The following is a 57,671-nucleotide window of genomic DNA, read 5'->3' on the forward strand; positions in this document are numbered from 1 at the left end:
GAAAATATAAAAAATTTCACCCGACAGCTTAAATCTATGGGTTTTTCTTTTGACTGGGATAGATGTGTTGATACCTCTGACCCCGATTATTATAAATGGACCCAGTGGCTGTTTTTAAAATTATACGAAGCTGGCCTGGTTTATCAAAAAGAAAGGCCCATTAACTGGTGTCCGGCTTGCAAAACCGGACTGGCTAATGAAGAGGTAGTCGGGGGAAAATGTGAAAGATGCGGCGCCGAGGTGAGTAAAAAAAACCAAAAACAATGGCTTTTTAAAATTACCCAATACGCTGACCGTTTGATTAAAGACCTAGACAAGGTTGATTATCTGGAAAAAATTAAAAAACAGCAGATTGACTGGATTGGCAAAAGCGAAGGAGCAGAGATAAAATTCCCCGTCTTCGCTAAAGCTTCGACGGGCAAGCAAATTCAAAGTAAAAAATCCCCTTCGGCCTCGAGCTCAGGGCCGAGAGGCAAAACAAATTCTCAGCCAGAGGCTGATCTGTCTTTGGCGGAAAATAACAAAATTCAAAATTCAACACAGGAAATAAAAGTTTTTACAACCAGACCCGACACTCTTTACGGGGTCACTTATTTGGTTCTCTCGCCGGAACATGAATTTTTGGCTAATGGCTTGTCGCATATTGCTAATCAGAAGGAGGTAGAGCAATATATTAAAAAGGCCAAGGCCAAGTCAGATTTGGAAAGGACAGAAAATAAAGAAAAAACCGGTGTAGAATTAAAAGGACTAAAGGCCGTCAATCCGGTTAATCAAGAAGAGATTCCTATTTTTATCGCTGACTATGTTTTAATGGATTACGGCACCGGAGCCATTATGGCGGTGCCGGCTCATGATCAGCGAGATTTTGAATTTGCTAAGAAATATAATTTGTCAATAAAAAATGTTATTGAGCCTGAATTCGGAATGAAAAAACCAAATGAAAAATTTAGTCATAGGATAGTGGCAATAGTTAGAGATCCAAAAAATGATAAGTTGCTTTCATTAAATTGGGCAAAGTATAAAATAGGTCATTTATTTATCGGTGGCGGCATGGAAGAAGGTGAAGATATCATAAAAACTGCTATTCGTGAAATTAAAGAAGAAACTGGTTATACTCAGGTAAAACATATAGCGACAGCGGAAAAAGTACGCCATCATTATTACGCTTGGAATAAAGGATTTAATAGAGATTCCGAAGCAAGGGGTTTATTATTTGAATTGGTAGGCAGGGAAAGAGTGGAACAAAAATTAGAAGATAATGAAAAAGGAGGATTTACAGTTGAATGGATTACTAAAGAAGAGGCCAGTAAAAATGTGATTGATCCTATGCATCATTACTATTTAGATAAATTTATTTTTGGAAAAATTTATACTGGTGAGGGTTTAGCCATTAATTCAGGTGAATACAACGATTTAAGCACCAAAGAATTTAAAAAGAAAATTACCCAGTGGCTGAAAAAAAACAAATTAGGCGGACCGGCCGTTAATTACAAGCTAAGAGACTGGATTTTTTCCCGCCAGCACTACTGGGGTGAGCCAATTCCCTTGATTCACTGTCAAAAATGCGGCGTAGTTAAAGTGCCGGAAAAAGATTTGCCGGTAAAATTGCCCGAAGTTAAAAATTATGAACCGACTGATACGGGAGAATCACCTTTAGCTAAAATTTCCGATTGGGTTAATGTTAGATGTCCAAAATGTGGCGAATCCGCAAAACGCGAAACTGACACTATGCCCAACTGGGCCGGTTCCAACTGGTATTTTATTCGTTATTGTGATCCGCATAACGAAAAAGAATTTGCTTCATGGAAAAAAATGAAAAAATGGCTACCCGTGGATTTATATAACGGCGGTATGGAACACACTACTTTGCATTTACTTTATTCCAGATTTTGGTATAAAGCTTTAAGTGATTTAAAGTTAGTCCCGGGTGATGAGCCTTACAAAAAACGAGTCTCGCACGGCATGGTTTTAGCCCAAGATGGGCAAAAAATGTCCAAATCCCGAGGCAATGTGGTTAATCCGGATGAAGTGGTGGATAAGTTTGGAGCTGATGCGCTCCGGCTTTACGAAATGTTTATGGGACCCTTTGACCAGGCTATTAATTGGAGGGAGGATGGGCTTCAGGGCCTGTTTAGATTTTTAGATAGAGTTAATAAGGTTTTTATAAATATTTTTTCCATTAAAGATAATTTAAAAGAAAAAAAATCCAGATTAATTCATAAAACTATAAAAAAAGTTGGGCAAGATATAGAAAATATGCGTTTTAATACAGCTATAAGCACTATGATGGAATATTTTAATGAAAGAGATTTTGCTTCTAAAATAAATGAACAGGGAGAACTTGAGGGAAATGAAATTGATATAAAAGCTATTCAAAAGTTTTTAATTATTCTCTCTCCCTTTGCTCCGCATTTAGCGGAAGAGCTTTGGCAGAAATTAGGTCATAAAGACTCAATCTTTAAAGAAAAATGGCCTTCTTATGATAAATCAAAAATAAAAGAAGAAGAAATAGAATTTGTTATTCAGGTTAACGGCAAGGTCAGAGATAAGATTCAAGCCTCGCCAGATATTTCAGAGAAAGAGGCCCGGGAAAAAGCCTTGGCTTCCAAAAAGGTAAAGAAATTTTTAAAAGACGAACCCAAAAAAGTAATATTTGTTAAGGGTAAGTTGATTAATCTAGTAATTTAATATTTTTATTTTTATAATAAACCAGGCCAGGCTTTCCAGCCTGGCCGGCAAAATTGGCGAGTAGTATCGCCGAGACTAGAAAGTCTTGGCTGGAGGATGGACAGCAAGATACGATTAAAGGACTACCTGAAGAATAATATGGAATTTTTTGAAAATAATTAAACAAATTTTAAAAAATGACAATCTGGGATAAGATATACAAAAATTATCTAAAAGGCGGACCAGCCTGGAAATCATTATCGGAAAAGATAAGGCCTGAGTTTAAAAGCTTTGTTAAAGAAACTAAGTTTGCCTACAAAAAAGCTCTTGATATTGGTTGTGGCGACGGGCGTTACTTAAAATATCTTGAAGAAAGAGGCTTTACAGTGAGTGGACTTGACTCCAGTCAAACCTCGGTAAATATCTGTCGGAAAAAGTTAGGCAAAGAAGCCAAAGTAGAGAAAGCCGATATGTTTAAATATAATATTCCTGACAACCAATATGATTTTATTTATTCTATAAACACCTTGCAGCATGGTTATAAAGAACAGTCTAGAGAGTTGATAAAAAAAATTTATCAAGCTTTAATAAAATCAGGAAGAATATTTATTACCTTACCCGATGAAAGTGGAGCTGATAAATGGCAGACTTTTAAAAAAAGTAAAAAAATGGCTGAAGGCACTTTTATTCCTTTAATTGGTCCGGAAAAGGGGCTGCCTCACAGTTTTTTTAAAAAAAAAGAAATAATGAAATATTTTTCTGATTTTAATAATATCAATAGGGAAATAGACAAAAAAAGAAAAATCTGGCTAATTACTGGAAAAAAATAATTATTAATAAAATAAATATATGGATTTTTTTGAAACATTATTAAAAAGACATTCAGTTCGGGCTTATCAGACTAGAGAAGTAGAGGATGAAAAACTGGAAAAAATAATGGGGGCTGGTCTTCATTCAGCCAGTGCCCGCAATCGCCAGCCTTATCAGGTTTATGTGGTTAAAAACCAAAGCCTAAGAGAAAAAATTGTTCAGGCAAATTTTAAAGCTAATTTCTGGATGAAAGAAGCCCCAGTAATTATGGTAATTTGTATAAATGCTAGTAAATTACCGAATCAGGGCACCTATGAACATAATTATCTGGACGCTGGTATTATGACTGGTAATATGATGCTAACCGCCACGGCCCAAGGCTTGGGCTCATGTGCTTGTGCGGCTTTTGATAAAGACGAGGTCAGGAAAATAATAGATATTCCAAAAGATTTAAAACCAATTTTATGTTTACCGATTGGTTATCCGAGAGAGGACAAAAAGGGCAAATTTGATTTATCAAAGTCTTATGAAAAGCTGGCTCATTTTTTAACTCATTATAAAAAAAGAAAAATAAATGATATTTTTAAAATTAAATAAAATTATATGAAAAAATTATTATTATTAGGTTTAATAATTTTACCATTGATAATACTTAGTGGTTGTAGCGAAAAAGCAGAAACAAAGGTTTCCGGAGATATTATACTTTTTGTTTCTCGAACCTGTGGGCATTGCGCCAAAGTCAAGGAATATATTAAACAGAATAACATTAATAATTTGGTTAATTATAGGGAAGTAGAAGCTTATGACAGTGATGAAAACTATAGTCTTTTTAATCAAAAGGCTGATGAATGTGATTTATCTCAAAGGGGGGTGCCCATGGTTTATGCTGGTGGAGAGTGCCAGATCGGCTCACCTAATGTCATTAATTTTTTTGAAAATCAAGCCCAATAAATAAAAAATGTCTAATCGTCTTGCCAGTTTTATAGAAAAATTTTATCTCAAGGAAAAAATCAGGCCTTCACTTATGGCCTTATATTTAAACCGTATATTACAGGCCGCTTGTTTTGGTTTTTTTAGTATTTTTATTCCTATCTTTTTATACCAGAAGTTTAATAATTCTCTGGAGATTGTTTTAATTTATTTTATTTTGAGCTACGCCACTTATGCTTTAACTGTTGTTTTTGGGGCTAAAATTATGTCCCGTCTGGGTCTTAGAAACTCCATGGTTATTAGTGTTATTTTTCTGATTGGATTTTTTAGTGCCTATTATTTTTTTCAAGCCTCTATAGGATATCTAATTTTTTTAGTTATTCTAAAAAATTTATTCCGTAACTTTTATTGGGTGCCTTTTCATACCGAGTTTGCCGAGTTTACTGACCGGCGCCACCGCGGCCGGGAAGTCGGTTTTTTTTACGCCCTTTGGTCAATATTAAAAGTTGGCGTACCGGTGACCGGCGGCTTTATTATCGCCCGCTATGGCTTTGATAATTTATTTATTCTAGTCATTATTATAGCTGTTATGTCAATTATTCCTCTTTTTCTGACTCAAAAAGTAAAAGAAAAATTTTCCTGGAGTTATTTTAAAACTATTAAAAAACTTTTTTCCAAAGGCTGCCGCCGCTGGGTTTTAGCCTTTTTTGCTGACGGAGTTCAGGATGTAATTGGTTTGGTTATTTGGCCGATTTATATTTTTATACTTTTAGAGGAAAAATACACCAGTGTTGGTATTGTTACCAGTTTAATTGTTTTAAGTGTTCTAATTTTATATCTGGTTTTGGGCAATTTTTCGGATCGTTTTTCTAAACACAAACTTTTGCGCTACAGTAGCTTTTTTTACGCGGTTGGCTGGGTTTTTAAAGCTTTAGTTTATTCAGCCGGCCATATTTTTATTGCTGGCACTTACCATGATTTTTCTAAAGCGGTTATGCGCACTCCTTTTGACGCGCTACGATACGAAAAAGCGGCTGACCGCGGTCATTACGTTGATGAGTACACGGTTTTAAGAGAAATTGCTATTTGCAGCGGCCGAGCTTTAATGCTGGTTTTAATTTTAGTTTTAATTCAATTTACTGATTTAAGGATTGCTTTTTATGTGGCTGCTTTGGCTTCTTTATTTGTTAGTATTTTATAATTATGAAAATAGTAAAATCAGAAAGTATTAACTGGCAAAAAATAAATAATATTTTAAAAAATGATGGCGTCATTGTTTATCCAACCGATACAGCTTATGGTCTGGCTGCTGATTTCTTTTCGGAAAAAGCTTTAAAAAAAGTTTATCGGATAAAACAAAGACCTCTTTCAAAAAAAATAGCTTTAATCGCTTCAAGTTTGGCGCCGGTTAAAAAATATTTTTGCTTAAACAAAAAAGAATTGTCTCTGGCTAAAAAGTATTGGCCTGGTCCCTTAACTTTAATATTAAAGTTAAAAAATAAAGAAAAAAAAGTAGGGGTGAGAGTGCCTGATTTTAAAATGGCTAGGGAATTGGCCAAAAATTTTGAAAAACCAATTACCGCTACCTCAGCCAATTTATCGGGCCAACCAAATCCTTATTCAGCTAGCCAGGTTGTCAGGCAGTTTAAAAATAAAAAAAATCAGCCTGACTTGATTATTGACGCTGGCCGTTTGAAGAAAATAAAACCCTCAACCGTGGCTGAGATAATAAATGATAAAATAAAAATTATCAGAAAAGGACCAATAAATTTATGAAAAAATGGCCCGGTATTAGCTATAATCTCACCCATTATTTTTCCCATAAATTAAATCGGCAACTAAGCGAACTTTATGCTTCAGTCGCCTTGAAAGATTTTGCCGTCGCCGCTATTGCTATTTTTGAACCGATTTATCTCTGGACTCTTGGTTTTTCTTTACAGAATATTGTTTTGTTTTATTTATTAGTTTACGGTCTTTATATATTTACTATGCCTCTGGGCGGTAAGTTTGCCTCTCAGGTGGGTTATGAAAAAACTATTTTTATCAGCAGTTTCTTTTTGATTTTTCTTTATCTTTGTCTATTTTTAATTCCCTATCATCCAGTCTTTATTATTTTAGCTGTGGCCATGTATGTTATGCGAAAAACGCTTTATTGGCCGGCTTTTCACGGTGATTTTGCCCAGTCTTCGGATGAATCAGACCGTGGGCGGGAAACAGCCAGTATTGAAACTATTTCCATGTTTGTCTATGTTTTGGGCCCTTTGGCTGGCGGTTTTATTATTAAATTTTTTGGTTTTAATGTTCTCTTTTTTGTGGTTTCCATAATTATATTGTTGTCTAATATCCCTATGTTAATTACCAAGGAAAAAGTTAAAAAGTTTAAGTATAATTACTTAGCCAGTTTTAAAATGATAACCAAGAAAGAGAATCTAAGAAGTTTTATGGCTTACCTCGGTTTTGGTGAGGAGTTAGTAGTCATGGTTGTCTGGCCGATATTTATTTATATGGTGGTAAAAGATTTTTTTAATGTCGGTGGTTTGGTAGCCTTAGCTACTTTTGTGACTGGAGTTGTTTTGCTTTTTATTGGCCGCAGCACAGATAAAAGAAAAAATAAAAATAAGATAGTTAAAACCGGTGCTATCTTTTATTCCATTACCTGGTTGATGCGACTTTTAGCCTCAACCGGTTTGCACGTCTTTTTTATTGATTCTTTTTCACGGGTTTTTAAAAATGTTATTTATGTACCGGTTATGGCTTTGACTTATGACCGGGCTTCAAAAAAGGAGATATTAAAATCGGTAATTTTCTTTGAACAGGGACTGGCCTTTGGTAAGTTTTTAGCTGCTCTGAGCATTTATATTTTATTATTTTTCTTTAGTGGCCCGGCCGCGGCTTTTATTATCGCGGCTGGCATGACTTTTTTATATATTTTTATTTAAATATAAATAATGGAAAATATTTCTAAAAAAAAGGTAAAAAAAATATGCCAGGATATTGGTTTGCGACCGCGACGACAAAGCGGGCAGCACTTTTTATATAAAAAAGAAATAATTAATCAAATAATTGGGACCAGCCAGCCGCTGATTAATGAATCTATTTTAGAGATTGGCCCTGGTTTAGGCTTTTTAACTGAAGAAATTTTAAAAAAGTCAAAAAAATTACTAGCCGTTGAAATAGATAAGCGAATGGCTGAGTATTTAAAAAATAAATTTCAAGGTGAAAACAAATTAAAAATTATTAGAGAAAATATTTTTGATGTTAACTTAAAAAAATATTTTAATGACTTAAATTATAAACTAATTTCTAATTTACCTTATAATATTACTTCTTTAGTTTTAAGAAATTTTTTATCAGAAAAACCCCGCCCAAAAGAAATGATTTTAACTATTCAAAAAGAAGTAGCCCTGAGGATAATAGCTAAACCCCCGAATATGAGTATTCTTTCCGTGGTTTGTCAGTTTTATGCTCAACCAAAAATTATAAAAATAATAAATCCAGATAGTTTTTGGCCCCGGCCAAAAGTAGACTCGGCCGTTATAAAATTTTATAGTATCGGAGAAAATAAGCGTGAAGTCAATGAAGAGAATTTTCTAAAAGTAGTCAAAGGGGGCTTTTCAGCCAAAAGAAAAAAATTAACCAATAATTTAAAGCATGTTTTAGGTATTTTACCTAATAATAGCCAAAAAATACTAAAAGATTTAGGCATAAAAAAAGATATTAGAGCTCAAAATCTAACTCTTGAAGATTGGGTGGCTTTAAGTAAAAAATTGTTTGACGTATAATGATAAATGTGATATAATGAAATTAGTTAATTTATTGTTTTTCTTTTATAATAAAATGGCTGATAATAATAGTGAAATTAATTTTCTAAAAAAAGGAAAAGAAAGAAATAAGGCAGATAAAAGTCAATCAGATGAATCTTCAAATGCCAAAAAACCATTTATTTTTATCGGAATAATAAGTCTTGTTGCTCTTTTTCTCGGTTTTTTTCAAATATATAAGAATATCTATTCTCCATTTCAAACTAAATTAAGTATAAACAGTACCTCCAGCTTAAGTGATCAACAGCTTAATGAAATTGATTCGCTTAAAACCAAAGATACTGACTCAGACGGACTTTCTGATTATGATGAACTTTATTTTTATAATACTTCGCCTTATCTAAAAGATTCAGATAGTGATGGGTTTGAAGATAAAGAAGAAATAAATTCAGATAATGATCCCAATTGCCCGGCCGGAATTGATTGCAGTGGAATAAGTGGCCGAACTAATACAAATACTTCAAATCAAAACGGAAATACCAATAATACTTTAATAACTGGACAAGCCAATACTGATTCATTAAGGCAGACTTTAAAAAACGCCGGTGTGCCGCAGTATATGCTGGAAAACATCAGTGATGAGGAATTGATGGAAGTTTATAAGCAAACCATAAATGAAACTAGCCAAACTAATGTTAATGCAAATAGCAATTTAAATATAAATAATTCTAATTCTTCAACTTCAGTTTCATCTAACACTAATTTACCTTCTAATATAAACACATCAGAATTACCAGAAGAAGAAATCACTAATTATCTAGAGAATTTATCAGCTGATGAAATAAGAAGCTTTTTAATAGAATATGGAATAAGTGAAGAAGAGCTTAGCGGAGTGGATGACGAAACTTTAAAAGCAGTATTCCTCAAGGCTTTAGAAGAACAAGAGCTTTAAATAAATTTTAGGATGGGATTTAAACAAAATAATAATTTAAATAAGAAAATAATCAACAGCTTTTTTTTACTGCTGTTTTTGTTTTCTTTTTTATTTATAGCTATAAAAGCCAATAAAGCTAAAGCACAATTTGGAGGACTAGTATTTGATCCAAGTGTTTATCAAGCTATAAGTACAGAGAGTGTTAGAGAAGCAGCGGATGATGTAAGAGAAGCAGCGGATGATACTAAAACAAGCATATGGGATAAAATTAAGGATAGATTGCAAGTAGCCGGTGATGTGGCTTATAAAAATGCTTTAAGAGTATACGTAGGCCGGTTAGCTCAAGACACAGCTACTTGGCTGGCTTCAGCCGGTACCGGCCAGAAGCCGCTTTTTATTACAGACCCTAATTACTGGAAAGATTTGACAGATGCGGCCGCTGGGGACGCCCTTTATACCTTAGGGGCTAATGTTTTTGGTGTTAATATGTGTGAGCCAAATATCGGTGTTAAAATGAATATTACCTTCGGCTTGGGCCGAATTTTTAATCCCAATACCTGGTGTGAAGACAGTTGTGAGTGGGCCTATAACAGTAAAATTAGTAGTGTAGGAGAAAAATTTAATGAGGATAAAGTAGAATTTATTGATGACACTAAGGTGCCTAAAACAGGTATTTTAAACTATTACCAACAGTTTGCTTCAGATGCCAAGAGAGATGATAAAACTTCAACAAGATTTGATGAATTTAAAAAAATGTATGGTGATAATTTTCCTTGCCCGGTTAAATGTGTAGGAGAAGAAACCGTTGGTCCTCCGTCTCCGGGTATGCTTTGTATGGAGGCTGAGTATGAAGATAATCCGGATAATATGGAGAAACTCCCAACCACCTTGGAAAATTTAAGAGCTTGTATCTATACTTTACAAAATATATCAATTGAAGAAAGTCAGGAAGCCACTAGTGACCGGACTAAATGTATGAGAAATTGTAATAATTATGAGCCGAGAAAAGCCCAGTGTAAGGCTAGTGATATTTGGACTAATGTAGAAACTATGGCTGATGAAACCGGTGGTAAATTAATTGGTGACACAGTTGATATATTTCTCAAACCAGAAGAAAATGATATTGGCCAATTACTGCTTACTTATGAACATATTAATGAAAAAACGCAGGCAGAATTATCAAGAGAAAAGACTCTTGCAGAAGGACAGATTAAGCCGGTAACGGCTACTGTTAGTAAAAGTATTTTATCTCCCCTGGAATTTGTTCACGCCCGCGGTAATCTTGCTTTAGATAAAGGGACTGAACCGGCGGTAGCCTATACTGGTTCCTGGTATGCTGACTCTATTACTATTTTTACTAATACTTTAATCAATAAATTAATAGAAAGAATTTTTGGCGGGTGCGGCTTAAATCAGGCGGCTTGTGAAAGTAGTCCGAGTGGCGGCTCAAAACTTAGTCAGCTTATGTTTGGCTCTGGCGGGCCAGTCGGTACAGCCGCGGCCAAACTGCGTTTCTCTTCTATTGCCAAAGTAGAATATAGCCGGGGCAGTCCCGGGCAAGACCCGATAAATAGCGGGAATTTAACTTCAGAAGGCATTATTGATTCTGGTTTTGGAACAGCCATAAATGAGAAGATGACCGTTAAAAAGGCTCTTGAAGAAGGATTAATTGGCGGTATTTTTGGTTTTGATATTGAAGGACGCCAGCCCTCTATTGATTCTGGTATCTCTTACCGAACTATATTATATTTAAGAAAGTACCGGGTAGTGCCCGTGGGCTGGGAGTTGGCCGCTGAGTGGATAAGAGAAAATCCGCAGAGTATTTCTTTAAAACAAATAATGAACGAATATAATAATTGTGAACCAGGCGGAGAAAGTACCTGTAGCCATTCTGAAGAGACCTGTGTTAATAATAGCGATTGTTATGACGATTCCATTTATCCTACTTGTAATAACAGTGGAGACTGTACTGGAGTATGTAGTGGTACCTTTTGTATAAACGAACCATCGGTTTCATGTACCAGTGATACCGATTGTAACCAGGTCTGTGCTCATGAGACTAGCGATGATACTTCTCATTGTTATTATTTTTGTAATGATGACAGTGATTGCGGCCCTAGTGAAATGTGTGTTGATAATTTTGGCGGTACTTCCGGTCATTGCGTCAGCGAAAACGAAGCTTATTGCCAATATCAGTCATCAGCTTCTCCCTTTTGCGGTTTAATTGATCCTAACTGGGTTTTAAAACTGTCGGCTACTTATTGTGAAAAAAGCGGAGCCGGAAATGAAATTATAAGCCGGGATTATATTTGTGCTGATGATACTAACAGTGACGGAGAAGCAAATTGTTATTCTGGCCGTGAAGGAGATTACGCCGATGATATTGGCCAATGGCAGATTATGAGGGATTCTAATACTTGTATTGACGAAATTTCTTGTTTAAAAGAGGATGATCAGGGTAAATGTATTAAATATGGTTATTGTTTTGAAGAAAGGCCAATCTGGGGTTTCAACGGAGAGGAATGCCCGCGCCAATATGCTTCCTGCCAAACCTTTGCTGTTCAATCAGGCGAGGAATATTCCTATTTAACCAATACTGTGGATACAAACGGTTGTGATTCCACTAATGCCGGCTGCCAATGGTATTGCCAGGATTATGATCAAGCAAACAGCACCTGGACTTGCCCCAGTACCGGCAATAAAATATATTTAGACCGAGATGTGGCCGAATGTGAAGAGTCTGATAAAGGCTGCCAGGAATTTATCCGCATGTCTCAAGGAACAAACTTAGAAAATAGTTCAAGTTTTGAATATTATGAGGCTTGGCCAGCTGCGATTGTTCCTAATTCCGGAGAAATTGATGATGGAATAGAAGATGAAATTTATGGAGTATATTATAAAAACCCCAGTCTAAATTGTGGCGTTGAAGTAGAAGCAGTTAGCGAGGCTCATAGCGGTTCAGTCGCTATAAAATTACTTCATCATAATACTGATTGTACGGGTGGTGATACGGGGCATTATCTAAGTAGTGAGGGTATTAATATGGGATCTTCTGTTTTGAATAGGACTTTTACTGCTTCTTATTATGCTAAAGCCACAGAACCTGTAAGTAGTATTTTTAGAGTAAAAAATGGTGGATGGGATGACACATTAAGCCCCCCGGCAAATGTTTTTGTACATCTAGCTAATAAAAATGTTGATTATACTACTGATTGGCGACGTTATAGTGTAACCTTTACTGTTGATGAGTTAGCTCTTAAGAGTGATGGTAGTCCGGCTAATTCTGATATGTTAGTTTTGCTTATTAACACTAGTGGTGATCCGACTATTGATCTTTTTATTGATGATTTACAAATTGAAGAAGGTGGTATAAGCTCTTATAAAAATTATGCTGAATCTAACAAAATTTATTTAAATGGTGAAAGATTTTCTTGTCCTAAAGAAGATGTTGGTTGTGAAGAATATTCGCCGGTTAGCGGCGGACAATCAATACCAGGGGTAGTTTATGCCAATAATCTTTGTTCAGCCGATGAAGTCGGTTGTCAGGCTTTTCGCGAGAAGGCTATTGAACGCATTCCCCAGAGACCAGAAACAGATCCTCTGTATTTTATTTCCGGTACCGGTACTCAGTGTAAAGCCGAAGATGTTGGCTGTGAGGAATACACAAATTTAGAAAAAGCAGCCAGTGGCGGTGAAGTCAGGGAATATTTTAAGAAAATTAAGCAGTGCGTTAAACCGGATTCAAGCGATATAGTCACTTATTATACTTGGGTCGGAGATAACGAAAGTGGTTATCAGTTAAAATCATTTTCCCTTAAGCAGAGTAATTTAAATAACTACGATAGTGAAACTGGATCAGCCCCTTGTACTAATTTAGATATTTCAGGCGGCGGCGTTGACCCGGCCTGCCGAGATACGGCTCCGACTTCAGATTATGAACCGGCTGTTTGTCAAGCCTCAGAAGTCGGCACTAATCCAGATTGCGCTGAGTTTTATGATACCAGCGGAAATGTATTTTACCGTCTGCGTTCCCGGATTATTGAAGCTACTGATAAATGTGTTACCTATAGAAATTCTATTGATAATTCCCAAAGCTTAGATAACGTCTATTTTATTAATCCTGAAGCCAGTATGACTTGTTCAGCTGACAAAGCCGGCTGTCGGGAATATAAAGGCAATACCGGTGATGTTACCCGGAAAGTTTTTGAAAGTGATTTTGAAGAAACAAATTTAGCTGCTACTAATTGGACTAATGGCGGCATTAGCAACGAATCTTTGAATATTGACGGCCACTCTCTGCGGGTTTTAGATAATTCTACGGCCACTAGTGTTATTAATCCGGAGGTTTTAAAGGAAGCTAAATTAGTTGAGGGTCAGTATTATGAATTAAGTTTCTGGATGAAGCCAAATAATGCCAATTATATTAATTCCATAGTTATACAAAATGACGCTTATGCCTGCAGTAGTGGCGGTGATTGTTATAGTGATTCTGGTTGTCCAACTGGGGAAACCTGTGATGATGTCGGAGAGTCTGGAGCTATAAGTTTTGGTAGTTTCCCGGTTAGTTTGACCCCGGAGTGGAATCTTTATACTTTTGGTCCGCTTAGGTTTAACCGAGAGGCTCTTGGCTTTGAACAATTAGCTATAGCAGCCGACGGTTCATTTTTTCTGGATAATATATTATTGGAAGAAGTGGCTGATACTGATTATTTAATAAAAAATACATTTGTTTCCTGTTCAGCTGGTAGTGTTGGTTGCCAGGCCTACAAAGACTCTAAAGACGATGTGCATTATATTAAATCTTTTGACCACCTTTGCAGTGAAGAATATATTGGCTGCGAAGCTTTGATTAACACTCAGAATTCAGCTAGCCCCTTTAAGGAAACAATTAAAGATATAGACATACCAGCCGATACAGTAGAAAGTATAGTTTATGATAATAGTAAATTCTGTCCGGGTTCATCAAAAGGCTGCCAGATGCTTGGTTCGCCGGTTATGGATAGTCTTGAGCGTATAGTTAAGTGGGAAGATAAATATTTAATTAATAATCCGGATAGATATAATTATCGTGAAGGTGATCAAGATCTTTCTATAGCTTGTTTGGCTGAGGAAGAAGGTTGTCAGGAATACACTTACGCCGAAGGTTCGGGCCTTATGTGGTTTAAGGATCCTGGTGGCAAAACTTGTGAATATAAAAATTTATTTGAGGATGAAGAATATAAATGGTACAAGACTAACACTGACCAGTTTTGTCCTTCAATTACGCCACCGCCCGAGGGGAGACCTACTGGTTTAGCCTGTGTTAATACCTGTGATTCTGGGGGTTATGCGGGTCAGGCTTGTGTGCTTGACGAAGACTGTAAAAGCTGGTGTGACGCCGCTAGTGATAATACTGGAGAAATGTGTCAAGAGGCGGCGGATTGTCCTAATGGCAGCTGTGTGGCCAGTAATTGCCAGGGAGACACTGATGAAGTTGGTAAAGCTTGCACTGATTCCACTGATTGCTCGGGAGATAATAAATGTGATTATTGGGTTGGTTTATGTCCGAGAAATGAGAGTGGCTGTAATGAATACCGTGATCCCACTGATCCGGCTGGTTGCCGCTCCTCTTGCAGTTTGATGGAAATTGGCGGAGAGCCAGTCCCCTTTAATAATAGCTGCCAAGCCACTGTTTGTGTAGCTGGTGGGGAGGATGGGGAATATTGCGGTAGTGACGCTGATTGTCCCGGCGGTGCTTGTTCTGGCGTCGGTATTTCTGGTTGCCGCTCCTATTATTATATTAGAAACACCATTGAAGAAAACAAAGGAGACTGTAATGGCCAGATTGATCTTGAAACCGGTTGCCGGCCTTTTAATGATGTCTCTAATCCAGAATTAAATCTAAGAATTTAATAAAATGAAATTTAGAAATAACAAAAAAATAAATAGAAAAACTTTAGTTCTGAGTATTATTGCGATTTGCCTAGTTTTCTTTGGTAGTTTTATTTTCTCTTTAAATTTTAATTTTGATAGTATAAAAAATATTATTAACCCCTTTTCCAAGGTCCAAGCGCAAACCTCAGCCCTTTATTTAACCAATATTCATGTCAGCACTATTAACCATGATAATGCGGTTATACATTGGGAAACAAATGAGCCATCTGATTCTTTGGTAAATATAGGCACTACGTCTGATTATGAAATGCCTAATGTTAGTTCTTCAGTTATGGAGAGAATTCACCGCTTAACAGTTAGTGGCTTGGAAGCAAAGACCACTTATCATTATCAGGTAGTTTCCCAGTCAGAAGACGGAGAAGTAAAGACGAGTGTTGACCGGACTTTTACCACTAGCGAAGAGTCTTCAACCACCTCTACCACTGCTCTTACTGTGGAATCAATGCAGGTGGAAGCAAATTATGACCGGGCCCAAGTTAGTCTAACGGCTTCTTCACCCAGTCAGGTTACTATATTTTATGACACTTCTTCACAGACTGATTCCAGTGGCTATACTCATGCTCAAAGCACAGCTTCTTACGCTATTTCCTCAACTATATATTTATCCGGTCTTTTTTCGGATACAGATTATTATTACCGAGCTCGTATAGAAGATGCCAGTGGCAGCAGCTTTGTTAGTGGTGAATTTGAGTTTAAGACTAATCCTGAGCCACCACCGGCGACTATGCCAGATAGTACTAAGTTTAATGCTGGTTGTGGCGGTGGAATTTTAATTGGTGATTGTTCGGGCACCAGTTATTGTGATCCCGGAGCGGCCGCTTTGATTAAAAGGTGTGATAAATGCGGCTACGCTTGCCCCGAGGGAGAAACCTGCCGTACAGACGGCACTTGTGTCAGTGACCCGACTGTTAATGTACTTAATTATTATCAGTGTAATTCTCCGCAGTGCTATGATATAAATGGTAATTTCATCAGTCCGGCGGTAGATCCCGGTTGTAACTCAAGCTATCCCCGGTGTAATGCCAACACTGTGCTTAAAGTAGCCAGAGACCGCGAATGTGCCAAATGGCTCACTTGTGGCACGGCTATTGAACAGACTAACCCGGAAACCGGTCAGTCTGAAGAGCTTTGTATGAACTTGGCAGTTTGTACTTCTCTGGGAGAAAGTGGCCAGTGCACTAGTTATGCTAACCTACCCCAGGTTCAGGAAACTTATCGTATGCCCGAAGAAGCTGATAAAATTCGCTGGCTGTCTGGCTCAATCAACGCTGGTCTTGACTGGCGCTATGAAAAAGGATCACCGGTTATCTCGGGCTATTATCCCTGGTCCTCTATGTCAGAAGTGGGCGGTAAATTAAAAATTAAGAACTGGAATTTTGAAGAAACAAAAATTATTCAAGCGGAAATAAATAGTGATAAGCCTGGTCTAGAAGATGTTAAGACTTATGATATTGCTGAATGGTCCGATAATTTTATAAAATATCCTAATAAAGCGTCAAACAATACTGATTTAGAGAGTGTTTGGGATCCGAGCCAGCCAAATAAAGAAAACCGTTGTTTGAAAGTTGGGTCTATGGATGGACCGGGTCAGGGTGTGAGTATTTTAGCCCAAGGCAGTACTGCTACGGCTAGTAAATACGTGGCTAATTTGCGTATCAAATCCAGTGATTCTGCCAGTCAAAGAGTGGATATTCGTTTGAGCAGCGGTGGCTCTGACCCGACTATTCATGATTTTGGCACCTATTTGCTAACCACTGGCTGGCAGCAAATAACCACCCCGGCTATTGACGGCCTTGGCAAGCAGGATACTTATATTCAGGTAGTCTTAAATTCAAATTCTGATACCCAGGCCTTTTATATTGACGATCTTAAGTTAGAGCCGGTTTTAGAGGTTAAAGATGACTTTTATTTAAAACGCTCCTGCCGTCTTTATCCAGAAGAAGACTCTATGTCTTGTGAATATTTTGATGACAACGGTATTTATCACAAGGGCTGGTATGGCTATTGCCTGGACTGGGACCCTAAAAACGAAAATAAATGTATTTCCTGGTGGCCGGTGGATATCCTCAAATACGAAGACAATATTTTTGGCCAGAGAGAGTCGGCCGGTTACACTGGCCGCCAGCCGGTTTATATGTGTATGGAGAGTGAGGGGGGCGATTCGACACTTGAAAGAGTTGTGGATAATTCTACCGATAGTTGGTTGGGTTGGAATGTTAATTATTTAGATGAATGTGCTAGTGGTCAAGAGTATGGAATAGATTCGGAAGATGATTTGCCTACATACCCACAATTTGATTCTTCTGATTATGATTTTGCTATTTGTAATCAGACAGGCGGTGTTGAACAGGGATATTCACTTACTGGTAGTGAGATTGCAGTTTTACCAATTGGCGAAGAGTGGGCCCCTGATGATGCTAGCTGTGATCATCTTGCTGCAATTGATGGTGATGAAACTCCTGCAGGTTATTGCTACGGGGTTATTGAATATATGGAAACTAAACATCCCGAATATCATTACTTATCTGAAAATGTAATTTCATATCTTTCATTAGATACTATCGCAAATTGGGATGAGGGTATTTTGTGGTCGTTTATTTCTTCGGGTGGTGAATGGCCAGTAGGCGGACTTACGTTTGATGGAGATAAGATGTATGGTGACTATTATGATAGTGAAGTTAAGGGTCCTACGAACAAGAGATATCGGAAGAGATTTGTTGATGACGGAAAAATATATTGGAGATTGAGGGCACATGATGAAAATGATTTAGTGTTTTTTCTAATTTTTGAATGTTTAGATAACAGTGGTGTTGTGAGAAGCTGTAGTATAGATGATAGAGGTCAGCTTACTGCGATGGCTATGTGGGGTGACGATAATACTCCCTCCGACGCCGAAGTTTCTTCTTATAGAGTAAATATAGAGTTACGTGAGAGATGTAATAAATTAGCTAAAGTTGTAACGGATGGAGGAGGTAATATGGCTTGGGCTGAAACTATAAATTCTAGTAACTATAAAGTTTCAGATCTAAATTATTTGCAAAGCACTGACTTAAACCCTTATGGCGGAGCTGTTATGACTAACCCGGAAAATTTAAGACAACATCTTTTGGTAGAAGAGCCCAATAGAACAGACTTTTCCTTTCCTTTCCAGGAAAGAGCTGGTAAACCTTATGCTTGTGTTGGTGATTGTAATAATCGTCGATGTTATGGTGGTGGAGCTCTTGATGGAAATCCTTGTCGAAGTAATTTGGATTGTGTAGATGATACTGATCTTACTCAGATAAAGTATGGGACTTGTGTCGGGGTTGGCATATGCAAAAAAAGTGATGAAAATTGTTATACTGATGATGATTGTGGCGGGGAAGATTATTGTATTGGTGGAGCTGCTAGCAATCGCGGTGAGCAGGAAGTTATGCTTTGGCCAACGACAGGTCGGTGTGATGGTGACCGGCTAGGAAAAGAATGTAATACAGATGATGATTGTAATGTTGGAGAAGAATGTTATCACACATATTTTGCCGAAAATAGAATCAGGAGTTTATTTGCCTTAAGTTATGGTATATATGAATGGGATCAGACCAACGGCCGTTACTCCTCTATTAGTGATAGTGATTCGCCTTTGGTATATCATTCTAAACCAGGCTGGGGTCCGCCTAATCGGGTTTGTGCAGACGGTATCAGGCCGGATTATGATCCTTTAAATCCGGACACTTACTGCGGATTCCCACCCAAGATTACTAATATTAAACTGGGGGATGGCACTTCCAATACAGCTAAATTAGGTAAAGACGGCGGTAAAGTAAAGCTAAGCTTTAATACTGAAGTTGACCGCCAACAGCAGCCCTTAAAAAATATCTGGATTGATTGGGGCGATGACACTATAGATCAAGTAAATTACGGTTATAAATCAAAATCAGACCCAAACAATCCCCATATCTACACCCATGCTTATCAAGCTGAGCCTTCTGGCGTCAAATATAATATAAAAATCGCCATTGAAGATAATTGGGGCTGGTGTTCTTCTGCTCAAGATACTAATTATATCTATTACGGCACTTGTGATGGCGGTTCAAGAGACGGCTTGATTTGTGATGAAATACCGATTTGGCCTTTTGATGCTGTACCTGATTGTCCTTACGGTAATTGCACGGGTGTTTATACTTGTGATTTGCATCCGACTTCAACCTGGACTCCGATCAGTACCTGTCAAGGTGGTACTTGCCAAGATGGAATATGTTCAGGCGGTCTGGATGACGGACGCTCCTGCACGCCTTTAATTGTTGATTTAACCGATTAAAATGCTATTTAACTTAAAAAACAAAAAAGTTAAATACACTCTAACCAGTCTCAGCCTTGTTTTTATACTGGTGTCTTTTGGTATTTTCTGGCCCCAGGCCGCTAACGCTGGAGCGGTTGAACTTTTTACCGAATTACTTGGTCATCTGCTTTATGAGGTGGCTGGGCTTTTAGGTAAAATTTTAGTGGCTGTTATCCAGATGTTGATTGCTATTGTGCAATATAATGATTTTGGCCAGGCCACAGCCGTGCAAAAAGGCTGGGTGATTATTCGCGATGTTTGTAATATGTTTTTTGTAGCCGTGCTTTTGATGATTGCTTTTGGCACCATATTTAAATGGGAAACCTACCGCTATAATAAGCTTTTGGGCCGATTTATTTTGATGGCTTTTTTGATTAATTTTTCCAAGTTTATTGCTTTATTTTTAATTGATGTTTCCCAGGTAATTATGATGACTTTTGTTAATGCTTTTTCCGATATTGCGGCTGGTAATTTAATCTCAGCTTTTGGACTGGAGGAAATGTTCAAATTTATGGAAAGCGGCGGGCAGGATTTAGAATTTTCCGGCGTAATCGGAGCTCTACTTCTAGCTATTATACTCTTAACCATAGCGGTAGTTACTGTTTTGGTACTTACTATGGTTTTACTCATGAGAATACTGGTTTTATGGCTGTTAATCGTTCTCTCTCCTCTGGCTTATTTTCTGCGTACTTGGCCGGGCTCGGGCGAGAAAGCCTCTTCTATGTGGTGGAAGGAATTTGGTAAAAATTTAATTAACGGTCCTTTAATTGCTTTTTTCTTATGGCTTTCTTTGAGTATTATTTCTACCTCTGGTGGCGACAAATTAGCCCAAGAAGAACTTAACTATGGCGACCGTAAAATTACCACTGAACAGGCTATTGAATACGAAGAGGACACTGGTATGCAGGACCTTGGCGCATCGGTGGGGGGTAAATTTTACACGACCATTAGTAATATTTCTTCTTCAGATCGGCTGCTTAGTTTTATTATTTCCATTTCTCTGCTTATGGGTTCTTTATTGGTAGCCCAAAAAATGTCCTCGGCCGGCGGACAAGCGGCTGGCACGGTTTTGGGCAAGGTGAAAACCGGTCTGACTAAAGCCGCTAAACTGGGAGCGGCTGGAGTGACTTTTGGAGCTGGAAGAACAGGACTTGGTTTACTGGCTCGCACTAAACCGGTTAAAAGAGCAGCTAAGGGCGTAGGTAAGTGGGCTTTGGGAGAAACTATGGCTAGGACCGGTTTTGAATTGCGTCCCTCTGAATGGGGGAAGGGTATTGAAAGAGGTGGCGAAAGGAAGTTACAAGAACGCGAAGACAGAATGAGGGCTAAGTCCCAAAAAAGAAGAGAAAAAGGTTATCATTTGGCAGCCTCTTTAAGTAATCCCGAACACGCTTTTTATGAATATTGGCGTTTGTCAACACCTGGAAAAATGTTAAGGCACCCCCTTCAATTTTTTGGCAAAGGTACAAAAAAAATGCACGACGCTTCTTTAGAGCAAAAAGCTAAATTAGATAAGATCAAAGAACGCGATAGTGAAGTATACGATGATGAAAAAGGAGAGTACAAGGATGTAACTAAAATTCAAGAAGAAAAGATGATCGAAAAAGAGAAAGAAAAAGTAATTAAAGAAAAAACTGAAGAAGTGGCACAAAAAAGAGAAGATTTAAAACCGGAAAAATCCTGGCCAGAACTAGAAAAAGAACTTAAAGCTGATGGCGCTACTGAAAATGACCTGGCTGAATTTAAGAAAGATTTTCAGACAGTTAATGAGGAATGGATGCGCTATGCTTCTGTCGGAGAGGTTATTAAAAATGAAAAAGGAAAAAAAATAGGTACGCAGAGGATAACTTTTGATGAAAAATGGGAGAAAATGAGAACGAGATTAGAAAAAAAGGGTTTAACTGATGAAGAAATTAAAGAAGAAGAAAAAAAGTTTAATAAAGAATGGAATAGAAACAAAGCAGAAAATATGTTAAATCCACATGAGCTGAATAAAGAAGCCAGAAAAAAATTTGAAGACAAAAATTACAGTGATGGCGATTTAAGAAAGGCTTATTTTAATAATAAAGAAGAGGAAATAGAAAAACTAAAAAAAGAAAAAAATGAAATAAAAGATCCTGATTTTATAATGGAAGAAGACCAAAAGCAAAGAGAAAAAAAACTGCAAGCTATTAATGATGAGTTAAAAAAAATTGATAGGGATATTAAAGCAAAAGAAGAGGAAGGCAAGAAAAAGAATATAAAAATTGATCTTTCTAAAGAAAAGAATCTAAAAAAAGACCTAGAAAAAAGAAAAGAAGAAATAGAAAAGGCTCCTTTGAGTGATAAAGAGAAAGAAAGAAAAGAAAATAAAATAAATGAGATAAATGAGAAAATTGAAAATAAAGAATTCGAAAAAGATTTTACTGATATGACGGAAATAGATAGACGGGAATTATTAAGGCAGCGCGAAGCCCAGAAAAAGGAATATGAAAAGGCTAGAAAAAAAGAAATTGATAGAATGCCGGCTATTGATTACTCGACCCGTAAAAATCAGCGTTTGGCTATTCAGAAAGAAAAAAATGAATTGACCACTGACAGTTGGCAGGAAATTGCCAGTTTTATTGAAGACGCTAAGAAAAAAAATAATTTAACTCGGGTGGCGGCCGGTTATCTTAAGGCGGCTGAATATGGCAATGAAAACGAAATACAAAATTATTATGGTTATGATAGTGATGCTAAAGGGTTAAAACAATTTGTCATGGGTGAATTAGTCGGTGAAAAAGGTTTGGGCAAGAATTTTAGAGAAGAAACAGAAAAAGCCGGTTTATCTTGGGAAAGTTACATTGATAAATTTGGTCATTATGTTGAGGGTATGAAGGGTAAAAAGGGGATGGGCATGTCTATGGAACAAGCCTTGAGTATAGCTAACGATGTTTCTTATACAGCTGAAAGAATGAATCACTGGGGGGCGGCCCGGGCTGTAGGCGTACAAGACGGCCGACAAGTTTGGCAAAAAGAAAAAGATCGTTTAACCGAAGTAATGGCTGAGGTGAGAAAACTTGATTTTGAAAATACTATGAGAAGATTTAACCGATTAGCTTTTGGCTCAGAAAGAATTAAAGATAAATGGGATTTCCGTGGTGGAGGCGGAAGAGATTTTATGATGAATGATTTTGCCTTGGCTTTTATGATGGAAAACTGGAAAAAGTTTCCCACACTTTTAGAGCGGGGACGTTTTGGGGTTAACTTGGCTATTAATTTAAGTAAAGAAAATAATATTGATCTTCTTCAAGAATTATCCACAGAAATACCGGCTGAAGAAAGAGATCGTTATTTAAAAGTTGTTGATGGTATACAAAATTTTGCGGCTACTGGTGGAGAAAGCGAATTTGATGATTTAGAAAGAATGCATCAAAGAAATTTGGGAGGATGGGAAAATTATTAAAATAAGTTAATATGGTAAAAGAACCAATAAAAAATATAGATTATACAAAAAAAGAAACCTTAAAAAAATACCAGGATTATTTAGAGTATCTATATACTTTTGATAAATATAAAGATGCTTATGCTATGGCCAGGGCTTTGCCTAATATATTGAGTAAAATTGATAATTTTAAAGAAAAATATCAGAGTTTTTATAAATCTTATCAGGAAGTAATAAAATATGCCAAAATATTATCCATAAATTTTCTGAAAGAAGAAGAAATTATTGAATTATTTCGTAATAACCTCTTTGAAATATTAGATATTGACTTTCCTGAAATATATGAAAAAGTTAAAACGAAAATATCTACGCTCATGTTTTTTGAAGATAGAGATGCTTTAAAGAAAAAATTAATTGCTGCTATACAGGAAAATAATCAGAAAGTAGGAGAAGAAGAGATAGTAGTTAATGAAAAGAGTACAGAGCCGACTATAAAAGACTGGTTAAGAGACTGCCAAATAAATATGGATTTGAAAAAAAATGATGCTTTAAGTTTAGCTGCATTTATTAATAACAGTAAAAATATCCAAAATCTAAAAAAGGAAAGGGATAAAATAATAATCTCTAAACTTTATGAAATCTACAATAATTTACACATTTCATCTAGTTCAATGGAAGGCTTGGAAAGAAAAATTACAGTTATTGATAAAAATGGGGTAAAGAGGGTTTTTAATAATGGCAGAATGGAAAAAATTAACGTTGATGAAAAAACAAAAAAGGAATTTGATATTGCTGAAAAAATACTTATAAAATACGGTTATAAAAGAAAAGAGGAAAGCAATGAACCAGAAGCTAAAACTTCCTTAAAAAAGGAAACAGAAAAAACAGATAGGGAAAAAGATAAAGCTTTAAAAAAAGAGACAAAAAACATTCAAGATAAAGTAAAAAGATCTTTAGGCAAATATCAAGAGCTAATGAGGGGGATAAATAATGAGGAAGCTAATATTATTAAATCTTCCGGCCAGAATAGTGAAAAAATAAAATTAGAATTATTTGATAACATAAAAGAAAATAATGGAGAAAATTTATCCGCCTACCTTTTTATCCTATCACGTTTAAGAGAGCTAAAAAATATAAACAAAGAAGAGAAATTTAAAGATATTTTCAAACAAGAGATTATACTTCTTCTAAAAAAACAAATGCCGGAACTAGACGAACAAAAACAGATTAGTAAATTTGAAGAAAATTTTAATCATCCAATTTATACTAAAATATTTATTAAATACTTATTATCCAAAGCCTTCTCTTCCGATAAATCAGCCGGGTCTTTTGTAGCTACGCAATTGGAGAATATATTCATGGCCTTGAATCAAAAAGAGCTTTTGGGTTTGGCTTACTTTGACTTAAAAACTGAAAACTATAAATGGGCTGAGACCAGTTTAGAAAATGGTCAACTTGTTCTAAGATAATTAAATTTTAACCAAAAACCAGGCTTTTAATAAACTGGTTTTTTTATTTGATTTTAGCCAAAAAATAAGCTAAAATAATTATATGCGTTTTACTCTAAATAAAAATAATATCCGTCTAAATACACCGACTTTACTCAAGAAGTGTGGTTATCATTATACGGGTATGTTTCGGGGTGAGCCTGGTTTTGCTCGGCGGGCCGGGAGAAGCCGCTATCCCCAGTTTCATATTTATGTTAATGAAGAGAGTCAGGATAAATTGGTTTTAAATTTACATCTGGACGCTAAAAAGGCCAGCTATGCTGGCAGCAAAATGCACGCCGGGGAGTATGATACCGAGGTTGTGAAACAGGAGATTCAAAGAATAGACGATATTATTAATAATCTTTCATGAAAAAATATAATCTTAAGAACCAAGTTCATTTCATCACTATTAATACATATAAAAAATACTGGCTTTTTAAGAAAGAAAATCTTTGCCAAATAGTAATTGATAATCTAAATTTTTACCGCCGTAAATTTAGTTTTAAATTATTGGGTTACGTAATTATGCCTAATCATCTACATTTATTAATTCAATTAAATAAAAAATATAATGATATTTCAAAGGTAATGAGGGATTTTAAGAAATTTACAAGTGTTCAAATTATAAAGCAGTTAATAAAAGAAAATGAAAAAGATTTACTTAAAACATTTTCTATGACTGGTAAAATTTTTAATTATCCCTCTACTCTGGGTACTGCCCGATCCTCAGATCGGGCTAGTCTCTCGGCCGAATCTGAGGATTCGGCCTACCCGACTAGTTTTAGAAAGAAAAGAAAATATTCAGTCTGGATGAATGATTTTTACGACTTTAACATCTATTCCGAGAATCTTCTACTCTGGGTACTGCCCGATCCTCAGATCGGGCTAGTCTCTAAAAAATTTATCTATATGAAAAAAATAAATAAATTAATTTTTAAAAAACTCTATCAACCACCCAAAAATTCCCACAAAGGCGACAACGGTGTTTTATTGATTTTAGCCGGTTCAAAAAAGTACCACGGGGCTCCTTGGTATGCTATTGAAGCGGCTTCAAAAATTGTTGATTTGATTTATTTTCATTCAGATCCAATGGCTATGCGCTTAATGGAAGAAATAAAAAAGAAAACTCCGTCTTTCATTGTAGTCAGTAAAAAAGAATTATCGAAAACAATTCAAAAATCAGATTGTCTTTTAATTGGTCCGGGTTGGGGTAAAAATGAAGCTAATAAAAAATTAATAAATAATTTATTAAAAAAGCATAAAAATAAAAAATTCGTTTTAGATGCTGATGCTCTGGCTTTAGTTAATTTAAAGCAGTTAAATAAAAATATTCTGATTACTCCCCACAGCAGCGAGTTTAAAAAATTATTTAACATAAAAGCCAATCAGGAAAATCTCAAAAAAATGGCTAAAAAGTATCGGGTCAATATATTATTAAAAGGAAAAAAAGATATTATTTGCTCGCCCCAGGCATGTTTTTTCAATACTCGAGGTAATCAAGGTATGACCAAAGGCGGCACCGGTGATGTTCTGGCCGGTTTAATTAGCGCTTTGGCTTGTAAAAATGATTTATTAACCGCCACTAAAGCTGGCTGTTTAGTTAATGGCTTAGCCGGAGATAAATTATATAAAAAATACAAAGTTTATTATAACGCTCGGGATTTGATTAAAGAAATACCTAAAATTTTAAAATAATGGAAATATACCGCAACTAAAGGGAATCAAGAAACATAGAAATTTTGATCATTGGATCATTTGAATTTGAAATTTGAAATTTGTTTTTAGTACTTGGGTCTAAAATACATCTAAAATCAAGACACTGACCCCTCAAAAAAGCCTATTAAACTTTCTTTGTCTAAACAAACATTATATGGTATAATAAACAAGTAAAATATATGCCTAATTTTGTCTTACCTTTTTCAAAAATAAGCAAAAAAGACGTGAAAAAAGCCGGTGGTAAGGGCGCTTCTTTGGGTGAAATGACAGGCATAAAATTACCAGTACCACCTGGATTTGTAGTTTTAGCCAATGCTTTTGAAAAATATTTAAAAGATACGGATATTAATGTAGAAATTGAAGCAGCTTTGGATAAAGTAAGTGTTAAAGATGTTAACAGTGTGGAAAGAACTTCAAGCAAAATTAGAGATTTAATCCATGATTTTAAAGTTTCTTTAGACATAAAAAAACAAATTGAAAAAGCCTTTGATAATTTAAAAAGTAAATTTGTAGCGGTCCGCAGTTCAGCTACAGCTGAAGATTCAAAAATAGCTTCTTGGGCTGGTGAATTGGAAACTTATCTCTTTGTTGATAAAAAGAATTTAATGGATAAAGTAAGAACTTGCTGGTCTTCCTTATACACTCCTCGGGCTATTTTTTACCGCTTTGAAAAGGGGCTACATAAAAGAAAGGTGGGAGTAGCTGTAGTAGTTCAGGATATGATTGATTCAGAAGTTTCCGGGGTGGCTTTTACCGTTCATCCGGTTACCCGCGATAAAAACCAAATGGTGATTGAAGCGGTCTTAGGCCAGGGTGAAGCCATTGTCTCCGGTCAAGTGACTCCTGACACTTATGTTATTGATAAAGAAGATGATTATATTGTTGATATAAATATTTCTGAACAAAAAGAAAAAATAGCTTATAAAAAAAATGGCGGGACTAAGAAAGTAAAAATAGTAAATAAAGATATTGGAAAACAAAAATTAAGCGGCCAAGAAATAATAGGGCTGAGTAAAATCTGCAGCCAGATAGAAAAGCATTACCGCCATCCACAGGATATTGAATGGGCTCGGGCAAAAAATAAATTTTATATAACCCAATCAAGACCAATAACTACCTTATAATATGACGGAGGGAAAATCCATACAACTGATAAGTGAAGAAGATTTATTTGAAGAAATTCAAACTAATCTCTTAGAATTAATTTCCGACAGTGATTTTGTTTTAGAGTTTAAGCTAAGGCTTATTTCCTGGCTTCCCTCAGACCGCCAGAAATTTATTAATCAAATAGTTGAAGCTCTTAAAAATAATAATCAGTCAGTCGGTACTTTTATGGTTTCAGCCGAAGGCCATAAAATGCCCCCAACTGTTTCTAACTGGCTTAAAGACTTTGAACAAAGTGTTGGTGAGAATTTTAATCAAAAAAAGAAAGAGGAATATCTTAATTCCCCAGAATTTAAAAAGATAGAACTGGGACCGAGAACACTGCTGCAAAATCTTTTTGAATTTTATGAATTAATAAAGTCTTTTCAAAAAGAACCGGAAAAAGTGGAAAAAATGATGGTGCGTGATAAAAAAGGCAATCTTCATGTTATGGATAGAGGAGAGTTATATGATTTAGAGAAAAAAACTTCATCTTTAGAAAAAGAAAAAGAATCTGACGTGGCTTTTACTTCTGATCCCGTTCCCGATAGATTTTCGGCGGATAAAAAATCTACAGCCGATAAGTCTATTTCTTCTAAAGCTACGGTGGATCCGGAAGAAAAAAAGAAAATTAAGCCAGAGGAACCATATGAAAAGAAAAAGCAAGAATTTCCTAAAGAAAAAGCGACTAAAATTGAAGAAAAGCCTAAAAAAGAGGAAAGCCAACCAGAGGCCAAAAAACCAGAAAAACCGATTGCTTCTTCCTATATGTATCCTGAGGATGAAGAAGAAATCAGGGCTCAAAAAGATAATCTGTCCTCATATTCTCTGCCTAATATGGTTACATCTAATTCGGTTATTAAGGAAATAATTGAAAAGAATAATATTAATTTTTCGGATGATAATTTAGAAAAAAGATTTAAATCAATTTGCATTTCATATTTTAAAGGTATCCGCAATGAAAGAAGAACTAAAGATTTATTAATGCGCTCCACTAAAGTGGGAGGCCTGAATTATTCTGAAGATACAGCTCAAAATATTATTGAAATTCTGGAAAAAAATAAGGATAAAATTGATAAAATTCCACACGAGGAAGAAAAAAAAGAAGTAAAACAGAAAGTACCTACTCCCAGAGAAGCTTTAGAAAAAGCTATGGCTGATAAAGAAGTTATAAAGAGTAAAGAAGATATTAAAGCAGAAAAACCAGCCACTGAACAAAAAAGACCCGAACTCAAAAAAAGCAAAAATATTAAACCAAAATTTAAAGAAGAAAAAAGAAAAAAAACAAAAGAGGAAGAAAAAAAAGAGCCTATTTTACCAAAGACAGAATTATCACCAAAAACTGAAAAAAAGAAAGATATTAAAGTTGCCCGGCCAACCTCATCAGTCCGTGGAAAGAGGAAAATTGAAGATATAAAAGGTAAAACTAAATTACTGGGTCCTATTGATGAATTAAAGGAAATGAATCTTCGTGATTTTTCAAGATTGGGCTCTGATAAAAACAGTGCGGCTCAGAAAATTTATGAAAAATTAAATTTATTAAAGGAAGATTCTTTTTCAAAATATTCGAAAGGTGTTAAAGCGTGGCGGGAATCTGAAATTTATAATTTATATCTTGAAATGGGCCGTCAGAGTATGGAAAACCAAAAAACTATTCGGGAAATAATTGAACAAAGAAAAAAAGAAAATCAGCCCTATTTAAGTGAACAACAATTTAACGAAATTGTTGATTTAAATAAAAAATTAAGCTTTAGTTTATGAGACAATACACAGTGCCACAATTTATAGATATTGAAAGTAAAATTATCGGTTCTATTTCAGTGAGGCAATTTATTATTTTATTGGCTGGTGGTATTGTTATTTATCTTAATTATGAATTGTTTGGTTCTATAAATTTCTGGTATTTTGGCATAACTTCTTTGTTTATATTTGCCTTTACAGGGACTTTAGCTTTTTTGAAAATAAATGGACAGTCTTTTCAATATTTTTTACTTAATATCTTTAATATTATTAAAGATCCGAGATTAAGAGTTTGGAATAAGGAATTTAGTAAGAAAGATTTTCAAGTTAAAAAATCTAAATCACCCGATACAAAAGTAATAGCTAAAAAAGAACCGCTTTCTTTATCGCATTTAAACCGTCTTTCTTTAGTGGTTGATACAGGCGGGGCTTATAAGGACGAAGACAAAATATTTAAAAAATCAACAGTTAAATATATTAAAAGAAAAAAAGATAATAATGAGTAAAAAAAAGAAAGTAAAAAAAATAAAAAATAAGAAATCTGCTTCTACCCAGAAATATCTAGATATAATGGAAATTAAGGATAATTGTGTTATTCTTAAAGACGGCACTTTAAGAGCAGTTTTGATTGTTTCTTCTATTAATTTTTCCTTAAAATCAAATGAAGAGCAGGATGCGGTTATACAGAATTATGTACAATTCTTAAATTCTCTTAAATTTAATCTACAAATAGTAATACAGTCAAGAAAATTAAATATTGAAGGATATTTGAATAGGCTTCTAAAAATAGAAAAAGAACAAACAAATGAACTTTTAAAAATGCAAACCAAAGAATACAGACAATACATTACTGAATTAGTAGAAATGGCTGATATAATGAGTAAGAAATTCTATGTAGTTATTCCCTATACAGGACAAGGAGAAAAACCAAAAAAGTTTTGGAATAGATTAACTGAAGCCATTTCTCCCGGAAAAGTTATACATATAAAAAAGAAAAAGTTTAATAAATATAAGACACAGTTATTTAAACAAGTGGATTTTGTCAGAGACAATCTCTCCTCAATCGGCTTAAGGGCCGAGCCACTAGATACCCAGAGTTTAATTGAATTGTATTATAATACTTACAATCCGGAAACTTATGACCAACAAAAATTAACTGATGTAGAAAAAATAAATTTAGAGAAATAAATTATGGCTGATATAAATCTATCAAAATTTAAATCAGAAAAAGAAAAAGAGGTAGCTTCGGAAGAGAGTAAAAAGAAAAATTTGAAACCGGAAGAAGAAAAAGATCTGATTGAAGCCGAAAGAATTTATCAAAAAGGCGCTGTTTCAGTTAGAGACTTAATAGCTCCGGCGGCTGTTAATATTGAAAAAGATTATATAAATTTAGGTAGTCAATTTGTGCGTACAATATTTGTGGTTACTTATCCGCGCTATATTTCAGTGGGCTGGTTTGCTCCAGTAATAAACTTAAACTTGACCTTGGATGTTAGTATGTTCTTTTATCCGGTTGAATCAAAAGTAATTTTAAAACAACTTAAAAATAGAGTCGGTGTTTTAGAAGCTCAGATAATGTCAGATGCGGAAAAAGGAGCCCCCCGTGATCCGGTGAGAGAAACGGCTTTGAAAGACATTGAAAAATTAAGAGATGGTTTAACTCAAGGGGTAGAAAGATTTTTTCAATTTGCTCTTTATGTCAGTGTTTATGCTGATAGTAAAAAAGAACTGAATAATATAACAGAAAAAATAGAATCAATTTTTGGCTCGGTTTTGGTTTATACTAAGAGAGTGCTTTTTCAGGCTGAGCAAGGCTTCAATTCCACAGTGCCTTTGGGTTTGGATGAACTGCAAATAGCTTTTAATATGAATTCCAGTCCTTGTGCTTCTTCTTTCCCTTTTGTTTCAGCCGATTTAACTTCAGAAAATGGTATTCTTTACGGCATTAATCGTCATAATAACAGTCTTATTCTTTATGATCGTTTCTCTCTGGAGAATGCTAACTTTAATGTTTTTGCTACCTCAGGTTCTGGTAAGAGTTATGCTATTAAACTGGAAGTTCTACGCTCACTTATGTTGGGCGCTGATGTTATTATTATTGATCCGGAAATGGAGTATAAATATATTTCAGATGCGGTTGGCGGTACTTATATTAATATTTCCTTAAATTCTGAAAGTAAGATTAACCCCTTTGATTTACCCAAATCAGTATACAGTGGTGAGAAACCGGCTGATATTATTCGTTCAGCCGTTATTACCTTAAAATCTCTTTTACGTTTAATGCTGGGAGATTTAACTCATGAAGAAGATTCCATTATTGATCGGGCTTTATTAGAAACTTATTCTACTCATGATATTACAGCTGATTCTGATTTAGAAAAAGTTAAACCTCCTTTAATGAAGGATTTACAAAATGTTCTTGAGGGTATGGTCGGAGCTGAAGAATTAGTCCAAAGAGTAAAAAAATATACTGAAGGAACATTTTCCGGTCTTTTTAACAGCCCGACAAATGTAGAAGTTGAAAATCAATTGGTCATATTTTCGGTCCGTGATTTAGAGGATGAATTAAGACCGATTGGTATCTCTATGATTATTTCTTATGTTTGGAATGTGGTTCGTTCGCAAATGAAAAAACGTATTTTAGTTATTGATGAAGCTTGGTGGCTTATGCAAAATGAAGACTCCGCCAAATTTATTTACGCTTTAGTAAAACGCTGCCGCAAATATTATCTTGGTGTGACTACTATTACCCAGGATGTTAATGACTTTTTACGCTCACCCTATGGGCAGGCTATTGTTAATAATTCGGCTCTTAAACTTTTGATGAAACAATCTCCGTCTAGTATTGATATTGTGGCTAAAACTTTTCTTTTAACTCAAGGGGAAAGATACTTGCTTTTAGAGTCGGGCGTGGGAGAAGGTATCTTTTTTGCCGGTACCCGGCACGCAGCTATAAAAATCGTCGCTTCCTATGCTGAGGATCAAATTATAACTTCTGACCCCAAGCAACTTTTAGAAATTGAAGAAGCCAAAAAAGAATTTAAAGATCAGATGGTAGAAGACGACGAAGAACAACAAGAAGAGGGGATAAAAGGAGAAGAGGCAGAAAGCCCGGTTAATAAAATTGGCGAAAAACCTGAAGCTAAGGAGGAAAGTATCAGAGGTATAAATATTAGTAAAGACAGCCAAGGTTTAGGTTAATTAAAATATAAATATATGAAAAAATTATCTATTATCATTATGGTAGCCGTTATAATTATTTTAGGAGGTCTGGCCTTTGTATTTTTTTATTGGTATGAGGGTAATGGCAATGTGAATGACGACAATCTTAATCAAGCAAATACTAATTTTGCTTTAAATTTAAATCAGAATCAAAATCTAAATCTTTCGGTTAATACAAATGCGAATAATAATACTAATTCGGCTATTGATAAAAGTAAAGAAAAAAATGAAATAATAGGAATGGCCCATACTTTTGCTGAACGTTTCGGCAGTTATTCAAACAAAAATGATTTTGAAAATTTAGAAAACCTTAAATCATGGATGACTTCTAGCTACCAAAAAGATATAGATAGCTATATTGAAGAACAAGAGAAAATTAGATCTGAAGACGATGATTATAAAGCTATGGTGAGTAAAGTAATTTCTAATAAAATAACTAATTTTTCCGACGAAAGCGCTAGAGTAGAGTTATTAACTGAAAGAACTGAAGAAGATCTAACAGATACTCTGGATAATTATTATCAGAAATTAGTTTTAGAGTTAAAAAAAATTGATAATACATGGAAAATTAATGCTGCTTCCTGGGGTGAAAAGAGTGATCTATAAAATATAAGTTATGAAAGAATTAGATGAAAAAAAAAAGAGTGAAAATAAAGATAGGGAAATTGAAAGAGAGTTAAAAGAAAAACGTTTTAATGAAAGAAACATTAATCAAGAAAATTTACGTGAAATTCCTGAAACCCAAGCGGATGATGGGGAAACTCCAGAAGAATATAGAAATTCATCCTCTGAAAAAGATGGATTAGATTTTAATCAGGAAGATACAAAAAAGGAGGAAGAAGAAGATGAGGAAAGACAAAGAAGAAGAAAATTAGAAAAGAGTAAGAAAAATAGCCAAAGAGGAGGTTAGAGAAAAAGTCAAAAAGTAGTTAAAAAAGCAGCTAAAAGTTTTTAAAAATACTCATTCAAAAGAATAATGATACCAAATTCTGGGGCTATCGTCAGTTTTTTTCTGGCTACCTGGTATATTTGGCTTGATTTTGGCAGTAATTATTTTTCTGATTATTTTAGGACATTACATTTATGAAAATCCTAGCGAGATTACAAATTTTTTGGATAAAGAAACTTTTGAGGGCTTAAAGGCAATTTTTAAGTCCTGATTATTAAATTATAATATGATAAATAAAAATATAAAAATATTAACTAAATTAACTTTAGCTTTTAACAGTATTATTTTTTTACTCTTTCCTTTTATAATACTTTAGCTCAAGAAGGAGGCGTCAGCGAACGAAATCCGGAGAAAAAGGAAATACCAGTAAGATTTGAAAATACCAAAAATCGACTAAAACCCTGTGATGAAAACGGGAAAATTTGCTGGTAGTTACTGTGCTCAATAACTTTGGCGAATTGCTGTGTCAGTTTTTCTGACGGGTTTGCTGGAGCAGTGTGTTTGCCGCTGTCATGATTGTCTTTGCTGGTTTGAAATCGATTACTGCAGCGGCAATGTCCACCAAAATAGAAAAAGCCAAAGCCACTTTAAACGGCGCTTTAATAGGTCTGGTTTTAACCTTAGGGGCTTTTGTTTTACTTGATCTAGCCCGGCCTTGGTCCGCTTTAAACTTTTGCCCTTGATCTAATATATCAAAAAATGTTTTAGATACTTTTTATTGCAGGGTCTACAAATCGAGATAGATAGATCACACCACATTTTGCTTGCTGGTACAAGTTATGGTATTCCTAAAAGTGTCCAGGATGAAGTGGGTTATAATAAATATTATTGTTGTGGTAGTGTCTGTAGTGACTGTTTGATGAGGAGGGTAACCCACGAATTTGCGCTAATGATGTAACTATGGTGGGTGAAGATTGTCCTTCTTTATTGTTCTGACCCACAAAAATCATGTGAGGAAGCTAATAAAGATGAGCGTCAGAAAATTGAACTCGACATATTGGAAAAAAATAAAATAACTGATTATAAATGTAGTAAGGATAGACCGGTATTTCCTCCGACTCCTGTGCTTATGTTGAAAATAGTAGAAAATCCTTGTGAAGGAAATTGGAAAAGAATAAATTGTAGTTTTAAAGGTAGAATATTCTGGAGAAGTAGAAACAGCTTGTTGGGATAGAGTGGAAGGATTATTGTACAACGATGAAAGAGTATAGATATCGATAATGGTGTTGCGTTTTATTGAAAGAAAATACATTTTTTGCCAAGAAGAGTTATGTATGGAGATGTTTGAAGAAAAGATATTATACAGATAGATTGCTATAATAGTTGTATAATACAATGGAGAAAGTTATACAGTATGTCAGGGACGACTATGGAAAATTGTAGTTCAATATTACGCACTAATTTATTGTGGAAAAAATTTAAAGATAAAAAGTAAATATTATTAATAGGAACCTAAGTTAAAAAGAAATTCACCACTTTATGTGGAGAAAATCCTTGTGGATCAAGTACATCTGCCAGTGCGCCAATGGATATTTGGCTGTATGGATGTTAACTTATATGTTAAAAAAATACAATTTTTCCTAATTTAAATACAAGATGAAAAATAGCTAAATAATTTTTACCCATCAATTTTCCGTTTTGTTATTTATTCAGATTTTTAGTCAGGAAGAAGGAGCTGATACAGAAGTGGTTAAAAGGATATTAGAGTCTACAAATTCCTGGTTAACCAAAAAAATGTATCCCATACTTCGACCCGCTGATTATTGTGTCAATAACTTTGGCCATCACACTATAGAATTTCACCAGCTCGCAGCGGCGCACCCCCTTTGCCGGCACTGCCAGTGCACGCCACTCGAAAAGTGAGAAAAAGCCAAACTTGATTTTAAACGGCGCTTTAATGGGTTCGCTTTAGGGCTTTCGTTTTACTTACACTTACCCCAGCCTCTGGTCCAACTTTTGCCCTTGTCTAATATATCAAAAAATGTTTTAGATAATTTCATTGCAAAAATAATTCCCGCATAACTCAATATAGTTACCCATATTTTGCTTGTGGGCAAGATACTATATTCCTAAAAGTGTCAATATAAAAAAGCAGTTATGGTAATTCATATTGTCGTAGTGAATGCGATTCCGACTGTAAGAAAATAACTTTGGGGAGAACGGCAAAAAATTGAAAAGGATTGTCCTTTTAAAATTGTTGAATCTTATATTTATGCGATGAAGCTGATGATGAAAAAATGCGAAGGATGCTGTTATCGGCTAAAAAATCAGGAAATAAAATCAAGCTGCCGTAGTAATTACAAGGGTTTTGGAAATAATGGACTGCCGAATTTTCAAAAACACGTGGTACGAGGATAACCTAATATTTGAAGTTACCTTTTACAAGATTGATGGAAAAGTTGTGAAAGAAGTTACTGATATAAGAATAGATTGTGAGTGGTGGTACCAAATGCTTGACTCTGATAATAATAAATCACAAGATAATTTATAATTCTGACAAAATTTTTGTACTATTTTTGTATAGCTCAATACTATTTGTCGTATGAAAAAAAAAAAAAACAGTAAATTGATTGTTGATCTGGAATGGTTATAGTAAAAAATGAATTTGAGACGCGCGACACCTATATAATCTGAATTTACCACACGAAATACCAGGTGGCGGCGAGGATTGTTGATTGATATGAATGTCTTTGCTTCAGTCATCATATCAACTATCTTCATTAAAATTCTTTATATCGTCAAATTATTAGCTGTATTTAGATATAAAAAAATATTTCTCGAATAATTTGACGATATAATCAAGTAAAATTTTAATGAAGATAAGGTCCGAGCACAACAAATATGATCAGCTGGACAAAAACATTCATTATTATCAATACAAGCAAGATCCTCGCCGCCACCTTGGTATTTCATATCATTAAATTCCGGGCTATTATAGGTGTCACAGTCTACCTCAATTTCATTTTTACTATCACATTTCCCAGGATCCCGACAATCAATTTCTGTTTTTAAGGCTTTCATACAACAAATAGTGTCAGCTTCTACGTTAGCCCGGGAATCACTGCTACAAAAAATTTTGCTAGGAGCTATGAGATATCTTGGTTCATTATTATCAGAGTCCCAACATTGGGTACCGCCACGTTCACAATCTATTCTTATATCAGTAACTTCTTCACAGACTTTTTCAGTCAACTCATCTTGTAAAAGATTAACTTCAAATATTCCATTACTACTAGTACCACGTATTTTTGCAAAACGGCAGTCCATATTCCCAAAACCCTTATTAATTCTACGGCAGCTTGATTTTATTTCTGGATTTTTAGCAATAACAGCATCCACTTCTTGGCATTTTTCATCATCAGCTTCATCGCATAAATCCTTGGGGTCAAAACAATTTAAAGGACAATCCTTTTTAGAAGTAACGTCATTGGCGCAAATTTTTGGTTCTCCGGATTTAGTTTCTACAGTCGGATCACATTCACTACCACAACAATATGATTCACCATAAGCTGCTTTATCCTGGGCACTTTTAGGAATATCATATCTTGTACCACAAGCAAAATATGGGTAACTATCTATTGATTCTTTATCCGGGAAATCTTTGCAATAAAAAGTATCTAAAACATTTTTTGATATATTAGACAAGGGCAAAAGTTTAAAGCGGACCAAGGCTGGGTTAATAGTATTAAGTAAAACAAAAGCCCCTAAGGTTAAAACCAGACCCATTAAAGCGCCGTTTAAAGTGGCTTTGGCTTTTTCTATTTTGGTGGCATTGCCGCTGGCAGTAATCCACTGGAAACCAGCAAAGACAATCATGACAGCGGCAAAGATACCGGCCGCTCGAGCAAACCATTGGTAAAACTGTATAATATAATCGCCAAAGTTATTGACACAATAATCACAGGTAGAGGTATTACAATCGGGATCACATTTTTTGGTTAAGCCGGGAATTTGTAAATTTACTTTAATCTGTTTTTCACCCAACTTCTGTATCACTTCCTTCTTCCTGAGCTAAAACTTGCCCTGAATAAAATAACAAAACGGAAAAAATTGATAGGATTAAGATTATTTTAGCTATTTTTTTCATCTTATTATTTAATTAGGAAAAATATTATTTTCATTTTTAACATATAAGTTAACATCCATACAGCAATGTCCATTAGGCACAATACTGCAATCAGTAGCACTGGCAGATGCACTTGATCCACAAGGATTTTCTCCACATAAAGCCGATAATGAGTAAAATTCTTTTTAATTTTGGGTTCATATTAATAATATTTACTTATATTTTAATTTTTCCACAATAAATTAGTGCGCATCCAACAATTTGAACTACAATTTTCAGTAGTGTTGTCGTAATAGGTACCTGACATACTATTATAACTTTCTCCATTGTCTAAAATATCACTATCACAATCTATCTGTATAATATCTTTTTCTTCCCAAACATCTCCCATACTCGAGTAAGGTTTTTCTTCTTGGCAAAATATATTTTCTTTAGGAAATAGAGCGCAACACCATTTATCAATATCTCCTACTCTTTCATCATTTGTACAATAATCCCTTGGCTCATCTTTATCCCAACAAGCTGTTTCTACTTCTCCAGAATATTCTCCTTTAAAACTACAATTTATTCTTTTCCAATTTCCTTCACAAGGATTTTCTACTATTTCAACATAAGCACAGGAGTCAAAGGAAAGACCGGGTCTATCCTTACTACATTTATAATCAGTTATTTTATTTTTTTCCAATATGTCGTCAATTTTATAACACTCATCTTTATTAGCTTCCTCACATAATTTTTGTGGGTCAAAACAATTTAAAGGACAATCTTCACCCACCATAGTTACATCATTAGCACAAATTTGTGGGTTACCCTCCTCATCAACATCACTACAGACACTACCACAACAATAAGATTCACCATAACCCACTTCATCCTGGACACTTTTAGGAATATCATAACTTGTACCACAAGCAAAATGTGGTATTATCTATCGATCTCGATCCGGAAACCCTGCAATAAAAGTATCTAAAACATTTTTTTATATATTAGACAAGGCAAAAGTTTAAAGCGGACCAAGGCCGGGTTAATAGTATTAAGTAAAACAAAAGCCCCTAAGGTTAAAACCAGACCGATTAAAGCGCCGTTTAAAGTGGCTTTGGCTTTTTCTATTTTGGTGGCATTGCCGCTGGCAGTAATCCACTGGAAACCAGCAAAGACAATCATGACAGCGGCAAAGATACCGGCCGCTCGAGCAAACCATTGGTAAAACTGTATAATATATTCGCCAAAGTTATTGACACAGTAACTACCAGCAAATTTTCCGTTTTCATCACAGGGTTTAGTCAATTTTGGTATTTTCAAATTTACTGGTATTTCCTTTTCTCCGGTTTCATTACTACCCTCTTCTTGAGCTAAAGTATTATAAAAAGGAAAGAGTAAAAAAAGTAATACTGTTAAAACTAAAGTTAATTTAGTTAATATTTTTATATTTTTATTTATCATATTATAATTTAAAAATAGGACTTAAAAATTGCCTTTAAAGCCTCAAAAGTTTCTTTATCCAAAAAATTTGTAATCTCGCTAGGATTTTCATAAATATAATGTCCTAAAATAATCAGAAAAATAATTACTGCCAAACCAAGCCAAATATACCAGGTAGCCAGAAAAAAACTGACGATAGCCCCGAGAATTGGTATTATTATTCTTTGAATGAGTATTTTTAAAAACTTTTTAGCTGCTTTTTTAACTACTTTTTTGACTTTTTTCTTAACCTCCTCTTTGGCTATTTTTCTTACTCTTTCTAATTTTCTTCTTCTTTGTCTTTCCTCATCTTCTTCTTCCTCCTTTTTTGTATCTTCCTGATTAAAATCTAATCCATCTTTTTCAGAGGATGAATTTCTATATTCTTCTGGAGTTTCCCCATCATCCGCTTGGGTTTCAGGAATTTCACGTAAATTTTCTTGATTAATGTTTCTTTCATTAAAACGTTTTTCTTTTAACTCTCTTTCAATTTCCCTATCTTTATTTTCACTCTTTTTTTTTTCATCTAATTCTTTCATAACTTATATTTTATAGATCACTCTTTTCACCCCAGGAAGCAGCATTAATTTTCCATGTATTATCAATTTTTTTTAACTCTAAAACTAATTTCTGATAATAATTATCCAGAGTATCTGTTAGATCTTCTTCAGTTCTTTCAGTTAATAACTCTACTCTAGCGCTTTCGTCGGAAAAATTAGTTATTTTATTAGAAATTACTTTACTCACCATAGCTTTATAATCATCGTCTTCAGATCTAATTTTCTCTTGTTCTTCAATATAGCTATCTATATCTTTTTGGTAGCTAGAAGTCATCCATGATTTAAGGTTTTCTAAATTTTCAAAATCATTTTTGTTTGAATAACTGCCGAAACGTTCAGCAAAAGTATGGGCCATTCCTATTATTTCATTTTTTTCTTTACTTTTATCAATAGCCGAATTAGTATTATTATTCGCATTTGTATTAACCGAAAGATTTAGATTTTGATTCTGATTTAAATTTAAAGCAAAATTAGTATTTGCTTGATTAAGATTGTCGTCATTCACATTGCCATTACCCTCATACCAATAAAAAAATACAAAGGCCAGACCTCCTAAAATAATTATAACGGCTACCATAATGATAATAGATAATTTTTTCATATATTTATATTTTAATTAACCTAAACCTTGGCTGTCTTTACTAATATTTATACCTCTGATACTTTCCTCCTTAGCTTCAGGTTTTTCGCCAATTTTATTAACCGGGCTTTCTGCCTCTTCTCCTTTTATCCCCTCTTCTTGTTGTTCTTCGTCGTCTTCTACCATCTGATCTTTAAATTCTTTTTTGGCTTCTTCAATTTCTAAAAGTTGCTTGGGGTCAGAAGTTATAATTTGATCCTCAGCATAGGAAGCGACGATTTTTATAGCTGCGTGCCGGGTACCGGCAAAAAAGATACCTTCTCCCACGCCCGACTCTAAAAGCAAGTATCTTTCCCCTTGAGTTAAAAGAAAAGTTTTAGCCACAATATCAATACTAGACGGAGATTGTTTCATCAAAAGTTTAAGAGCCGAATTATTAACAATAGCCTGCCCATAGGGTGAGCGTAAAAAGTCATTAACATCCTGGGTAATAGTAGTCACACCAAGATAATATTTGCGGCAGCGTTTTACTAAAGCGTAAATAAATTTGGCGGAGTCTTCATTTTGCATAAGCCACCAAGCTTCATCAATAACTAAAATACGTTTTTTCATTTGCGAACGAACCACATTCCAAACATAAGAAATAATCATAGAGATACCAATCGGTCTTAATTCATCCTCTAAATCACGGACCGAAAATATGACCAATTGATTTTCAACTTCTACATTTGTCGGGCTGTTAAAAAGACCGGAAAATGTTCCTTCAGTATATTTTTTTACTCTTTGGACTAATTCTTCAGCTCCGACCATACCCTCAAGAACATTTTGTAAATCCTTCATTAAAGGAGGTTTAACTTTTTCTAAATCAGAATCAGCTGTAATATCATGAGTAGAATAAGTTTCTAATAAAGCCCGATCAATAATGGAATCTTCTTCATGAGTTAAATCTCCCAGCATTAAACGTAAAAGAGATTTTAAGGTAATAACGGCTGAACGAATAATATCAGCCGGTTTCTCACCACTGTATACTGATTTGGGTAAATCAAAGGGGTTAATCTTACTTTCAGAATTTAAGGAAATATTAATATAAGTACCGCCAACCGCATCTGAAATATATTTATACTCCATTTCCGGATCAATAATAATAACATCAGCGCCCAACATAAGTGAGCGTAGAACTTCCAGTTTAATAGCATAACTCTTACCAGAACCTGAGGTAGCAAAAACATTAAAGTTAGCATTCTCCAGAGAGAAACGATCATAAAGAATAAGACTGTTATTATGACGATTAATGCCGTAAAGAATACCATTTTCTGAAGTTAAATCGGCTGAAACAAAAGGGAAAGAAGAAGCACAAGGACTGGAATTCATATTAAAAGCTATTTGCAGTTCATCCAAACCCAAAGGCACTGTGGAATTGAAGCCTTGCTCAGCCTGAAAAAGCACTCTCTTAGTATAAACCAAAACCGAGCCAAAAATTGATTCTATTTTTTCTGTTATATTATTCAGTTCTTTTTTACTATCAGCATAAACACTGACATAAAGAGCAAATTGAAAAAATCTTTCTACCCCTTGAGTTAAACCATCTCTTAATTTTTCAATGTCTTTCAAAGCCGTTTCTCTCACCGGATCACGGGGGGCTCCTTTTTCCGCATCTGACATTATCTGAGCTTCTAAAACACCGACTCTATTTTTAAGTTGTTTTAAAATTACTTTTGATTCAACCGGATAAAAGAACATACTAACATCCAAGGTCAAGTTTAAGTTTATTACTGGAGCAAACCAGCCCACTGAAATATAGCGCGGATAAGTAACCACAAATATTGTACGCACAAATTGACTACCTAAATTTATATAATCTTTTTCAATATTAACAGCCGCCGGAGCTATTAAGTCTCTAACTGAAACAGCGCCTTTTTGATAAATTCTTTCGGCTTCAATCAGATCTTTTTCTTCTTCCGGTTTCAAATTTTTCTTTTTACTCTCTTCCGAAGCTACCTCTTTTTCTTTTTCTGATTTAAATTTTGATAGATTTATATCAGCCATAATTTATTTCTCTAAATTTATTTTTTCTACATCAGTTAATTTTTGTTGGTCATAAGTTTCCGGATTGTAAGTATTATAATACAATTCAATTAAACTCTGGGTATCTAGTGGCTCGGCCCTTAAGCCGATTGAGGAGAGATTGTCTCTGACAAAATCCACTTGTTTAAATAACTGTGTCTTATATTTATTAAACTTTTTCTTTTTTATATGTATAACTTTTCCGGGAGAAATGGCTTCAGTTAATCTATTCCAAAACTTTTTTGGTTTTTCTCCTTGTCCTGTATAGGGAATAACTACATAGAATTTCTTACTCATTATATCAGCCATTTCTACTAATTCAGTAATGTATTGTCTGTATTCTTTGGTTTGCATTTTTAAAAGTTCATTTGTTTGTTCTTTTTCTATTTTTAGAAGCCTATTCAAATATCCTTCAATATTTAATTTTCTTGACTGTATTACTATTTGTAGATTAAATTTAAGAGAATTTAAGAATTGTACATAATTCTGTATAACCGCATCCTGCTCTTCATTTGATTTTAAGGAAAAATTAATAGAAGAAACAATCAAAACTGCTCTTAAAGTGCCGTCTTTAAGAATAACACAATTATCCTTAATTTCCATTATATCTAGATATTTCTGGGTAGAAGCAGATTTCTTATTTTTTATTTTTTTTACTTTCTTTTTTTTACTCATTATTATCTTTTTTTCTTTTAATATATTTAACTGTTGATTTTTTAAATATTTTGTCTTCGTCCTTATAAGCCCCGCCTGTATCAACCACTAAAGAAAGACGGTTTAAATGCGATAAAGAAAGCGGTTCTTTTTTAGCTATTACTTTTGTATCGGGTGATTTAGATTTTTTAACTTGAAAATCTTTCTTACTAAATTCCTTATTCCAAACTCTTAATCTCGGATCTTTAATAATATTAAAGATATTAAGTAAAAAATATTGAAAAGACTGTCCATTTATTTTCAAAAAAGCTAAAGTCCCTGTAAAGGCAAATATAAACAAAGAAGTTATGCCAAAATACCAGAAATTTATAGAACCAAACAATTCATAATTAAGATAAATAACAATACCACCAGCCAATAAAATAATAAATTGCCTCACTGAAATAGAACCGATAATTTTACTTTCAATATCTATAAATTGTGGCACTGTGTATTGTCTCATAAACTAAAGCTTAATTTTTTATTTAAATCAACAATTTCGTTAAATTGTTGTTCACTTAAATAGGGCTGATTTTCTTTTTTTCTTTGTTCAATTATTTCCCGAATAGTTTTTTGGTTTTCCATACTCTGACGGCCCATTTCAAGATATAAATTATAAATTTCAGATTCCCGCCACGCTTTAACACCTTTCGAATATTTTGAAAAAGAATCTTCCTTTAATAAATTTAATTTTTCATAAATTTTCTGAGCCGCACTGTTTTTATCAGAGCCCAATCTTGAAAAATCACGAAGATTCATTTCCTTTAATTCATCAATAGGACCCAGTAATTTAGTTTTACCTTTTATATCTTCAATTTTCCTCTTTCCACGGACTGATGAGGTTGGCCGGGCAACTTTAATATCTTTCTTTTTTTCAGTTTTTGGTGATAATTCTGTCTTTGGTAAAATAGGCTCTTTTTTTTCTTCCTCTTTTGTTTTTTTTCTTTTTTCTTCTTTAAATTTTGGTTTAATATTTTTGCTTTTTTTGAGTTCGGGTCTTTTTTGTTCAGTGGCTGGTTTTTCTGCTTTAATATCTTCTTTACTCTTTATAACTTCTTTATCAGCCATAGCTTTTTCTAAAGCTTCTCTGGGAGTAGGTACTTTCTGTTTTACTTCTTTTTTTTCTTCCTCGTGTGGAATTTTATCAATTTTATCCTTATTTTTTTCCAGAATTTCAATAATATTTTGAGCTGTATCTTCAGAATAATTCAGGCCTCCCACTTTAGTGGAGCGCATTAATAAATCTTTAGTTCTTCTTTCATTGCGGATACCTTTAAAATATGAAATGCAAATTGATTTAAATCTTTTTTCTAAATTATCATCCGAAAAATTAATATTATTCTTTTCAATTATTTCCTTAATAACCGAATTAGATGTAACCATATTAGGCAGAGAATATGAGGACAGATTATCTTTTTGAGCCCTGATTTCTTCTTCATCCTCAGGATACATATAGGAAGAAGCAATCGGTTTTTCTGGTTTTTTGGCCTCTGGTTGGCTTTCCTCTTTTTTAGGCTTTTCTTCAATTTTAGTCGCTTTTTCTTTAGGAAATTCTTGCTTTTTCTTTTCATATGGTTCCTCTGGCTTAATTTTCTTTTTTTCTTCCGGATCCACCGTAGCTTTAGAAGAAATAGACTTATCGGCTGTAGATTTTTTATCCGCCGAAAATCTATCGGGAACGGGATCAGAAGTAAAAGCCACGTCAGATTCTTTTTCTTTTTCTAAAGATGAAGTTTTTTTCTCTAAATCATATAACTCTCCTCTATCCATAACATGAAGATTGCCTTTTTTATCACGCACCATCATTTTTTCCACTTTTTCCGGTTCTTTTTGAAAAGACTTTATTAATTCATAAAATTCAAAAAGATTTTGCAGCAGTGTTCTCGGTCCCAGTTCTATCTTTTTAAATTCTGGGGAATTAAGATATTCCTCTTTCTTTTTTTGATTAAAATTCTCACCAACACTTTGTTCAAAGTCTTTAAGCCAGTTAGAAACAGTTGGGGGCATTTTATGGCCTTCGGCTGAAACCATAAAAGTACCGACTGACTGATTATTATTTTTAAGAGCTTCAACTATTTGATTAATAAATTTCTGGCGGTCTGAGGGAAGCCAGGAAATAAGCCTTAGCTTAAACTCTAAAACAAAATCACTGTCGGAAATTAATTCTAAGAGATTAGTTTGAATTTCTTCAAATAAATCTTCTTCACTTATCAGTTGTATGGATTTTCCCTCCGTCATATTATAAGGTAGTTATTGGTCTTGATTGGGTTATATAAAATTTATTTTTTGCCCGAGCCCATTCAATATCCTGTGGATGGCGGTAATGCTTTTCTATCTGGCTGCAGATTTTACTCAGCCCTATTATTTCTTGGCCGCTTAATTTTTGTTTTCCAATATCTTTATTTACTATTTTTACTTTCTTAGTCCCGCCATTTTTTTTATAAGCTATTTTTTCTTTTTGTTCAGAAATATTTATATCAACAATATAATCATCTTCTTTATCAATAACATAAGTGTCAGGAGTCACTTGACCGGAGACAATGGCTTCACCCTGGCCTAAGACCGCTTCAATCACCATTTGGTTTTTATCGCGGGTAACCGGATGAACGGTAAAAGCCACCCCGGAAACTTCTGAATCAATCATATCCTGAACTACTACAGCTACTCCCACCTTTCTTTTATGTAGCCCCTTTTCAAAGCGGTAAAAAATAGCCCGAGGAGTGTATAAGGAAGACCAGCAAGTTCTTACTTTATCCATTAAATTCTTTTTATCAACAAAGAGATAAGTTTCCAATTCACCAGCCCAAGAAGCTATTTTTGAATCTTCAGCTGTAGCTGAACTGCGGACCGCTACAAATTTACTTTTTAAATTATCAAAGGCTTTTTCAATTTGTTTTTTTATGTCTAAAGAAACTTTAAAATCATGGATTAAATCTCTAATTTTGCTTGAAGTTCTTTCCACACTGTTAACATCTTTAACACTTACTTTATCCAAAGCTGCTTCAATTTCTACATTAATATCCGTATCTTTTAAATATTTTTCAAAAGCATTGGCTAAAACTACAAATCCAGGTGGTACTGGTAATTTTATGCCTGTCATTTCACCCAAAGAAGCGCCCTTACCACCGGCTTTTTTCACGTCTTTTTTGCTTATTTTTGAAAAAGGTAAGACAAAATTAGGCATATATTTTACTTGTTTATTATACCATATAATGTTTGTTTAGACAAAGAAAGTTTAATAGGCTTTTTTGAGGGGTCAGTGTCTTGATTTTAGATGTATTTTAGACCCAAGTACTAAAAACAAATTTCAAATTTCAAATTCAAATGATCCAATGATCAAAATTTCTATGTTTCTTGATTCCCTTTAGTTGCGGTATATTTCCATTATTTTAAAATTTTAGGTATTTCTTTAATCAAATCCCGAGCGTTATAATAAACTTTGTATTTTTTATATAATTTATCTCCGGCTAAGCCATTAACTAAACAGCCAGCTTTAGTGGCGGTTAATAAATCATTTTTACAAGCCAAAGCGCTAATTAAACCGGCCAGAACATCACCGGTGCCGCCTTTGGTCATACCTTGATTACCTCGAGTATTGAAAAAACATGCCTGGGGCGAGCAAATAATATCTTTTTTTCCTTTTAATAATATATTGACCCGATACTTTTTAGCCATTTTTTTGAGATTTTCCTGATTGGCTTTTATGTTAAATAATTTTTTAAACTCGCTGCTGTGGGGAGTAATCAGAATATTTTTATTTAACTGCTTTAAATTAACTAAAGCCAGAGCATCAGCATCTAAAACGAATTTTTTATTTTTATGCTTTTTTAATAAATTATTTATTAATTTTTTATTAGCTTCATTTTTACCCCAACCCGGACCAATTAAAAGACAATCTGATTTTTGAATTGTTTTCGATAATTCTTTTTTACTGACTACAATGAAAGACGGAGTTTTCTTTTTTATTTCTTCCATTAAGCGCATAGCCATTGGATCTGAATGAAAATAAATCAAATCAACAATTTTTGAAGCCGCTTCAATAGCATACCAAGGAGCCCCGTGGTACTTTTTTGAACCGGCTAAAATCAATAAAACACCGTTGTCGCCTTTGTGGGAATTTTTGGGTGGTTGATAGAGTTTTTTAAAAATTAATTTATTTATTTTTTTCATATAGATAAATTTTTTAGAGACTAGCCCGATCTGAGGATCGGGCAGTACCCAGAGTAGAAGATTCTCGGAATAGATGTTAAAGTCGTAAAAATCATTCATCCAGACTGAATATTTTCTTTTCTTTCTAAAACTAGTCGGGTAGGCCGAATCCTCAGATTCGGCCGAGAGACTAGCCCGATCTGAGGATCGGGCAGTACCCAGAGTAGAGGGATAATTAAAAATTTTACCAGTCATAGAAAATGTTTTAAGTAAATCTTTTTCATTTTCTTTTATTAACTGCTTTATAATTTGAACACTTGTAAATTTCTTAAAATCCCTCATTACCTTTGAAATATCATTATATTTTTTATTTAATTGAATTAATAAATGTAGATGATTAGGCATAATTACGTAACCCAATAATTTAAAACTAAATTTACGGCGGTAAAAATTTAGATTATCAATTACTATTTGGCAAAGATTTTCTTTCTTAAAAAGCCAGTATTTTTTATATGTATTAATAGTGATGAAATGAACTTGGTTCTTAAGATTATATTTTTTCATGAAAGATTATTAATAATATCGTCTATTCTTTGAATCTCCTGTTTCACAACCTCGGTATCATACTCCCCGGCGTGCATTTTGCTGCCAGCATAGCTGGCCTTTTTAGCGTCCAGATGTAAATTTAAAACCAATTTATCCTGACTCTCTTCATTAACATAAATATGAAACTGGGGATAGCGGCTTCTCCCGGCCCGCCGAGCAAAACCAGGCTCACCCCGAAACATACCCGTATAATGATAACCACACTTCTTGAGTAAAGTCGGTGTATTTAGACGGATATTATTTTTATTTAGAGTAAAACGCATATAATTATTTTAGCTTATTTTTTGGCTAAAATCAAATAAAAAAACCAGTTTATTAAAAGCCTGGTTTTTGGTTAAAATTTAATTATCTTAGAACAAGTTGACCATTTTCTAAACTGGTCTCAGCCCATTTATAGTTTTCAGTTTTTAAGTCAAAGTAAGCCAAACCCAAAAGCTCTTTTTGATTCAAGGCCATGAATATATTCTCCAATTGCGTAGCTACAAAAGACCCGGCTGATTTATCGGAAGAGAAGGCTTTGGATAATAAGTATTTAATAAATATTTTAGTATAAATTGGATGATTAAAATTTTCTTCAAATTTACTAATCTGTTTTTGTTCGTCTAGTTCCGGCATTTGTTTTTTTAGAAGAAGTATAATCTCTTGTTTGAAAATATCTTTAAATTTCTCTTCTTTGTTTATATTTTTTAGCTCTCTTAAACGTGATAGGATAAAAAGGTAGGCGGATAAATTTTCTCCATTATTTTCTTTTATGTTATCAAATAATTCTAATTTTATTTTTTCACTATTCTGGCCGGAAGATTTAATAATATTAGCTTCCTCATTATTTATCCCCCTCATTAGCTCTTGATATTTGCCTAAAGATCTTTTTACTTTATCTTGAATGTTTTTTGTCTCTTTTTTTAAAGCTTTATCTTTTTCCCTATCTGTTTTTTCTGTTTCCTTTTTTAAGGAAGTTTTAGCTTCTGGTTCATTGCTTTCCTCTTTTCTTTTATAACCGTATTTTATAAGTATTTTTTCAGCAATATCAAATTCCTTTTTTGTTTTTTCATCAACGTTAATTTTTTCCATTCTGCCATTATTAAAAACCCTCTTTACCCCATTTTTATCAATAACTGTAATTTTTCTTTCCAAGCCTTCCATTGAACTAGATGAAATGTGTAAATTATTGTAGATTTCATAAAGTTTAGAGATTATTATTTTATCCCTTTCCTTTTTTAGATTTTGGATATTTTTACTGTTATTAATAAATGCAGCTAAACTTAAAGCATCATTTTTTTTCAAATCCATATTTATTTGGCAGTCTCTTAACCAGTCTTTTATAGTCGGCTCTGTACTCTTTTCATTAACTACTATCTCTTCTTCTCCTACTTTCTGATTATTTTCCTGTATAGCAGCAATTAATTTTTTCTTTAAAGCATCTCTATCTTCAAAAAACATGAGCGTAGATATTTTCGTTTTAACTTTTTCATATATTTCAGGAAAGTCAATATCTAATATTTCAAAGAGGTTATTACGAAATAATTCAATAATTTCTTCTTCTTTCAGAAAATTTATGGATAATATTTTGGCATATTTTATTACTTCCTGATAAGATTTATAAAAACTCTGATATTTTTCTTTAAAATTATCAATTTTACTCAATATATTAGGCAAAGCCCTGGCCATAGCATAAGCATCTTTATATTTATCAAAAGTATATAGATACTCTAAATAATCCTGGTATTTTTTTAAGGTTTCTTTTTTTGTATAATCTATATTTTTTATTGGTTCTTTTACCATATTAACTTATTTTAATAATTTTCCCATCCTCCCAAATTTCTTTGATGCATTCTTTCTAAATCATCAAATTCGCTTTCTCCACCAGTAGCCGCAAAATTTTGTATACCATCAACAACTTTTAAATAACGATCTCTTTCTTCAGCCGGTATTTCTGTGGATAATTCTTGAAGAAGATCAATATTATTTTCTTTACTTAAATTAATAGCCAAGTTAACCCCAAAACGTCCCCGCTCTAAAAGTGTGGGAAACTTTTTCCAGTTTTCCATCATAAAAGCCAAGGCAAAATCATTCATCATAAAATCTCTTCCGCCTCCACCACGGAAATCCCATTTATCTTTAATTCTTTCTGAGCCAAAAGCTAATCGGTTAAATCTTCTCATAGTATTTTCAAAATCAAGTTTTCTCACCTCAGCCATTACTTCGGTTAAACGATCTTTTTCTTTTTGCCAAACTTGTCGGCCGTCTTGTACGCCTACAGCCCGGGCCGCCCCCCAGTGATTCATTCTTTCAGCTGTATAAGAAACATCGTTAGCTATACTCAAGGCTTGTTCCATAGACATGCCCATCCCCTTTTTACCCTTCATACCCTCAACATAATGACCAAATTTATCAATGTAACTTTCCCAAGATAAACCGGCTTTTTCTGTTTCTTCTCTAAAATTCTTGCCCAAACCTTTTTCACCGACTAATTCACCCATGACAAATTGTTTTAACCCTTTAGCATCACTATCATAACCATAATAATTTTGTATTTCGTTTTCATTGCCATATTCAGCCGCCTTAAGATAACCGGCCGCCACCCGAGTTAAATTATTTTTTTTCTTAGCGTCTTCAATAAAACTGGCAATTTCCTGCCAACTGTCAGTGGTCAATTCATTTTTTTCTTTCTGAATAGCCAAACGCTGATTTTTACGGGTCGAGTAATCAATAGCCGGCATTCTATCAATTTCTTTTTTTCTAGCCTTTTCATATTCCTTTTTCTGGGCTTCGCGCTGCCTTAATAATTCCCGTCTATCTATTTCCGTCATATCAGTAAAATCTTTTTCGAATTCTTTATTTTCAATTTTCTCATTTATCTCATTTATTTTATTTTCTTTTCTTTCTTTCTCTTTATCACTCAAAGGAGCCTTTTCTATTTCTTCTTTTCTTTTTTCTAGGTCTTTTTTTAGATTCTTTTCTTTAGAAAGATCAATTTTTATATTCTTTTTCTTGCCTTCCTCTTCTTTTGCTTTAATATCCCTATCAATTTTTTTTAACTCATCATTAATAGCTTGCAGTTTTTTTTCTCTTTGCTTTTGGTCTTCTTCCATTATAAAATCAGGATCTTTTATTTCATTTTTTTCTTTTTTTAGTTTTTCTATTTCCTCTTCTTTATTATTAAAATAAGCCTTTCTTAAATCGCCATCACTGTAATTTTTGTCTTCAAATTTTTTTCTGGCTTCTTTATTCAGCTCATGTGGATTTAACATATTTTCTGCTTTGTTTCTATTCCATTCTTTATTAAACTTTTTTTCTTCTTCTTTAATTTCTTCATCAGTTAAACCCTTTTTTTCTAATCTCGTTCTCATTTTCTCCCATTTTTCATCAAAAGTTATCCTCTGCGTACCTATTTTTTTTCCTTTTTCATTTTTAATAACCTCTCCGACAGAAGCATAGCGCATCCATTCCTCATTAACTGTCTGAAAATCTTTCTTAAATTCAGCCAGGTCATTTTCAGTAGCGCCATCAGCTTTAAGTTCTTTTTCTAGTTCTGGCCAGGATTTTTCCGGTTTTAAATCTTCTCTTTTTTGTGCCACTTCTTCAGTTTTTTCTTTAATTACTTTTTCTTTCTCTTTTTCGATCATCTTTTCTTCTTGAATTTTAGTTACATCCTTGTACTCTCCTTTTTCATCATCGTATACTTCACTATCGCGTTCTTTGATCTTATCTAATTTAGCTTTTTGCTCTAAAGAAGCGTCGTGCATTTTTTTTGTACCTTTGCCAAAAAATTGAAGGGGGTGCCTTAACATTTTTCCAGGTGTTGACAAACGCCAATATTCATAAAAAGCGTGTTCGGGATTACTTAAAGAGGCTGCCAAATGATAACCTTTTTCTCTTCTTTTTTGGGACTTAGCCCTCATTCTGTCTTCGCGTTCTTGTAACTTCCTTTCGCCACCTCTTTCAATACCCTTCCCCCATTCAGAGGGACGCAATTCAAAACCGGTCCTAGCCATAGTTTCTCCCAAAGCCCACTTACCTACGCCCTTAGCTGCTCTTTTAACCGGTTTAGTGCGAGCCAGTAAACCAAGTCCTGTTCTTCCAGCTCCAAAAGTCACTCCAGCCGCTCCCAGTTTAGCGGCTTTAGTCAGACCGGTTTTCACCTTGCCCAAAACCGTGCCAGCCGCTTGTCCGCCGGCCGAGGACATTTTTTGGGCTACCAATAAAGAACCCATAAGCAGAGAAATGGAAATAATAAAACTAAGCAGCCGATCTGAAGAAGAAATATTACTAATGGTCGTGTAAAATTTACCCCCCACCGATGCGCCAAGGTCCTGCATACCAGTGTCCTCTTCGTATTCAATAGCCTGTTCAGTGGTAATTTTACGGTCGCCATAGTTAAGTTCTTCTTGGGCTAATTTGTCGCCACCAGAGGTAGAAATAATACTCAAAGAAAGCCATAAGAAAAAAGCAATTAAAGGACCGTTAATTAAATTTTTACCAAATTCCTTCCACCACATAGAAGAGGCTTTCTCGCCCGAGCCCGGCCAAGTACGCAGAAAATAAGCCAGAGGAGAGAGAACGATTAACAGCCATAAAACCAGTATTCTCATGAGTAAAACCATAGTAAGTACCAAAACAGTAACTACCGCTATGGTTAAGAGTATAATAGCTAGAAGTAGAGCTCCGATTACGCCGGAAAATTCTAAATCCTGCCCGCCGCTTTCCATAAATTTGAACATTTCCTCCAGTCCAAAAGCTGAGATTAAATTACCAGCCGCAATATCGGAAAAAGCATTAACAAAAGTCATCATAATTACCTGGGAAACATCAATTAAAAATAAAGCAATAAACTTGGAAAAATTAATCAAAAAAGCCATCAAAATAAATCGGCCCAAAAGCTTATTATAGCGGTAGGTTTCCCATTTAAATATGGTGCCAAAAGCAATCATCAAAAGCACGGCTACAAAAAACATATTACAAACATCGCGAATAATCACCCAGCCTTTTTGCACGGCTGTGGCCTGGCCAAAATCATTATATTGCACAATAGCAATCAACATCTGGATAACAGCCACTAAAATTTTACCTAAAAGCCCAGCCACCTCATAAAGCAGATGACCAAGTAATTCGGTAAAAAGTTCAACCGCTCCAGCGTTAGCGGCCTGGGGCCAGAAAATACCAAAAGACACCAGTATAAAAACAAGGCTGAGACTGGTTAGAGTGTATTTAACTTTTTTGTTTTTTAAGTTAAATAGCATTTTAATCGGTTAAATCAACAATTAAAGGCGTGCAGGAGCGTCCGTCATCCAGACCGCCTGAACATATTCCATCTTGGCAAGTACCACCTTGACAGGTACTGATCGGAGTCCAGGTTGAAGTCGGATGCAAATCACAAGTATAAACACCCGTGCAATTACCGTAAGGACAATCAGGTACAGCATCAAAAGGCCAAATCGGTATTTCATCACAAATCAAGCCGTCTCTTGAACCGCCATCACAAGTGCCGTAATAGATATAATTAGTATCTTGAGCAGAAGAACACCAGCCCCAATTATCTTCAATGGCGATTTTTATATTATATTTGACGCCAGAAGGCTCAGCTTGATAAGCATGGGTGTAGATATGGGGATTGTTTGGGTCTGATTTTGATTTATAACCGTAATTTACTTGATCTATAGTGTCATCGCCCCAATCAATCCAGATATTTTTTAAGGGCTGCTGTTGGCGGTCAACTTCAGTATTAAAGCTTAGCTTTACTTTACCGCCGTCTTTACCTAATTTAGCTGTATTGGAAGTGCCATCCCCCAGTTTAATATTAGTAATCTTGGGTGGGAATCCGCAGTAAGTGTCCGGATTTAAAGGATCATAATCCGGCCTGATACCGTCTGCACAAACCCGATTAGGCGGACCCCAGCCTGGTTTAGAATGATATACCAAAGGCGAATCACTATCACTAATAGAGGAGTAACGGCCGTTGGTCTGATCCCATTCATATATACCATAACTTAAGGCAAATAAACTCCTGATTCTATTTTCGGCAAAATATGTGTGATAACATTCTTCTCCAACATTACAATCATCATCTGTATTACATTCTTTTCCTAGCCGGTCACCATCACACCGACCTGTCGTTGGCCAAAGCATAACTTCCTGCTCACCGCGATTGCTAGCAGCTCCACCAATACAATAATCTTCCCCGCCACAATCATCATCAGTATAACAATTTTCATCACTTTTTTTGCATATGCCAACCCCGACACAAGTCCCATACTTTATCTGAGTAAGATCAGTATCATCTACACAATCCAAATTACTTCGACAAGGATTTCCATCAAGAGCTCCACCACCATAACATCGACGATTATTACAATCACCAACACAAGCATAAGGTTTACCAGCTCTTTCCTGGAAAGGAAAGGAAAAGTCTGTTCTATTGGGCTCTTCTACCAAAAGATGTTGTCTTAAATTTTCCGGGTTAGTCATAACAGCTCCGCCATAAGGGTTTAAGTCAGTGCTTTGCAAATAATTTAGATCTGAAACTTTATAGTTACTAGAATTTATAGTTTCAGCCCAAGCCATATTACCTCCTCCATCCGTTACAACTTTAGCTAATTTATTACATCTCTCACGTAACTCTATATTTACTCTATAAGAAGAAACTTCGGCGTCGGAGGGAGTATTATCGTCACCCCACATAGCCATCGCAGTAAGCTGACCTCTATCATCTATACTACAGCTTCTCACAACACCACTGTTATCTAAACATTCAAAAATTAGAAAAAACACTAAATCATTTTCATCATGTGCCCTCAATCTCCAATATATTTTTCCGTCATCAACAAATCTCTTCCGATATCTCTTGTTCGTAGGACCCTTAACTTCACTATCATAATAGTCACCATACATCTTATCTCCATCAAACGTAAGTCCGCCTACTGGCCATTCACCACCCGAAGAAATAAACGACCACAAAATACCCTCATCCCAATTTGCGATAGTATCTAATGAAAGATATGAAATTACATTTTCAGATAAGTAATGATATTCGGGATGTTTAGTTTCCATATATTCAATAACCCCGTAGCAATAACCTGCAGGAGTTTCATCACCATCAATTGCAGCAAGATGATCACAGCTAGCATCATCAGGGGCCCACTCTTCGCCAATTGGTAAAACTGCAATCTCACTACCAGTAAGTGAATATCCCTGTTCAACACCGCCTGTCTGATTACAAATAGCAAAATCATAATCAGAAGAATCAAATTGTGGGTATGTAGGCAAATCATCTTCCGAATCTATTCCATACTCTTGACCACTAGCACATTCATCTAAATAATTAACATTCCAACCCAACCAACTATCGGTAGAATTATCCACAACTCTTTCAAGTGTCGAATCGCCCCCCTCACTCTCCATACACATATAAACCGGCTGGCGGCCAGTGTAACCGGCCGACTCTCTCTGGCCAAAAATATTGTCTTCGTATTTGAGGATATCCACCGGCCACCAGGAAATACATTTATTTTCGTTTTTAGGGTCCCAGTCCAGGCAATAGCCATACCAGCCCTTGTGATAAATACCGTTGTCATCAAAATATTCACAAGACATAGAGTCTTCTTCTGGATAAAGACGGCAGGAGCGTTTTAAATAAAAGTCATCTTTAACCTCTAAAACCGGCTCTAACTTAAGATCGTCAATATAAAAGGCCTGGGTATCAGAATTTGAATTTAAGACTACCTGAATATAAGTATCCTGCTTGCCAAGGCCGTCAATAGCCGGGGTGGTTATTTGCTGCCAGCCAGTGGTTAGCAAATAGGTGCCAAAATCATGAATAGTCGGGTCAGAGCCACCGCTGCTCAAACGAATATCCACTCTTTGACTGGCAGAATCACTGGATTTGATACGCAAATTAGCCACGTATTTACTAGCCGTAGCAGTACTGCCTTGGGCTAAAATACTCACACCCTGACCCGGTCCATCCATAGACCCAACTTTCAAACAACGGTTTTCTTTATTTGGCTGGCTCGGATCCCAAACACTCTCTAAATCAGTATTGTTTGACGCTTTATTAGGATATTTTATAAAATTATCGGACCATTCAGCAATATCATAAGTCTTAACATCTTCTAGACCAGGCTTATCACTATTTATTTCCGCTTGAATAATTTTTGTTTCTTCAAAATTCCAGTTCTTAATTTTTAATTTACCGCCCACTTCTGACATAGAGGACCAGGGATAATAGCCCGAGATAACCGGTGATCCTTTTTCATAGCGCCAGTCAAGACCAGCGTTGATTGAGCCAGACAGCCAGCGAATTTTATCAGCTTCTTCGGGCATACGATAAGTTTCCTGAACCTGGGGTAGGTTAGCATAACTAGTGCACTGGCCACTTTCTCCCAGAGAAGTACAAACTGCCAAGTTCATACAAAGCTCTTCAGACTGACCGGTTTCCGGGTTAGTCTGTTCAATAGCCGTGCCACAAGTGAGCCATTTGGCACATTCGCGGTCTCTGGCTACTTTAAGCACAGTGTTGGCATTACACCGGGGATAGCTTGAGTTACAACCGGGATCTACCGCCGGACTGATGAAATTACCATTTATATCATAGCACTGCGGAGAATTACACTGATAATAATTAAGTACATTAACAGTCGGGTCACTGACACAAGTGCCGTCTGTACGGCAGGTTTCTCCCTCGGGGCAAGCGTAGCCGCATTTATCACACCTTTTAATCAAAGCGGCCGCTCCGGGATCACAATAACTGGTGCCCGAACAATCACCAATTAAAATTCCACCGCCACAACCAGCATTAAACTTAGTACTATCTGGCATAGTCGCCGGTGGTGGCTCAGGATTAGTCTTAAACTCAAATTCACCACTAACAAAGCTGCTGCCACTGGCATCTTCTATACGAGCTCGGTAATAATAATCTGTATCCGAAAAAAGACCGGATAAATATATAGTTGAGGAAATAGCGTAAGAAGCTGTGCTTTGAGCATGAGTATAGCCACTGGAATCAGTCTGTGAAGAAGTGTCATAAAATATAGTAACCTGACTGGGTGAAGAAGCCGTTAGACTAACTTGGGCCCGGTCATAATTTGCTTCCACCTGCATTGATTCCACAGTAAGAGCAGTGGTAGAGGTGGTTGAAGACTCTTCGCTAGTGGTAAAAGTCCGGTCAACACTCGTCTTTACTTCTCCGTCTTCTGACTGGGAAACTACCTGATAATGATAAGTGGTCTTTGCTTCCAAGCCACTAACTGTTAAGCGGTGAATTCTCTCCATAACTGAAGAACTAACATTAGGCATTTCATAATCAGACGTAGTGCCTATATTTACCAAAGAATCAGATGGCTCATTTGTTTCCCAATGTATAACCGCATTATCATGGTTAATAGTGCTGACATGAATATTGGTTAAATAAAGGGCTGAGGTTTGCGCTTGGACCTTGGAAAAGGGGTTAATAATATTTTTTATACTATCAAAATTAAAATTTAAAGAGAAAATAAAACTACCAAAGAAAACTAGGCAAATCGCAATAATACTCAGAACTAAAGTTTTTCTATTTATTTTTTTGTTATTTCTAAATTTCATTTTATTAAATTCTTAGATTTAATTCTGGATTAGAGACATCATTAAAAGGCCGGCAACCGGTTTCAAGATCAATCTGGCCATTACAGTCTCCTTTGTTTTCTTCAATGGTGTTTCTAATATAATAATAGGAGCGGCAACCAGAAATACCGACGCCAGAACAAGCACCGCCGGGACAATCAGCGTCACTACCGCAATATTCCCCATCCTCCCCACCAGCTACACAAACAGTGGCTTGGCAGCTATTATTAAAGGGGACTGGCTCTCCGCCAATTTCCATCAAACTGCAAGAGGAGCGGCAACCAGCCGGATCAGTGGGATCACGGTATTCATTACAGCCACTCTCATTTCTCGGACATAAACCAACCCAATAATCACATTTATTATCTCCCGAGCAATCAGTGGAATCAGTGCAAGCTTTACCAACTTCATCAGTGTCTCCCTGGCAATTACTGGCCACACAGCTGCCATTAGGACAATCCGCCGCCTCTTGACACATTTCTCCAGTATTATCACTAGCGGCGTCACACCAGCTTTTACAGTCTTCGTCAAGCACACAAGCCTGACCCGCATAACCCCCAGAATCACAGGTATTAACACAGGCTAAACCAGTAGGTCTCCCCTCGGGCGGTGGCGTAATTGAAGGACAAAACTGGTCAGTGTTAGTCTTGTACCATTTATATTCTTCATCCTCAAATAAATTTTTATATTCACAAGTTTTGCCACCAGGATCCTTAAACCACATAAGGCCCGAACCTTCGGCGTAAGTGTATTCCTGACAACCTTCTTCCTCAGCCAAACAAGCTATAGAAAGATCTTGATCACCTTCACGATAATTATATCTATCCGGATTATTAATTAAATATTTATCTTCCCACTTAACTATACGCTCAAGACTA

General features: G+C 35.0%; 41 protein-coding genes (2 of these 41 only partly in view). 25 read left to right on the forward strand and 16 right to left on the reverse strand.

Annotated features, from left to right (window positions below; translation table 11 throughout):
• The 25 genes from U5L76_05575 to U5L76_05695 all read left to right on the forward strand — a co-directional run.
• Nucleotides 1–2,688, forward strand: partial view of a class I tRNA ligase family protein gene (locus U5L76_05575; GenBank protein ID MDZ7799035.1) — the 3' portion only. 306 nt of this gene lie to the left of the window's left edge; the window shows 2,688 of its 2,994 coding nt (coding positions 307–2,994); its start codon lies off the left edge, out of view; its stop codon occupies nucleotides 2,686–2,688.
• Between the two features lie 176 nt (nucleotides 2,689–2,864).
• Nucleotides 2,865–3,497 carry a class I SAM-dependent methyltransferase gene (locus U5L76_05580; GenBank protein MDZ7799036.1) on the forward strand — a complete coding sequence of 211 codons (633 nt, stop codon included), beginning with the start codon at nucleotides 2,865–2,867 and terminating at the stop codon, nucleotides 3,495–3,497.
• A gap of 19 nt (nucleotides 3,498–3,516) precedes the next feature.
• On the forward strand, nucleotides 3,517–4,074 hold the full coding sequence (locus U5L76_05585) for a nitroreductase family protein (GenBank protein MDZ7799037.1): 558 nt from the start codon (nucleotides 3,517–3,519) through the stop codon (nucleotides 4,072–4,074).
• Nucleotides 4,075–4,080: 6 nt separating this feature from the next.
• Nucleotides 4,081–4,428: a glutaredoxin domain-containing protein gene (locus tag U5L76_05590; GenBank protein ID MDZ7799038.1), complete on the forward strand. Its 348-nt coding sequence runs from the start codon at nucleotides 4,081–4,083 to the stop codon at nucleotides 4,426–4,428.
• Between the two features lie 7 nt (nucleotides 4,429–4,435).
• A complete protein-coding gene (locus U5L76_05595; protein ID MDZ7799039.1) occupies nucleotides 4,436–5,608 on the forward strand; it encodes an MFS transporter in 1,173 nt (390 codons plus the stop codon).
• A gap of 2 nt (nucleotides 5,609–5,610) precedes the next feature.
• Nucleotides 5,611–6,183: an L-threonylcarbamoyladenylate synthase gene (locus U5L76_05600; protein ID MDZ7799040.1), complete on the forward strand. Its 573-nt coding sequence runs from the start codon at nucleotides 5,611–5,613 to the stop codon at nucleotides 6,181–6,183.
• On the forward strand, nucleotides 6,180–7,346 hold the full coding sequence (locus tag U5L76_05605) for an MFS transporter (protein MDZ7799041.1): 1,167 nt from the start codon (nucleotides 6,180–6,182) through the stop codon (nucleotides 7,344–7,346). Before U5L76_05600 ends, U5L76_05605 begins: the two co-directional genes overlap by 4 nt.
• A 9-nt stretch (nucleotides 7,347–7,355) precedes the next feature.
• On the forward strand, nucleotides 7,356–8,189 hold the full coding sequence (gene rsmA, locus U5L76_05610) for a 16S rRNA (adenine(1518)-N(6)/adenine(1519)-N(6))-dimethyltransferase RsmA (protein MDZ7799042.1): 834 nt from the start codon (nucleotides 7,356–7,358) through the stop codon (nucleotides 8,187–8,189).
• A 16-nt stretch (nucleotides 8,190–8,205) separates the two neighbouring features.
• On the forward strand, nucleotides 8,206–9,120 hold the full coding sequence (locus U5L76_05615) for a hypothetical protein (protein MDZ7799043.1): 915 nt from the start codon (nucleotides 8,206–8,208) through the stop codon (nucleotides 9,118–9,120).
• Between the two features lie 12 nt (nucleotides 9,121–9,132).
• Nucleotides 9,133–14,994, forward strand: a complete 5,862-nt coding sequence (locus U5L76_05620; GenBank protein MDZ7799044.1) for a hypothetical protein — start codon at nucleotides 9,133–9,135, stop codon at nucleotides 14,992–14,994.
• A 4-nt stretch (nucleotides 14,995–14,998) separates the two neighbouring features.
• Nucleotides 14,999–19,333: a fibronectin type III domain-containing protein gene (locus U5L76_05625; GenBank protein MDZ7799045.1), complete on the forward strand. Its 4,335-nt coding sequence runs from the start codon at nucleotides 14,999–15,001 to the stop codon at nucleotides 19,331–19,333.
• 1 nt (nucleotide 19,334) lies between these two features.
• Entirely contained in the window at nucleotides 19,335–22,781 is a 3,447-nt protein-coding gene (locus U5L76_05630; GenBank protein MDZ7799046.1) for a hypothetical protein, read from the forward strand.
• A gap of 11 nt (nucleotides 22,782–22,792) precedes the next feature.
• The gene (locus U5L76_05635; protein ID MDZ7799047.1) at nucleotides 22,793–24,229 is read left to right on the forward strand and encodes a hypothetical protein; all 1,437 of its coding nucleotides are present in this window, start codon (nucleotides 22,793–22,795) and stop codon (nucleotides 24,227–24,229) included.
• Nucleotides 24,230–24,311: 82 nt separating this feature from the next.
• On the forward strand, nucleotides 24,312–24,620 hold the full coding sequence (locus U5L76_05640; protein ID MDZ7799048.1) for a hypothetical protein: 309 nt from the start codon (nucleotides 24,312–24,314) through the stop codon (nucleotides 24,618–24,620).
• Nucleotides 24,617–25,945, forward strand: coding sequence for an NAD(P)H-hydrate dehydratase (locus tag U5L76_05645; protein ID MDZ7799049.1), 1,329 nt, complete (start codon nucleotides 24,617–24,619; stop codon nucleotides 25,943–25,945). Before U5L76_05640 ends, U5L76_05645 begins: the two co-directional genes overlap by 4 nt.
• Before the next feature lie 200 nt (nucleotides 25,946–26,145).
• Nucleotides 26,146–27,090 (forward strand): PEP/pyruvate-binding domain-containing protein, encoded by a 945-nt coding sequence (locus U5L76_05650; GenBank protein ID MDZ7799050.1) that lies wholly within the window; start codon nucleotides 26,146–26,148, stop codon nucleotides 27,088–27,090.
• Nucleotide 27,091: 1 nt separating this feature from the next.
• Nucleotides 27,092–28,870: a hypothetical protein gene (locus U5L76_05655; GenBank protein ID MDZ7799051.1), complete on the forward strand. Its 1,779-nt coding sequence runs from the start codon at nucleotides 27,092–27,094 to the stop codon at nucleotides 28,868–28,870.
• Complete coding sequence (locus tag U5L76_05660; GenBank protein ID MDZ7799052.1) at nucleotides 28,867–29,355, forward strand: PrgI family protein; 489 nt, start codon at nucleotides 28,867–28,869, stop codon at nucleotides 29,353–29,355. Before U5L76_05655 ends, U5L76_05660 begins: the two co-directional genes overlap by 4 nt.
• Complete coding sequence (locus tag U5L76_05665) at nucleotides 29,348–30,037, forward strand: hypothetical protein (protein ID MDZ7799053.1); 690 nt, start codon at nucleotides 29,348–29,350, stop codon at nucleotides 30,035–30,037. The genes U5L76_05660 and U5L76_05665 overlap by 8 nt, the downstream gene beginning before the upstream one ends.
• 3 nt (nucleotides 30,038–30,040) lie before the next feature.
• Nucleotides 30,041–32,050, forward strand: coding sequence for an ATP-binding protein (locus U5L76_05670; GenBank protein ID MDZ7799054.1), 2,010 nt, complete (start codon nucleotides 30,041–30,043; stop codon nucleotides 32,048–32,050).
• Nucleotides 32,051–32,065: 15 nt separating this feature from the next.
• On the forward strand, nucleotides 32,066–32,677 hold the full coding sequence (locus U5L76_05675) for a hypothetical protein (GenBank protein ID MDZ7799055.1): 612 nt from the start codon (nucleotides 32,066–32,068) through the stop codon (nucleotides 32,675–32,677).
• A 10-nt stretch (nucleotides 32,678–32,687) separates the two neighbouring features.
• Entirely contained in the window at nucleotides 32,688–32,981 is a 294-nt protein-coding gene (locus U5L76_05680; protein ID MDZ7799056.1) for a hypothetical protein, read from the forward strand.
• A gap of 593 nt (nucleotides 32,982–33,574) precedes the next feature.
• Nucleotides 33,575–33,703, forward strand: a complete 129-nt coding sequence (locus U5L76_05685; GenBank protein MDZ7799057.1) for a hypothetical protein — start codon at nucleotides 33,575–33,577, stop codon at nucleotides 33,701–33,703.
• 224 nt (nucleotides 33,704–33,927) lie between these two features.
• The gene (locus U5L76_05690; GenBank protein MDZ7799058.1) at nucleotides 33,928–34,194 is read left to right on the forward strand and encodes a hypothetical protein; all 267 of its coding nucleotides are present in this window, start codon (nucleotides 33,928–33,930) and stop codon (nucleotides 34,192–34,194) included.
• 1,143 nt (nucleotides 34,195–35,337) lie between these two features.
• Complete coding sequence (locus U5L76_05695) at nucleotides 35,338–35,511, forward strand: hypothetical protein (protein MDZ7799059.1); 174 nt, start codon at nucleotides 35,338–35,340, stop codon at nucleotides 35,509–35,511.
• Nucleotides 35,512–35,750: 239 nt separating this feature from the next.
• Here U5L76_05695 and U5L76_05700 read toward each other — a convergent pair whose 3' ends face one another.
• The 16 genes from U5L76_05700 to U5L76_05775 all read right to left on the reverse strand — a co-directional run.
• Complete coding sequence (locus U5L76_05700) at nucleotides 35,751–37,016, reverse strand: pilin (GenBank protein MDZ7799060.1); 1,266 nt, start codon at nucleotides 37,014–37,016, stop codon at nucleotides 35,751–35,753.
• Nucleotides 37,017–37,309: 293 nt separating this feature from the next.
• Entirely contained in the window at nucleotides 37,310–37,954 is a 645-nt protein-coding gene (locus tag U5L76_05705; protein MDZ7799061.1) for a hypothetical protein, read from the reverse strand.
• 98 nt (nucleotides 37,955–38,052) lie between these two features.
• Nucleotides 38,053–38,529 carry a pilin gene (locus U5L76_05710; protein MDZ7799062.1) on the reverse strand — a complete coding sequence of 159 codons (477 nt, stop codon included), beginning with the start codon at nucleotides 38,527–38,529 and terminating at the stop codon, nucleotides 38,053–38,055.
• A gap of 8 nt (nucleotides 38,530–38,537) precedes the next feature.
• On the reverse strand, nucleotides 38,538–39,086 hold the full coding sequence (locus U5L76_05715; protein MDZ7799063.1) for a hypothetical protein: 549 nt from the start codon (nucleotides 39,084–39,086) through the stop codon (nucleotides 38,538–38,540).
• A gap of 10 nt (nucleotides 39,087–39,096) precedes the next feature.
• Nucleotides 39,097–39,708, reverse strand: coding sequence for a hypothetical protein (locus U5L76_05720; GenBank protein MDZ7799064.1), 612 nt, complete (start codon nucleotides 39,706–39,708; stop codon nucleotides 39,097–39,099).
• A gap of 15 nt (nucleotides 39,709–39,723) precedes the next feature.
• Nucleotides 39,724–41,733, reverse strand: a complete 2,010-nt coding sequence (locus U5L76_05725) for an ATP-binding protein (GenBank protein MDZ7799065.1) — start codon at nucleotides 41,731–41,733, stop codon at nucleotides 39,724–39,726.
• Nucleotides 41,734–41,736: 3 nt separating this feature from the next.
• Nucleotides 41,737–42,426: a hypothetical protein gene (locus tag U5L76_05730; protein ID MDZ7799066.1), complete on the reverse strand. Its 690-nt coding sequence runs from the start codon at nucleotides 42,424–42,426 to the stop codon at nucleotides 41,737–41,739.
• A complete protein-coding gene (locus U5L76_05735) occupies nucleotides 42,419–42,907 on the reverse strand; it encodes a PrgI family protein (protein ID MDZ7799067.1) in 489 nt (162 codons plus the stop codon). The genes U5L76_05730 and U5L76_05735 overlap by 8 nt, the downstream gene beginning before the upstream one ends.
• Nucleotides 42,904–44,682: a hypothetical protein gene (locus tag U5L76_05740; GenBank protein ID MDZ7799068.1), complete on the reverse strand. Its 1,779-nt coding sequence runs from the start codon at nucleotides 44,680–44,682 to the stop codon at nucleotides 42,904–42,906. The genes U5L76_05735 and U5L76_05740 overlap by 4 nt, the downstream gene beginning before the upstream one ends.
• Nucleotide 44,683: 1 nt before the next feature.
• A complete protein-coding gene (locus U5L76_05745) occupies nucleotides 44,684–45,628 on the reverse strand; it encodes a PEP/pyruvate-binding domain-containing protein (protein MDZ7799069.1) in 945 nt (314 codons plus the stop codon).
• Nucleotides 45,629–45,828: 200 nt separating this feature from the next.
• On the reverse strand, nucleotides 45,829–47,157 hold the full coding sequence (locus U5L76_05750) for an NAD(P)H-hydrate dehydratase (GenBank protein ID MDZ7799070.1): 1,329 nt from the start codon (nucleotides 47,155–47,157) through the stop codon (nucleotides 45,829–45,831).
• Complete coding sequence (locus tag U5L76_05755; protein MDZ7799071.1) at nucleotides 47,154–47,462, reverse strand: hypothetical protein; 309 nt, start codon at nucleotides 47,460–47,462, stop codon at nucleotides 47,154–47,156. Before U5L76_05755 ends, U5L76_05750 begins: the two co-directional genes overlap by 4 nt.
• Nucleotides 47,463–47,544: 82 nt before the next feature.
• Nucleotides 47,545–48,981, reverse strand: coding sequence for a hypothetical protein (locus U5L76_05760; GenBank protein ID MDZ7799072.1), 1,437 nt, complete (start codon nucleotides 48,979–48,981; stop codon nucleotides 47,545–47,547).
• Nucleotides 48,982–48,992: 11 nt separating this feature from the next.
• Nucleotides 48,993–52,439: a hypothetical protein gene (locus tag U5L76_05765; protein ID MDZ7799073.1), complete on the reverse strand. Its 3,447-nt coding sequence runs from the start codon at nucleotides 52,437–52,439 to the stop codon at nucleotides 48,993–48,995.
• A gap of 1 nt (nucleotide 52,440) precedes the next feature.
• On the reverse strand, nucleotides 52,441–56,775 hold the full coding sequence (locus U5L76_05770; GenBank protein ID MDZ7799074.1) for a fibronectin type III domain-containing protein: 4,335 nt from the start codon (nucleotides 56,773–56,775) through the stop codon (nucleotides 52,441–52,443).
• Between the two features lie 4 nt (nucleotides 56,776–56,779).
• Nucleotides 56,780–57,671: the 3' portion of a hypothetical protein gene (locus U5L76_05775; protein ID MDZ7799075.1), read on the reverse strand. Its footprint extends 4,970 nt past the window's final position; only the last 892 of its 5,862 coding nucleotides appear in the window; its start codon lies beyond the right edge, outside the window; the stop codon is at nucleotides 56,780–56,782.

It is taken from the genome of Patescibacteria group bacterium (genome assembly GCA_034520665.1).
Classification (GTDB): Bacteria; Patescibacteriota; Patescibacteriia; order JAXHNJ01; family JAXHNJ01; genus JAXHNJ01.

Excerpts from the sequence above, each read along its gene's own strand:
- U5L76_05580 (MDZ7799036.1), top strand. The coding sequence starts at position 2,865 with ATGACAATCTGGGATAAGATATACAAAAATTATCTAAAAGGCGGACCA.
- U5L76_05585 (MDZ7799037.1), top strand. The coding sequence starts at position 3,517 with ATGGATTTTTTTGAAACATTATTAAAAAGACATTCAGTTCGGGCTTAT.
- U5L76_05590 (MDZ7799038.1), top strand. The coding sequence starts at position 4,081 with ATGAAAAAATTATTATTATTAGGTTTAATAATTTTACCATTGATAATA.
- U5L76_05595 (MDZ7799039.1), top strand. The coding sequence starts at position 4,436 with ATGTCTAATCGTCTTGCCAGTTTTATAGAAAAATTTTATCTCAAGGAA.
- U5L76_05600 (MDZ7799040.1), top strand. The coding sequence starts at position 5,611 with ATGAAAATAGTAAAATCAGAAAGTATTAACTGGCAAAAAATAAATAAT.
- U5L76_05605 (MDZ7799041.1), top strand. The coding sequence starts at position 6,180 with ATGAAAAAATGGCCCGGTATTAGCTATAATCTCACCCATTATTTTTCC.
- rsmA (MDZ7799042.1), top strand. The coding sequence starts at position 7,356 with ATGGAAAATATTTCTAAAAAAAAGGTAAAAAAAATATGCCAGGATATT.
- U5L76_05615 (MDZ7799043.1), top strand. The coding sequence starts at position 8,206 with ATGAAATTAGTTAATTTATTGTTTTTCTTTTATAATAAAATGGCTGAT.
- U5L76_05620 (MDZ7799044.1), top strand. The coding sequence starts at position 9,133 with ATGGGATTTAAACAAAATAATAATTTAAATAAGAAAATAATCAACAGC.
- U5L76_05625 (MDZ7799045.1), top strand. The coding sequence starts at position 14,999 with ATGAAATTTAGAAATAACAAAAAAATAAATAGAAAAACTTTAGTTCTG.
- U5L76_05630 (MDZ7799046.1), top strand. The coding sequence starts at position 19,335 with ATGCTATTTAACTTAAAAAACAAAAAAGTTAAATACACTCTAACCAGT.
- U5L76_05635 (MDZ7799047.1), top strand. The coding sequence starts at position 22,793 with ATGGTAAAAGAACCAATAAAAAATATAGATTATACAAAAAAAGAAACC.
- U5L76_05640 (MDZ7799048.1), top strand. The coding sequence starts at position 24,312 with ATGCGTTTTACTCTAAATAAAAATAATATCCGTCTAAATACACCGACT.
- U5L76_05645 (MDZ7799049.1), top strand. The coding sequence starts at position 24,617 with ATGAAAAAATATAATCTTAAGAACCAAGTTCATTTCATCACTATTAAT.
- U5L76_05650 (MDZ7799050.1), top strand. The coding sequence starts at position 26,146 with ATGCCTAATTTTGTCTTACCTTTTTCAAAAATAAGCAAAAAAGACGTG.
- U5L76_05655 (MDZ7799051.1), top strand. The coding sequence starts at position 27,092 with ATGACGGAGGGAAAATCCATACAACTGATAAGTGAAGAAGATTTATTT.
- U5L76_05660 (MDZ7799052.1), top strand. The coding sequence starts at position 28,867 with ATGAGACAATACACAGTGCCACAATTTATAGATATTGAAAGTAAAATT.
- U5L76_05665 (MDZ7799053.1), top strand. The coding sequence starts at position 29,348 with ATGAGTAAAAAAAAGAAAGTAAAAAAAATAAAAAATAAGAAATCTGCT.
- U5L76_05670 (MDZ7799054.1), top strand. The coding sequence starts at position 30,041 with ATGGCTGATATAAATCTATCAAAATTTAAATCAGAAAAAGAAAAAGAG.
- U5L76_05675 (MDZ7799055.1), top strand. The coding sequence starts at position 32,066 with ATGAAAAAATTATCTATTATCATTATGGTAGCCGTTATAATTATTTTA.
- U5L76_05680 (MDZ7799056.1), top strand. The coding sequence starts at position 32,688 with ATGAAAGAATTAGATGAAAAAAAAAAGAGTGAAAATAAAGATAGGGAA.
- U5L76_05685 (MDZ7799057.1), top strand. The coding sequence starts at position 33,575 with ATGTCCACCAAAATAGAAAAAGCCAAAGCCACTTTAAACGGCGCTTTA.
- U5L76_05695 (MDZ7799059.1), top strand. The coding sequence starts at position 35,338 with ATGGACTGCCGAATTTTCAAAAACACGTGGTACGAGGATAACCTAATA.
- U5L76_05710 (MDZ7799062.1), bottom strand. The coding sequence starts at position 38,529 with ATGATAAATAAAAATATAAAAATATTAACTAAATTAACTTTAGTTTTA.
- U5L76_05715 (MDZ7799063.1), bottom strand. The coding sequence starts at position 39,086 with ATGAAAGAATTAGATGAAAAAAAAAAGAGTGAAAATAAAGATAGGGAA.
- U5L76_05720 (MDZ7799064.1), bottom strand. The coding sequence starts at position 39,708 with ATGAAAAAATTATCTATTATCATTATGGTAGCCGTTATAATTATTTTA.
- U5L76_05725 (MDZ7799065.1), bottom strand. The coding sequence starts at position 41,733 with ATGGCTGATATAAATCTATCAAAATTTAAATCAGAAAAAGAAAAAGAG.
- U5L76_05730 (MDZ7799066.1), bottom strand. The coding sequence starts at position 42,426 with ATGAGTAAAAAAAAGAAAGTAAAAAAAATAAAAAATAAGAAATCTGCT.
- U5L76_05735 (MDZ7799067.1), bottom strand. The coding sequence starts at position 42,907 with ATGAGACAATACACAGTGCCACAATTTATAGATATTGAAAGTAAAATT.
- U5L76_05740 (MDZ7799068.1), bottom strand. The coding sequence starts at position 44,682 with ATGACGGAGGGAAAATCCATACAACTGATAAGTGAAGAAGATTTATTT.
- U5L76_05745 (MDZ7799069.1), bottom strand. The coding sequence starts at position 45,628 with ATGCCTAATTTTGTCTTACCTTTTTCAAAAATAAGCAAAAAAGACGTG.
- U5L76_05750 (MDZ7799070.1), bottom strand. The coding sequence starts at position 47,157 with ATGAAAAAATATAATCTTAAGAACCAAGTTCATTTCATCACTATTAAT.
- U5L76_05755 (MDZ7799071.1), bottom strand. The coding sequence starts at position 47,462 with ATGCGTTTTACTCTAAATAAAAATAATATCCGTCTAAATACACCGACT.
- U5L76_05760 (MDZ7799072.1), bottom strand. The coding sequence starts at position 48,981 with ATGGTAAAAGAACCAATAAAAAATATAGATTATACAAAAAAAGAAACC.
- U5L76_05765 (MDZ7799073.1), bottom strand. The coding sequence starts at position 52,439 with ATGCTATTTAACTTAAAAAACAAAAAAGTTAAATACACTCTAACCAGT.
- U5L76_05770 (MDZ7799074.1), bottom strand. The coding sequence starts at position 56,775 with ATGAAATTTAGAAATAACAAAAAAATAAATAGAAAAACTTTAGTTCTG.